This window comes from Emcibacteraceae bacterium, assembly GCA_041396985.1.
Lineage (GTDB): Bacteria > Pseudomonadota > Alphaproteobacteria > Sphingomonadales > Emcibacteraceae > Pseudemcibacter.
This window is the reverse complement of the sequence record JAWKXO010000005.1, coordinates 115,344-171,705: the sequence shown is the minus strand read 5'-3', so window position 1 is coordinate 171,705 and position 56,362 is coordinate 115,344. Positions and strand designations below refer to the sequence as shown.

Here is a 56,362-nt window from a genome sequence, read left to right as displayed (position 1 = left end):
CCGCCTTTTCTCAGGCCAGGGCAGTCGTCTTCATTGATGAAGTGAACAGGTACGTGGATGGCGATTGTGGCATCCTGTGCCAGACGAAGGAAATCCACATGCAGCGGCCAGTCGGTCACAGGGTGGAATTGTACGTCACGTGGAAGAACCAATTGTTTTTTACCTTCAACTTCAATGTCGTAAGTTGAACTTAAAAAGTGACCGGTATCCAGAAGTTTCCTGATATCAATCAGGCTGACGGTGATTTTTGTTACTTCTTTTTTTGCGCCGTAAATTACTGCCGGAATTCTGCCTTCTCTACGTATTGCACGAGAGGACCCCTTACCCGCTTTGGTGCGCACTTCAGCTTTAATTACTTTATTAGTATTAGCCATTGCTATTCTCCAAAATTTTAAAATTGATACCGGCCTCCAGGGGTGCCAATATCAAAGGGCCTGTGATCATGATGATACAGACCCTTATGAGCGCCGCTTTTAACGCCTTTAAGCGCAAAACTCAACGATTTTTTTTACTTTTTAGCCTTTTATTCAAACAGGACGGAAACGGAGCTTTCCTCATGGATGCGGCGGATCGCTTTGGCAAAGAGGGGTGCGATGCTGATCTGGATTATTTTTTTGCAGGCTTGGACCCTGTCAGTTGCCTGAATTGAATTGGTGGTGACCACATGTTCAAGCACTGAATCGTTGATCCTTTCAATGGCGGGGCCGGAGAAAACGCCATGAGAAACATAGGCACTTGCCGATTTTGCGCCGTGGGAAACAAGTGCTCCTGCCGCATTACAAAGGGTACCGGCACTATCCACAATGTCATCAACAAAGACGCAGTGATACCCTTCCACTTCACCGATCACATTCATCACTTCCGAGACACCGGCTTTTTCACGGCGTTTGTCGATAATGGCAAGTGGCACGCCCATTTTGCTGGCATAGGCACGGGCGCGAACCACACCGCCGACGTCAGGGGAAACAATCATCAGCTTTTCACGGTCAGCATAACGCTGCATGATGTCTTCAATCAACACAGGGGAAGCGAAAAGATTATCGGTCGGGATATCAAAAAAGCCCTGAATCTGTCCGGCGTGGAGGTCCATGGTCAGAACCTTATCGGCACCGGCCGTGGTGATCAGATTTGCAACCAGTTTGGCGCTGATCGGTGTGCGTGGCCCCGGTTTACGGTCCTGACGCGCATAACCGAAATAGGGGATCACAGCAACAATCCGTTTTGCCGATGCCCGTTTCAGCGCATCAATGACTATTAACAGTTCCATAACATTGTCGTTGGTGGGGCTAGAGGTCGGCTGAATGACATAGACATCCTCGCCGCGGACATTTTCCTGAATTTCGACCCATATTTCCTGATCAGAAAACCTTTTGATGTTTGCTCTTGTAAGTTCCATGCCGAGATGGGTTGCGATAGATTCGGCGAGTGGAATATTACTATTGCCGGAAATAAGTTTCATATTTCAATAGTCCCATTAGAGTTTCCAGAAATGTTATTTTTCTTATACAGATATTTTTTTAAAAAGCGAGCGTCAATTACCATTTTTTTGACATTAATGTTGCACTATTATTGAAATCTGCCGGCCATAATCCGGTTCGTCCAGATGGGTTTTCCTGCGGTAGCTGAAAAAATTATTGGCGTGCGGGTAGGTATCAAGTCCCAGCGCGTCAATTTTCGTTACTTCATTTTGCCAGATCCGGTCAAAAACATAGCTTTCCAGATCAAACTGATAATGCCCCGCACGGGGGCCGGGTATAAAGTAGCTGTCGTTATCAATTTGTCTGTATAGGTCTTCACCAACTTCATATGATTTCTGGGCGATGCAGGGGCCGATGGCCGCGACAATATTATGGCGGTCCGCGCCCAGTTCGCACATTGCTTCAATCGTGTTTTGGATGATACCGTTTCTGGCCCCTTTCCAGCCGGCATGGGCAGCGCCGATCACGGCGGCGAACTGGTCAACAAACAGCACCGGGGCACAATCGGCCGTCACAATGGACAGGGCGACATTTTTTTCATTGGTGACAATGGCATCGGCATCAACGGTGCGAATATCGCCATTAAATATATGGACCTTGTTGCTATGGGTCTGATGGATTTCAGCAAGTGCCGCCCCGGGAAGAAGTGTCGTGCTGGCAATAAGTCGGTTTTTGGTGACATTCTGCGCCTCATCACCGGAATGGGTGCCGCAGTTAAGGGAATGATAAATGCCTGATGAAACACCACCAAGGCGGCCGAAAAAGCCGTGTTTTATATTGGCTATTTTTTCCAGTTTTTCCGATTTTTTATAAATAGACATTTCAGAACCCCGCTGTTTCAATTTTTTTATCTGAAATTATTCCCAGGACTTTAAATAATTTTCCCATTTCATTCGGGGACGTGAGCCGGTCGAGCTCGCCCATAATGGTTTCTCTTTTTTCCCCATCCGCTTTTTCACTAAGCAGGGCCGCCCGCTCGCCAATTCCCATATTATTGAGAAAATCTCCCTGGGATACCGGGCCAAGGGTTTTTAGCCCCGTTTGTCCGATAATATCCGCCATTTTACGGAAATTGACATGCGCGGAAAGATCGGCCCAGCCCGGTTCGTCGTAAATAAATGTATATTTGTGATCCTTCACCGCCTGCAGTGTTTCACCGGTGCGGTAGTCGGTATAGCCATAATCAATGAAAAGCGCTGCCCCGGAACAGGCGCTTATGTGATCGGCAATCAGCCGGGTGATATAATCGGCCATGGGGGAAACTTCAATAATGCTGTGGAGTTCGGCGTCCTTCACGGCTTCGGGTAAAATAAGATCCTCAAGCGGGAAAGGGGAAAGCATGGTGGTCAGGCCGTCATCTTTTTCATTGACCGTCACCATCCGCTCATGCCAGCCAAGCTCGCCTTTCTGAAACTGGCGGATTGGCAAGGCATCGAAAAATTCATTGGCAATCAGAAAAGTGGCTTCATCATCAACGGCGGCGGCGTCAAGTGCGGATTTTACCGTATCATGCCAGGTGATTTTACCGGGAAAGCGGTAAAGCTTATCCTGCTGAACTTCCTTTAGGTCGGGGGAGGCCTCAACCAGATGAATTTCGACCGCTTTTTTAAAATCGGGCAGGACATCAAGAACCCGGATCAGATCAGCCATCAATGTGCCCCGTCCGGGGCCAAGTTCGATCAGATGAACCCGGAAGGGGCGGTCCATTTTCAGCCAGAGGTCGGCAAACCAGAGCCCGATCATTTCACCGAACATCTGGCTTATTTCAGGGGCGGTGATAAAATCGCCGCTTTTTCCAAACGGATTACGCTTTACATAATAGCCATGATGCGGATTGGTGAGCGCTTCACTCATATAGGTGCTGACCGAAATCGGGCCGTGAAGTTTTATCAGTTTTATAAGATGATCTTTTAACGCTGATTTTTCCGGCTGGGTCATAAGGAAGACGTCCTTGGCCGGAAAATAAGATAAAGACCAAAAAGGATCATTGGTGCGCTTAAGGTTTGCCCCATGGTCAGGCTATGGGTGCCGAATAAAAATCCAAGCTGGCTGTCGGGTTCCCGGAACTGTTCGACAAAAGTACGGGCCATAGCATAACCGATAATGAAAAGACCGGTAATCATGCCCGGTTTATGGCGCGCTTTGGTAAAATGAAAGACGAAATAAAGCACAAAAAACAGTAGAAACCCTTCCAGAACGGCTTCATAAAGCTGGCTTGGGTGGCGGGGCAGCGGGCCACCATGAGGGAAAACCATTCCAAGCGGTGCATTGGTCACACGGCCATATAATTCGCCATTGACGAAATTGGCAAAACGGCCGAGCATTAAACCAATTGGCGAGGCGCAGGCAATGATATCGGCAAAGCGAAAGAGCGGAATTTTATGCTTGCGACAATATAGGATGGTGCTGACACAGACACCAAGAAACCCGCCGTGAAATGACATTCCGCCGTCCCAGACAGCAATGATTTTACCGGGGTTGGATAAATAAAAGGGCAGGTTATAAAAAAGCACGTAGCCGAGGCGGCCGCCGAAGATAATACCCATCATGGCCCAGAAAATATAATCGCTGACCTGTTCCTGGGTGCAGGGGGCCGGTTTAACGCGGATCAGGCGTGACATATATAGCCAGCCAAAGATCAGGCCGCCAAGATAGGCAAGTGAATACCAGCGAATCGCTATCGGGCCAAACTGAACAAGGATCGGGTCTATATTGGGGTAAGTCAGCGTTGCGGAAAATAAATATTCAATCATAAAATTCTGCCATTAACCAATGAAAACCAAGCAAAACAAAGCATTACACGTTTGAGTGGTTATGAGCAGACTTGTCCCATATTTAAGAAGACTTGGCAACCCCTCAATGTTCCGCCATAGTGCAAAAAATTGATGTTGAGATTCAACATTAAGCCGACCATAGAAAGATAAAGGATCTATCAGTGCAATCTGACAATAAATTACTCAGTGATCTGGCCAGATTAGGGCAGAGTGCTGCCGGAACTATTCACGGTGTCAAATCGGAATTTGAAGCAAAAGTAAGATCCCATCTGGAAAATATCCTGAAAGATATGGATCTGGTAGCGCGTGAGGAATTTGAAGTGGTTCAGGAAATGGCCGCTGCTGCCCGCGCCGAAAATGCCGAACTGGCAAAACGCATCGAAACGCTTGAAAAAGAAATCAGCGCCTTAAAGAAAAAGAAGAAATAAAATGTTATCGACAGAAGAACTGCATGAGGGTCAGGCTAACCCGCTTGACACGCTTGAGGTTATGGTCAGTCAGAATGAATGGCCCTATGAGCGCCTGGGCAATGAGGAAATTGTTGCTGCGGTCATTGGCGAATGGTGCGATTTTCATATGCGCTATATCTGGCTATCAGATAAAAATATTCTCCAGTTTAGCGGACAACTTGATATTAAGGTTCATGAACGTAAACGAGGCGCCGTACTCGAAGTGATGGCGCGGATCAATGAACGGCTTGATATGGGGCATTTTGGCATCTGGAGCGATGATGAAACGCTGATGTTCAGACATTCCCTTATACCGCCGACCATCGGCATTGACGTCAGCAATATTTGTGATTTGGTGACGAGAACCGTGATTGCGGAAATTAACCGTTATTATCCGGTGTTTCAGTTTGTCATCTGGGGCGGAAAATCCCCCAGTGAAGCAATTGAAGCGGCGATGCTTGAAACAATTGGGAACGCATAAGGGTAGAGATGGGGAAATTATCAGCAATTACCAGTGATAAACCGATCCTGCTGGTCGGATGTGGCAAAATGGGCAGTGCTATGCTTACGGGCTGGCTAAAGCGGAAACTTGACGGGGCAGCCATTCATATTGTTGAGCCGAATATCAAGCATGTGAAGACCGAATTCAAGGATATTGCTGATCGTCAGCTTCATCAGTCGTTTGAGGATCTTCCCCGCACATTAAAGCCTTCTTTCATTATTTTGGCGGTTAAGCCACAGATGATGGACGAAGTTATGGATTCCTTGAAGGCAAGCCGGATCAAAGGTGATGTGATTGTATCGGTCGCTGCGGGCAGGACAATCCGTTATTTTGAGGATCATCTGGGCCGTGATCAGGCGATCATTCGTTCTATGCCCAATACACCGGCCGCTATCGGACGGGGGATAACCGTTTGTTGTGCCAATCGCCATGTTGGCGATGAAAAACGGGAAATTTGTACAGCGCTGCTTCAGGCAGTCGGGCTGGTGGAATGGATTGATGATGAAAACCTTATGGATGCAGTTACCGCTTTAAGCGGCAGTGGTCCGGCCTATGTCTTTGCCATGGTGGAAGCGATGGCGGCAGCGGGGGAAGCCATCGGCCTTGACCCGGAATTAAGCCGCAGGCTGGCGCGTGAAACCGTGTGCGGGTCCGGGGCGCTCCTTGATAAGTCTGAGGAACGCGCGTCAAAACTGCGTGAAAATGTGACCAGCCCGGGCGGGACAACGGCCGCCGCCCTTGATGTGCTGATGGCGGATGACGGAATTTTCCGGATTATGCGCCGGGCGATGCAAGAAGCAAAGGCCCGTTCAAAAGAACTGGCCGGTTCATAAACATGATGAACTATGATGTGGTCATTGTCGGCGGCGGGGCTGCGGGCCTTATGTGCGCGATCGAGGCCGGGAAACGTGGCCGTCGTGTGATTGTGCTTGAAAAAGGGAAAAAAGTGGCCGGGAAAATCCGAATTTCCGGCGGGGGACGCTGCAATTTTACCAATATTCATACAACAGCCGCCAATTTCCAGTCGGCCAATCCACACTTTGCCAAATCGGCGCTCAAACGATATGGTCCGAATGATTTTATTTCGCTTGTTGAAAAGCACGAGATTGCGTATCACGAAAAAACGCTGGGCCAGTTATTCTGCGATAACAGCGCGCAGGATATTATTGATATGCTGCTGGAAGAATGTGCAAAGGCGGAAGTGGTGATTAAAACATCCGTAACCGTGGAAGCCATTGAAAAAAAAGACAGTTTTATAATAAGGACGGAAGAGGGGGAGATCAGTTGCCAGTCGCTGGTGATTGCCACGGGTGGGCCGTCCATTCCAAAAATGGGGGCAACCGGTTGGGGCTATGATGTGGCGCGGCAGTTTAAATTAAAAATTGTTGATCCGGTCCCGGCATTGGTGCCGCTGACATTCGGGGAAGCCTTTATTTTTGATTTTCGCAAATTAAGCGGCGTATCGGTTGATGTCCGGGTGCAGTGTGGCAAGGTCAGTTTTGATGAAGCGCTGCTATTTACCCATCGTGGTTTAAGCGGACCTGCCATTTTGCAAATTTCATCATACTGGCGTAGTGGACAGGATATCATCATTAATCTGGCGCCGGGCAGGGATGTTTTTGAAAGCTTAAAAGACGCAAAGCAAAAACACCCGAAGCAGGATTTATCCACCGCGTTATCAGGTTTTCTGCCAAAAAGGCTTGCAATTTATTTAACGGAACATACCGGAATTGACGGGATGCTTACCGATTTATCCCATAAAAAGCTGGAAACAGTGGCAGAACTGGTCAATAGCTGGCGCATCAGCCCGAAAGGCACGGAAGGCTTTGCCACCGCCGAAGTGACACGGGGCGGGGTTAGCACGGATGAGCTATCATCAAAAACCATGGAAGCGGCCAAAGTGTCGGGGCTTTATTTTATTGGTGAAGTGGTCGATGTGACCGGGCATTTAGGCGGATATAATTTTCAGTGGGCCTGGGCATCTGGCCACGCTGCCGGGCAATATGTATAAAAAAATTATTAAAGTAATAGTTTAAGAAAATTATATAACTATTTATTATTAAAAATATTATTTAATATTTTATCACGATTTTCAGGGTTGATCAGTTCGATCAGCACTTTCCAAAACCCGTCTGTTGCTTCTATCCCCGCCGATTTACAGGCATTTAACATCTGTTCTTTCTGATGTTCGGTGATTTCGCCGAGCAGGGTTATGCCCTTATCCGTCAGGTTCAATAGACGCTGGCGGCGGTCCTCCCGCCCGACATCCTGAATGATGTAGCCTTTATTTATCAGGTTGCCGAGGACACGGGACAGGCTTTGTTTTGTGATGTTCAGGATTTCAAGCAGTTCAGCGACCGTCATGCCGGGGTTTTGATTGACAAAGAATAAAACCCGGTGATGGGCGCGGCCAAAACCATATTTCTGTAAAACCGCATCTGGCCAGGCAATGAAATCCCGATAGGCGAAATAGAGCAGTTCCGCGCTTTTGAGAAACAATTGTTCGTCATCGAACGATTTTAAGTCATAATCTTTCAAAAATATGTCAGCCATGTTGACATATATTAAAGCAGGTGATAAAAAGGTCAAGAAGTTTATGAATTAATTTGAGGACCATAATCATGTCTATAATCCCTTTTGATGACCGTGACGGTGTAATCTGGTACGACGGTAAGCTAATCAACTGGCGTGATGCCAATTTTCACGTGCTTTCCCATGCGCTTCATTATGGAAGCTGCGTGTTCGAAGGGCAGCGGGCTTACGGCGGCAAGATTTTTAAATTACATCAGCATAGCGAACGCCTTGTCAGATCCGGTGAAATCCTGGGCTTTGATATGCCGTTTACCGCGGATGAGCTTGATGCGGCGGCCAATGAAGTGATTGCGGCAAATGGTCTTGTTGATGCCTATGTCCGTCCGGTTGCCTGGCGCGGTTCGGAAATGATGGGTGTCGCGACCAAGGGATCAAAAGTTCATGTGGCGATTGCGGCATGGGAATGGCCGTCCTATTTCAGCAAGGAAGCCAAATTAAAAGGTCTTCGTCTTGAGATTGCCAAATGGCGCCGTCCGGCCCCGGATACGGCCCCGACAGAATCAAAAGCGGCGGGTCTTTATATGATTGCTTCGCTTTGTAAGGATGCGTCCGTTGCCCATGGCTATGATGATGCGCTGATGCTTGATTACCGCGGGCAAATTGCCGAAGCGACAGGGGCCAATATCTTTTTCTTGAAAGACGGTGTGCTTCATACGCCAAAGCCGGACTGTTTCCTAAACGGGATTACCCGCCAGACAGCTATGGAACTTGCGGAAAAACGCGGGATTAAGGTGATTGAACGGGCAATTATGCCGGAAGAAATGGCCGATTTTGAGCAGGCCTTTATCACCGGAACAGCGGTTGAAGTGACGCCGATTTCACAGATTGGCGATTATACATTTGAAGTCGGGGATATGACCAAAAATATGGTTCATGACTATGATGACCTGGTGAATAACCGCCAGGTATAAAGAATAAAAATAATATTCCTCCCAAATTAAAAGGCCCCGTTTATAAAACGGGGCCTTCCTTTTTGTACTTAATTATACCTGATTAGATATTTTTAATGGCACTTTGCATTGCTTCGAGTGCGCGGTGCAGACGGGAATGCTGTGTTGCAAGGTTCATACGCATATAACCTTCACCTGTGCGGCCATAATGCTCACCCGGGTTCAGGTTAACGCCGGCTTTCTGGATGAAGAAACGCTGCATCATGTCACCAACGGTTTCATTGCCCATTGGCTTGCCGAGTTTTTTGGCCACTTTGCTGCAGTTGATCCAGGCAAGGTAAGTTCCCTCATGGGCTTTATAGCTGACATCTTTCATTTCTTTAGCACAGAAATCTTCAAGAATATGGGCGTTTTTGTCCATATATGACTGCATATCATCCATATATTGTGCGCCATGTTTATAGGCGGCGTTTGAGGCAATTGTTCCCATTGTGTGCATGAGTGCACGGTAATGGTTTGCTTCACGCTCAACACGGTCCATAAATTCAGGATTGTCGCAGAACATATAAGCCGTGCGGTGTGCCGCAAGGTTAAATGATTTACTGGCTGATTTGAATGTGACGGAACGGTTGGCGTTTGTTGAATTTACTGAGGCATAAGGTACATATTTGGCGTGTTTATTGACAAAGTCACAGTGGATTTCGTCAGCAACAACAAATGCCTTATATTTTTCAGCAAGTTCACCGATTTTGCCGAGCTGTTCCGCTGTCCAGCAGTTGCCGGTTGGGTTTTGCGGGTTACAGATGATGATGGCTGAAGCACCTTCTTTAAGAAGTCTTTCAGTATCAGCATAGTCAAAATCATAGGTGCCGTCTTTATTCAGGATCAGGTCACTTTCTGCCAGCTCGCAAAGGGCATCCGGAATGACATGGAAGAAACTTGAATAGTTTGGCGTGTGAAGAATGATTTTATCGCCCGGTTTTGTCACTGTGCGCAGAACGCTGGTCACACCATCAAGAACACCAAGGGAGTTTTTAATGGATTTTGGATTAACGGTCTGGTTATAGCGCGCTTTGTTCCATGCAACGATATTGTCGATATAGTCTTCCGGCGCTGCTTCGTAACCCCAGCATTCGTTGTTCAGACGATTTTGCAGGGCTTCTGTCACATGAGGGCAGGTTCTGAAGTCCATATCGGCAACACCCATTGGGTATGGCACGTCATAGGGGCGGTTTGCTTTACGGATACCGTCCCATTTAAAATCACCGGCACCAATCCGGTTAAATTCTTCGTTAAGGTCGTAAGCCATAGACATGCCCATGCTGCCCATGCCTTTTGCCGCTGCGCTTGCCGCAGGTAAATTTACCGCACCGGTGACAAATGCTGCCGCACCGACACCTTTCATAAATTAACGGCGGTCTAGTTTGGTTTTGGTCATAGAAATTTGCTCCCACTTCTATACTGGTTGAGTTGAAAAGGGACGAACCCTTTACGTTGAAAAATACCCTGTTTTTAGTATTATTTTCGGGCTTTCGCATAGTAAAGTGCAATAATATAACAATGTTGTCAATGACTACATTAAAATAATTTTTTTTGAGTTATTTTTTTTGACTTCAAAAATATTGTTTTGAAAGAGCCAAAATAGTGGGAAATTTAAAATCAGTCAGCTTTTTGCCAGAGTGCGCAGTGCGCACCGGCGGGATCACGGATGATCGCATACTGTCCCTGCGGCATTTTACGCGGGCCATTGACGAGGGCGCCACCAAGCTTTTTAACATTTTTTAAACAGTCATCCAGTGAAAGGACGGAAATATAGGGTATCCACATTGGGGGAATTCCGGCATTACCGCCACGGGCATGACAGATACCGGCAACAGTGTCGCCATTTTCATTATTCATATTATAGTCATTATAGTCGCCCATATCAAAAGCATCAGCCGACCATCCGGCAACGGTCTGATAAAATGCACGAAGATTTTCAGCATCATTAACCGTAAGATCAATCCATTCAATTTTACCTGTTGTAGTCATAAATAGCTCTCCCTTATTTTCCCTTTAATTATTTTTTTTAAAGCACCATTTTTTTGTACAATTTTAATAAAATATTAAGTGCTCCCACGTAGTGTAGCAGAAATTTCATCATTTCAGAATGTGATTTTGCAATAGTGAGGTTTTAACCGGAGAAGCCACAACAGGCCCAAGGTTAAATAGGTTGATTTTGTTTTTAAGTAGTAGCCGCGCCAATGAGTAACAGTGTTTGGGTGTTTTATAAATGGCGTTTTTAATTGTTGAGTAACTCTCCCTCTTAGCCCCGGTCTCCCTACGGGGCTTTTTTTTGGGAAATGGCTAGCCCCCGAAAGCCCGATGGGCAGACACAGAACGGGAAATAGACTGGCCGGACTTACGGGAGCTATGAATTTATTCTATGCTTTTTCTAATGGGCGGATCAAATCACAAGCCGCGCACAAATATCAAATGTTTGTGATGCTTTTGTGAATGAGCAAACGGCCTAATTCTGCGCGACGATACAGCTGTCCGTAGCGCCAAAAGGCAGTGGCGGAATTTTGAATTTATCAATATTTTCCATACCATCAGCCTGTTCCGCCTTTAGAGCGTCGAGCTCTTCATACATGCTTTCAATGATGCGCGGGTCGGATGCATTTTTTTCCTTTTCCTCGAGCGAAGCGGAGAGATCGGCAATTTTTTTGTCAAGCTCGGGCTTATATTTGCTGTCATAATTGGCAGTATAATCCTGAAAGGCGGTTCTCCGGTGATCAACATTGACGCGGGCAACGCAGTTGCAGTCAAATTTGGTGTTGTTGATGTTGCAGAGATTATAGCTGCTGGTGAAATAGGCCTGATCGGCCTGATCAATGCCACTTAAGTCCGGTCCGGATGGCTTGTCATTGGCGCCGCAGGAAGACAGAACAAAAATGGCCCCGACGACCACGGCTGTTATTTTGAAGATCTGTTTCATTTTATACCCTGTCAATTTTTCTGACTTAGAATTTGGACAGAGTCTAATAAATATCGCTCCGATTGGCAACAGGCGAATAGTATTGTCCAAATAACCGGGCAGGGGTTAACTGATCAACTGGGTAATATCATCGTCGACATATAAATTTGCCTCACCATTGAAATAATAATGCAGGGTTTCGCCATCAATATGAACAATGTCGCCCTGATAAACCCAGCCTTGCCCTGTAGATGTAACGGTATCGCCGGTATCACCAAGGATCAAAAGCTGATTTTGTGCTTCGGTGACGTCCAGAACATCCTGTGCCGTTACAGTAAGGCTGTTGTCACCATAGCCGCCAATATCAATTACCGATATCTGAACAACGTCGATATCGGCAAGATTAATATCATATCCGGAGCCAATAAATTGTAACATATCATATGAGTTATCAAGGCCGCCGTCATAACTGTCGGCAGGATCAAATATCATGGTGTCTGTCCCGAGGCCGCCGTTGATAATATCTGCGCCCAAACCACCATCAATATAATCATCACCGTCGTCACCATTAATGACGTCATCTCCACTTTCACCATAGAGATAATCAACTTCATCACCACCATCGACCGTGTCATTACCTTCACCGGCATATATAGTATCTGTAAGGTTGGTTCCGGTGATGGTGTCATTTCCGGCGCCGGTCTCTGCATAATGGAAAGTTCCTCCCATTAAAACGACATCATCATGAGAACTGCCGGTAAAAGCAGAAAACTGACTAAAGGTATCGCCTGCCGCATCACCTGCAGAACCCGTTCCGGCCCCAAGGTCAACTGTCACTCCGCTGTAGGAATTTTCGTAACTTAAAGTGCTGCTGCCATTAGTGTTCCCGGTCATATCATCAGCACCTGCGCCGCCTTCAATGATACTACCGCCAACAATAATATCATCACCAGCACCCCCGAAAATCAGGGTATCATATGTATTTTCTCCTGAGGTAATAGTGTCATTACCGTCACCTCCATAAACATAATTATCAGCATGATTACCTATGGTGATGATGTCGTTACCGTTGCCGCTTTCAATTTTAACTTGGTCGTCACCGGCATTTATCGTTAAGTCATTGGCATTATCGCTGTCCCGGAAATATCCAAATTTACCTATTGGGGCATCAAATTCATTAGGGTTCGTTTCTGTGAAATTTGTGGTCGGTTGCGGAAAGCCATTCTGAACTTCGATATATACATCAATATTTAACGTTACCCCACCGCTTACATATTGATTATAGTAACTGGTATAGTCAAAGCGTCCATCAGAATATGAATATTCGACATCGCCGACATAGGTCCATATATCATTGGTTGATATATTTAGATATTCAGAGTTTACGCCTCTAGGAAAGCTAATATAAAGAACATTATTACTGTCAGTGGTATCGATAACATCCTGTGCGGAAATTGAGAATGAGGTAATAGAGTTGGACCCATTGGTATTAAATATGATGTTTTCAATATTGGTGAGTTCGATGCTTGAAGAATTAAGGATCCATGGTTCATTAAGAAAACTATCTGCCTGGAAGATCACTGTATCTGTGTCGGCGCCGCCATCAAATTGGGTTATTTGTTCATATTTATTAGATTCTCTTTGATTTAACGTATAAAAATCATTTCCGCTTTCACCGTAAAGTATACCGAGGCCGTATATTTTGTCGTCACCCCCGCCGCCATATATGAGTTCGAAACCACCATCGCCGCCGTACAATGAATTGTTATTGTCATCGCCAATGAGTGTATCGTTGAATGCACTTCCATATACTTCTTCAAAGTTAAGAATTGTATCGCCGTCCGCGAAACCGCCATATGCAACATCGGTGGATAAATTGACATATACACTTTCAGGACTGAGATAATAATTCACATGATCTTCAAGGCCAGCGCCACCGTCCATATAGTCAGCTCCATCGCCACCATAAACTCGGTCACGACCATCACCGGCTAATATAATATCATCTCCTTCATTGCCTCTGATAATGTCACGACCATCACTACCGATAATGGTGTCATTTCCAGCGCCAGCATAAACCTGGTTTAATGAAACAGGTGTGTTCAGGGTGATATAATCATCACCGGAACCAGTGGATATCGTATTATTTCTGCCGCTGCTCCCTGTAACTGTCAGGTTTTCGGTCGCATATTGTTGAAATAATACGGGGAAATCTGCTGCGTTGTCAGCTTCAAATACATTTGCAGAAGTTTCAATAAAACCTCCCGGTATCGTAAATCCATTACTTTCCGCAAGATCGGGTGAAAGAGTTATCTGGATATGATTATTATCCACCAGATAGCTATAACGAATACCCGAACTAGGCAAGCTCGCATAAGAATACTCCCAATTTGATACATCTGTATTAATGATGTCATCGCCATAACCATATACATTTACCGATTGAAGACTTGAAGTACTGTCATCCCAATCTATTATATTCTGGGTAGTAAATGTTATCTCCTCAAGACCATTTTCGCTTAAGTAAATATTATTTACGCCCGTAAGATCATAGGATGATAAGTTAACTTCAAATGTTTGAGCACCGGTCTGATCACCGTAAAGATAGAGACGATCAAAATAATTATTGTTTTGTGCTAATTCAGATATAAACCCGCTGGCTGCATCGCTCTCAAAATTACTTTCGGCGTTATAAACTATGAGGTTAAAGTATCCATCACCCTGATAATCCAGTACTATCACCTGATCAAATACTGCGGCAACTTCATCAATCGTAATAACATATGATGGGTCATGGTAGGTTACATCCAATTTAATTTCACTACCTGCTTCCGCTGAAATATTCTGGATGCCAGAAAAATCATTGGCATCATCAATAATGAACGTAAGATCACCGTTTACATGGATTTCGGCAATATCGGTAAAATTAATTTGTGTTAAATCAAGGGTATAATTGTTGGCATCATCCGGGACGACAATATTAAGGACAGAATTTCCATCACCGTCAATATTTGTGAATTGTGAAATCTGCGTCGCCGTGAAGGTGACATTGGAATTGACCACCAAATTTGTGACATTGCTGATACTGACCCCCGTCAGGTCAGTTGTACCGTAAATATAAAGGGTATTATCCCCATCACCGCCATCAATGATTTCACCGTTTATGGCATCGCTGACCAGGTGACCGTTTAGATCGTCCAGGCTAATCAGAGACGATAAATTAACACCGCTCCCTCCGGGATTAGTGATTGCTGAGGCGTCATACTGATCTGCTGTCGTGGTGCCAATAACGACAATATGATCATCGCCTTTACCACCATAGATCAGGTCATTACCGCCGCCGCCGTTTAGGATATCATCACCATCGCCCCCATTGATCAGGTCATTTCCATCGCCGCCATTTACGGTGTCATTCCCGGCACCGGTAAATATTCGATCATAGGCGGTTCCACCATTAACTGTATCGTCTCCCTTTCCAGTTAATATATAATTCCAGACATTTCCGCCATTTACGGTTAGATTTTCTGAACTGTTTCGGTCACTGAAATAATTTTCAACATTCAAACTGGCTGAGTCATAAACATTGGGTGAAGTTTCAGTGAAGGTTTCGGCTGGTTTTGTAATTCCGTCCCAATTGGCAATTTCCATATCAATGTGAATAGTGGCATCGCCACTTTGATAGGCAAGATAAAGAACTCCATCCGTATTGTTTGAAAGGTTTGCATAACCAAGGAATGTCCAGTCGTCAGAAGTGATGATCGACTGGATGGAATCTTCACCGCTACCGTTTATATAAAGAGCATTATTTGGACCGGTAATATCAATGACATCCTGCGCTGAGAATGTCAGATTAACATCATTTTGTAGGGTGATATATTCGAAATTTACTGCATTGACAGCTGATAAATCGATGTTGAAGGCACCGGAAGACAAAACACCGGTAAACCCAAAGTTTAAGCCATTATTTATTCCATTTATCAGGAGCGTATCTTCCCCTTCACCGCCATCAAAACTGTCAAGATCTTCTGAATACATACCTTCGAGAATGAGCAGTGTATCATCACCGGCATCACCATTTAGAATGTTTGTGGTTCCCAGACCAGCGAGATAATCATTGCCATCGCCGCCATTGATGGTACCTCTTCCGATTATGATATCATTTCCCGCTTTGCCGTTAATTGTTGGGTTGCTGGGGCCATTGCCAAGGTAAAAATATGAATCTGCGTCGCTGTCGGCCGAATAGACGGCCGTTGACGTTTCACTGAAAGTAGAGGAGGGGGCAACCAAACCATTTAAATTTGTCATATCCACTGATACATTCAGGGTGGCATCACCACTTGTATAGGAATGATAGAGTTGTCCGTTTAGGACAACATCTTTGGTATAGGTCCAGGCTGAGTTTGTGGTTATGGCTTCTTCCGAAAATGTCCCACGCACATAAATAGTGTTGTTATCATCCGTTATATTGATGACATCCTGTGCATCAATCACCAGTTCGGTTCGGTATAAATGGAACAATTCAATATTGGAAATATTATAATCTGAGACGGTCGCCACCCTGATACCGTCGTCATAGTTGGAAATCCTCAGGGCATCAATTCCGCTTCCGCCGTCAAAAATGTCATTATCATCGTCAGACTGGAGATTAAACAAATCATCCCCGGCCCCGCCATTGAGGGTGTCAGTTCCCAGAAAACCATATAAAATATCATGGCCGCCGCCAGCATTTATAATATCATCTCCGGCATTTCCGAGTATACTTTCATTTTTGTCTGATCCTGTCAGAATGTCATCGAAATCGGAACCGTATAAAATTTCAAAATTGCTTATCGTGTCACCTTCGGCGTCGCCGCCGGATGCTGCCCCCGTTGCCAGATTTACATTGACTGCGGCGTCTGAATAAACGTATTGAAGGGTGTCATTATCGCCGCCCCCACCATCCAGGGTATCGCTCCCTTCCGTGCCAACAATATAATTTTTACCATCACCTCCAATGACCGTATCATCGCCGGCCCCACTCCAGACCCGGCCATCACCATTTCCGGTAATGATATAATCATCCCCTGACCCTGTTGATATATAATCCTTGCCATCGTTCCCGGTGATGGTCAGGTCTTCTGTGCTGAAACTGTCGCTGAAAGCGGACTGGGTCGGGTCCGTTGCTTCCCAGTGGTTTGGTGTTGTTTCAGTATAACTGGCAGCAGGTGCATTTAATGCCGTAATAGTACCGATTTCCATTGAGACATTAAGCGTAATATTGATATTGTCGCTATAGTATGAATAAATTTGATAGGTCTGTTCATTGAATACAGAATATCCGTTAAACTGAAAATCGTCTGAAAGTTCAATACTGTCTTCCTGATGGCCGGATATGCTAAAATAGTAAGACTCGTCTCCAGGATTAAGACTGCGGTTTTCAGCAATTGAAGCAATAGCTTCGGGTGTAACAACAAGGCTTTCGGCGTTGCCGTCTGAAAGGATAATGTCATCCAAATTGCTGGCATTAATATCTGAAAGGTTGATGGATACAGGCGTTACAGGATCATCACCGTTCAGAATGATTATATTTTTACCCGAACCAAAATTAAAAGTATCCTCAGCAATAGAATTATCGGCAATATTGACGGTGATTGTGTCATCACCTTCACCCGTATCAAATATTTCAGTGTTGCCTGTCGTTGTAAACTCATCGTTGCCGGCTGTGCCGTTAATATAAACCGGTGCGTCATCATCATTGATTGTGAGCTGGCCTGTGCCGTCCGATATGGTGGCATTGGACGGGTTGGAAAGGGTGGCATTGACCACTTCATCCGCTTCTTCGATGCTGTCATCGTTCCAGGCGGTGACAAATGTTTTTTCCGTTTCACCGGGGTTAAAGGTGAGGGTGCCGCTTGAGCCATCCGGCGCATCATAATCCACTGTCACGGTTGATGCAGACGGGTTGGATAAGGTGACGGTGAATGTGGCTGTTTCAGCAGCTTCGCTAACCGAAACATCATTAATGCTGATAGTTGGGGGCATTTCAGAAATAGTATCTGTAGATAGTGAAGAAACGCTTTCATTGGTGCCATATGCGTCAGTATAGCTTGCGACGACTGAAATTTCATGGCCGACATCGTCGATCGTAAGCAGATAGCTATCACCATCTGCATTGGCGATATTAATTCCATCGCGTTGCCATTGATAGTCAATGGTGCCAAGGCCATCAATATCTGCCAGATTATTTGAGGCAGTCAGGGTTTCGCCCTGGGTGGCGGCACCCGATATGCTGACAGAACCTGTGGGATCATCATTGATATTGGCAACAGGGCCAGTCGTGGCAGAAAGTTCTACAGGATCACCGCTCCCGTCAGAATTACTATACCATGCTTTCATGGTAATTTCATGGCCGACATCATCCTGCGTCAGGTTATATACATTGAAAAGTGCGTGTTCAATATCGACACCATCACGCTGCCATTGAAAAAGCACGGTTACATCACCCCCATCAGGGTCACTTAATCTAAGATTTCCTGTTAATGTATTTCCCTGAGCGACGGTACCGGTTATTTCAATATACCCTGTGGTTGGATCTTCTACCCCGTCAACTGAAATTGTTAAATTTCCTTCAGTAGTGATTTTGCCGTCAGAAACGGTGTAAGTAATATCAACCTGTTCATTTTCACCGCCTTTCAGGCGATCAAAATCGGTGCCAGGGTCAAATTGAATTTTTCCATCAACAATGGACACAGCCCCATAGTCACTGTTAAGTGTCACATTTTGCAATGTAAGCGTATCGCCGTTAGCATCTGTGTCATTGGCAAGAACGTCAATAAGGATAGACTGGTTTTCTGTGATATTTGCTGTATCGGCGATTGCAGTGGGTGCATCATTAATAGCTGGGTTAACAATGACATTATTATCAAGAGTGGTATCAATATCATTGTTACCGCCGGTATCGATATTGCCACTTCCGGATATTTCGCTTAAGCCGAGACTTGTAATGTCATCCGCATCATCAACCTGCAGTGTTACAGTAGGGGCAAGGTCAATGGTGCCTGCATTATTGATTTTTGCGGCGATATCGCCAAGATTTACATTGGTGCTGCCGCCGTTGCCGTTGATCTGTACCTTTACATCGGCGGTGCTGCCGGTGTTAATGGCGCCGATTTCAGCAAGGTCAGTTGCATCATCAATAATAAAAGTGACATCGCCGTCAATATTAAGATTGCCAATATCGGTGATATTAAGGCTGCTTAAATCAATGATATAGGTATCACCGGGCGGCACTTCGATATTGATCACTGAACTGCCGTCCCCGTCGACGGTGGTGAACTGTGCCATCTGGGCGGCGGTGAGGGTGACATCGGAATTGACAATAAGGACCGTGACATTGGTCAGGGTTACCCCGGTCAGGTCAACTGTACCATAGATAAACAGTGTGTTGGTGCCGGTGCCGCCGTCAATGGTTTCGCCGCTGCCCACTTCGCTGACGCCGCGGCCGTTAAGGTCGGCCAAGGAAATAAGCGCCGAAAGATCGGTTCCCGACCCGGCGGGGTTGGTTATATCGGCCAATGCATATTGATTGGCGGTTGTGGTGCCGACGACAACGATGGCATCATTATCAGCACCGGCATTGATGGCATCAATGCCATTGCCACCACGGATTTTATCGGCGCCGGTCCCGGTTGAAATGGTGTCATTGCCCGGGCCGCCCTTGACGATATCATCGCCTGCGCCGGTTGAAATAATATCATTGCCGCTGCCGCCATCAACGATGTCATCACCGGATCCGGTGCTGATCGTGTCATTGCCGCCCTTGCCGGTTACAGTCAGATCAGCCGTTGCAGAAGCTTTGGAGAGGACACTGTCGCTGCTGTCAACAGCGATAAAGACATTGGTTGGGTTTTCAGTAAAATCAGGGGTCGGTGTCGGAGCAGGCGGCGCGGGATCAGGCGTATCATCCGGCGGGGGCGCTTTGCTGCCACTGCTGCCGCCGCAGGCCGCAAGCGGAAGGAGAGACATCAGAATGCCCGCCTGCTTCAGTTTTTTATTTTTGGCTTTCTGGCTGATTGTATCAGCACTGACGGTATCGGAAACTGTGGTGGAAAGGCTTTGCTTTTGATCGCTGTCGGACATACGGAAATCCCCCAATACTACAACTATTACTATTACTCACAAAAAAACTATACCTGGAAAACAGCAGAATTCAAGCACAAATTCTTAAAAAAGTGTTAACCATAATGAGAGGTTTATATAAAAGGATGATAGTTACACGTGTGATCAGGCTTTTTTAACGTAAAGGACCCGGGCGGCCCACTCCTTAAAAATTAGCCTCAGTCGCCGGCGCTCGCGCTTGGGCTTTCGCGCAAAACTGCGCAGGCCCACTTGAGGCCTTATCTCGTGGGCAATGGCTCAGGCTTTTTTGACATAGAGGACCCGGGCGGCCCACTCGATGGTTTTATCATGCATGGGTGGGGCATTGTGGCTTTCAAGATGGTAAAGGCCGGGGGCGGAACCGCGGGACAGGCGCTTGATATAAATGGGACCGTCCAGAACTTTGATAATACATTGGCGACCGATACATTCGCTTTCATCAATATCAATACCGTTTCGGATATAAAAGATAATATCACCGTCCTCATAGGCGGGATACATGCTGTCACCGGAAACTTTCACCGCAACTGCGGTTTCCCGAAGGCCGGGCGGGGTTTCAACCTCGTCCATACCATCACCATGGGCATAATCATCAAAAGGGATATTGACCTCACCGGCGCCGACATAACCGACAACCGGGGTGAGGCGGGGTGTTTCGGGAAGGCCTTCGGTACCGAGCAGATAATCAACCGAGCAGTTGAAATAATCGGCGAGGGCGCGAAGGTGGTCATGTTCCGGTTCGTCAATGCCCGCTTCCCACCGGGAAATGGTTGACTGCTTGACCCCCATCAGAGTGCCGAGGTCGGTCTGGTTGATATTTTTACGGTTTTTACGCATGACTTTCAGGCGTTCACCGAATTTAATGTTTGGTTTTTTCTTCACGTTTGATTTCCCGAATCTTCCCTATGCGTATACCGTATATACTTTTAACGGATATTTCAAGGAATAATTTACATTTATATTCTTGACAAAATATACGTATAGCGTATATTAAGAATTAACAGAGCATGAGTCCCGCCTTCATAACCGTTCATAGTCCGGTTTGGCGATCGGGGTTCTTCAGCCTCCTGTTTCTATGTCGCAGTTGAGAATGCTGGGACCCTGAACTTGAAGGGCCATGGTCTGTTGAAAAGTGACTCCAGGGGGGAATTCGCTTCCTAAAGTTCGAGGTTTTTTCCCGACCTCGAAATTCCCATTTCCGTTGTCACCGGGCTTTGTCTCAATTTCCCAGGAGATAAGGCAAACTCGAGCGGATGGGATTTTCTCCCTTTCACGGTCCCATCCGCTCACTTTTTTAAATTTGGTCATTTTAGCACGGCTTTGGCAACAAGGCGGGAACAGGATAGTTATGTCATTTAAAAATATAGAAGAAATAGAAAAAATCAGCGATCAGGAACGCGAACAGATCAGGATAACGCCATCATTTTTTGAGGCGGTTTTGATATTCACCTGCTTTTTCGGGCTTTGGTTATTGCTGGTCAGTATCAGTCATTTTCTGTGAGTATGTTCATGGCTGATATGTATATGCGTAACATCCGCGACTGGCGGGAAGGCACCATCATGCTCACTTTTGAAGAGAAGGGCTATTATGATGAGCTTCTTAACCTGATTTACCTCCATGATGATTTGCTGCCCGACAATGACGCGCTGATTTGCCGATCGATGCCGGTTCATACGGTTACCCACCGGCGGCTTAAACAACGGCTGATTGATGCCGGTCTGATCGACATTAAGAACGGCTTTTACCGCACCAAACGGGCAAGCATGGAGATTAACAGGATCAATGAACTGTCGATAAAGAACAGAACAAGAGCCGAGAGTCGTTGGTCCAAGTCATTGAAAAATAAGGAATCGGGCGATGCCGCGGCAATGCTGAAAGTGAAAGTGAATAGTGAAAGTGAAGATTTAAAGCTCAAAACAGAGGATTGCGAAAATGCAGAAAAACCAGGAATTCAAAATCACGGAAAAAAGCAAGGATGCGCAGGATCAGCAAAATGCACCATTGATCAGGTGCTCGACCCCGAAGGAAAAATCCCGGAAGACTATCTTGCCTATGCAAAGCAGTGGGGCATTGGTAACCCGCAGCGACGCTTTCTTGACTGGGCAGGATGGTGGCTTGGTGAAAATGGACGTAAAGCCGGTGCCCGGGGGTGGCTTCAAACCTGGAAGTCACGGGTCCGTAAAGACGCTGACCGGCAGCTGGCAGCCGGTGGCGATAAGCAGGGATCCAAACGGGATCGCGCTTCTGCCACCACTGACGGCGCGCGACTGGCGCTTGATCGACGACGAAATCGATCGCGAACGATATGATAACCCACGCTGGGTCAAGCTTCACGACAATGACCGTGATTATTGGCAATCGGTGCTGGTTCAGGGGCAGGCGGCCCTGCTACCGGCCCCGTTTGAACATATTCTGACGCGGCTGACGCGCCTGAAGCTGCAAAAACCGACCCAGGCCATGAATGAACAGGCGGTCTCGGTGTTTCTGGAAGATATATGCGAGCATCTGGAACGGCGGGATTATGCCTATTTTGCCATTGATCAGGGCATTATCACCCTGATTGAGCAGGAAGATGACAAATTTTTCCCGACCATGAAGGTGCTGATCAAATATATCCATCCCATTCACTGGAAACTGAAAAAACGTATTTCCAAAATAGAGGAAATATTAAAGCGAAACATTAAAAAAGAACATTAATTATTTGATATAAAATTATAAAAAGGTTTTCTTTATGAAAATAAATATCAGCAGAAAGGACAGGGACATGATCATTACAATGCTGGAAAACGGGGCGGGCAACGGGCGGATATCCCTTAAATATCCTGGAATAACACGGACGCAGATTGAAAATATCCGTTCTGAGATCAATAAAGGCACGGCAGAAACCAAAAGAAAGCTGAAACTGGACCCGTTGCTTAGCCTTTACCGGCGCGGGGATATTGATATTTATGCACTTTATGCGGCGGAACATATCCGATATGCCTATAGCCTGATGACCGCCGATGTCAGGCTGCGGGTAATGAAATTTGAAAGCATGATCGATATCATCGGCCGCGCCGAAGTGGAACGTGAAAGCGCACTGCAGGCAAGACTACAGAACCAGTATGCCGACTGGTTTGATCAATGCGGCGAAGAACGGATCAAGGTTGGTCCGATCCTTCATGTGCTGACCGAGCCGGTCACATTAAAGGAAACGGACCGATATTACGGCTACCGTAACGGCCGCAGCCGTGCCTATCTGATTGCGGGGCTTAAATTATATGTAAAAATGTTCCACCCAAGGCAGGGGATTGAGGGATAAATGTTTGCGGGGAATGAGCTTTATGCTAGATTTCAGGAAAATTATGTGGGAGAGCGGGAAATGGCGGAATTCGGCAGTGAGGAAAATATTCTCTGGTTCTGGGCAGTGTTGCTGATTACGGTGCCGCCGGTACTGCGGCTTCGTGAAAATATGATGGTGCCGATGTGGGGGGCGCTGCTGGTGTTTGGCTTTTATACCCAAAGCTACTGGATGCCTGATTTTTATGCCTTGTCCGACTGGCCGCGGATCATATTCACCATTTTGCTGATCCTTGGCTTTTATTTTGTCTGTGGCTTCATTGTTCATTTTTTGTGGTTTTCGGGAAAATCAGCAAGGCTTAAGGCCTATGGTTCCTTTATGCCGCTTTTTAAAGCCTGGATTTTCGGTAAATTTTATGTGGTCAGCGATGATTTTATCGCTGAAATCAGGCGCTTCAAACTGTTTGATGTGGCGTGGGGCGATATTGCAACCGTGGAAAAAGAAGGTGACAGGCTGATTATCCGCGATCAAATCAAACGTGAACCGGAAATATTAAGCGAAGTGACTATCGGCCCGGACGCGCCGGACTATGAAAAAGTGAAGGAAAAGCTTAAAGATATGGGTAAGCTATGAGTTTAATATTTCTGATTTTTATTATTTTTATTTTCCCGTTTGCGTTCGCGCTTTATCTGTGGCGGGACACGGCTCCGAAAAGGGCGGTTTATTTTATGACTTTAAGCGTATCAGCCCTGGCGCTGGTCATGCTGGTCACCGGCGGGGAAGCAATAGCGACGGTCATGCCGCTAGGGCTTTTTATGGCATCGACCAGTTTTTTTGCCGGGATTTATCTGTCAGGGCTTCTCAGAGCATGGCGTCAGGGCCGCTCGGGCGACCCTGAGACGCCACCTGACGATTTAGAAGATTAGGATTTATTGGCTTCCTTATTGGCTTCCGGGGCAGGGACGGTATCCAGGTTTTCCTTGATAAAATCATCTTTCTGTTTTTTGGCGCGGGCCATATCGGCGATTGATAATTCACTTGCCAGAAAATCCTTATTCTGTTCAAGGCGCTGAAGAGTTTGCTGGTTCATTTGACCGCCGGGAACGGTTGAGCTGATTTCCGTACCAAGCATCAGCCACATCATGGCATTAACCGGGCTTTTGCCGACCCCTTTACCCATATAGTGATATTCGGCAAGGTAAGCGGCGGCCTCCGATTTACCGGCAACAAAGGCGCGGCGGAAATAATTGGCAGCTTCGGTAAAATCCTGCTTTACGCCAACGCCCTGATGATAAATGACGCCAAGGGTATAAAGGGCATCGGGGTTTTCATTGGCGGCCGCCTTTTCCAGCCAACTACGGGCGGTTTCAGCATTTTTGGGAACACCCTGTCCGTCACCGTAAATTCCGGCCAGATTATTCTGGGCGGCGGCGTGGTTCTGCTCGGCCGCTTTTAAATACCACTCACGGGCCTTGTTAAAATCCCGTGGCACCCCAACGCCATACTGATAGGCGACGGCGGTTTCATATTCTGCCTGGGCCAGTCCTTTTTCTGCGGCAGATTGGAACCATTCAAAGGCTTTCTTATCGTCCTTTTTTAGGCCGCCAATGCCGATTTTATAAGCGATCCCCATATTCAGCTCACCACCGGGGTCACCGAGCTTTGCTGCTTTTTCCATCCATTCGTTTGATTTTTTTTCGTCGCGTTCAACCACCTGGCCCTGCGCGTAATAAAGGCCGATCATCACCATCGCCTGTGTGTTTCCGGCTTCGGCTTCTTTCAGATATTCGGCATAGGCGGTTTTAAAATCCCCGTCTTTTTCCGCCTGATAGGCTTTGTCCATATCGGCCAAAGCGGGGCCGGAAAGGATAAGGGTCAGAGGAATAAGCAGTTTCCCGAAATTTTTTTTCATCATTTTAATCACCACCATAAATTTATACCGATAGGAATTTACTGTGTCCATCATAGCGCAGGCCAGATGAACGCTGAATTAATTCCCTTTACAAGCTTTATTCATCAATGTTTTAACTGTGGGCCCAGTCATCCGGATCATCACTGTTGCCGGGGCTTAAGCCGATTTTGTCATCTTCCAGTCCAACACCGAGGCCGAGTACGGTCCGATTGGCATAGTTGAAATAGGCCGTAACCTGATTAATTTCCAGAATTTCCCCGTCGGTGATGCCCAGAGCATGCATTTTATCAATCAGATGTTTGGTGATTTCAGACGGGCTTTGGGTCAGGTAACGGGCATATTTAAGCATCAACGCGTGTTTATCATCAAAGGTCTGTTTGGGGGCGTGGATTTCAAGCGCGGCGCGGATTTCAAGGGCGCGTTCATCATCATTCAGCAGCCGCGCCATGCCGGCATAATGATGCTCAACGCAATAGTCGCATTTATTGATGATCGAGACATAAACCCCGACACATTCAAGAAAAACCTCGGGGATGATATTTTCCCTGTTATGAAGCAGGTTTTTATAAACCCGCATATGAGCTTCCAGGGTGTGAGGCCGCAGTGAATGGGCCATCATGATATTATCGATATGATTGTCAGGCCCTTTGATGCGGTCATAAAGGCTTTTCAGCTTTCCCGTCGCTTCATCATAGGAAATGGTTTTTATCCAGGTCATCTTGCCCGCTCCCCTTTATGTTTTAAAAAGATGTTACAACAGTCATTAAGCAAAGGCAAATTCAGAGATCTTTGCCCGCGGCGAGGTCTTTGGCACGCTGCTGATCTGTGGGGGAAAGTGCATTGGTGACGTTTTTCAGGTCCGCTTCATTGTTTTTGGGATCTTTTTCCGCTGCGCGGATCAGCCAGGCGGCACATCGCATCATATCCTTTTCCGTGCCGGTGCCGTTGCAGTAAAGCATGGCCGTATTTCGTTCGGATATCGTGTCGCCAAGACGCGCCGCATGAAGATAATGTTCAAAGGAAAGCGGCATATTCAGATAACCAAAATCCGCGCTGGAATAAAAATCACCAAGGTCGCGGGCGGCCGGGACATAATTATTGGCGGCTGCCTTTTCAAACAGCTGCACCATTTTGGGGATATCCTTGTTAACGCCCAGCCCGTCAAAATACATGATCCCCAGTTCATGCTGGGCAATGGGCTGCTGCTTTTGCGCGGCGGCAGTCAGCCATTTAAGGGCGACGGCATAATCCCTTTTGCTTTCGTAATTTTTGGCGTAAAGACCGACTTTGGTCTGGGCAGGGGCATAATTTTTTTCGGCGGCTTTCAGATAAAGGGCGTAAGCCTTGTCATGATCCTGTGTGCCGGTTAGGCCGGTTTCATATAAATAGGCCGCATTCTGCATAGAGGGGATATTGCCATTCTCCGCCGCCTGTTCCCAGTAAATGAGCGAATAGGTCAGGTTTGGTTTGATCGTGTCAAGCCCCTGGGCATAAATATTGCCGGTGATATAACCGGCGTCAGCATTTCCCAGATCAGCAGCATGTTTATAATATTCAAGGGCGGAAACCGGGTTTTTATCAATACCCTGACCCAGTAAATTCATATCCCCGAGCATTTTCATCGCCTTGTCATCGCCATTTTCACCATGTTCTGATGCGGAACGTAGGAACCAGTCAATGGCCTTGTTATAATCCTGCGTGGTGCCGGTGCCGTTATAATACATCATACCGAGCCAGTAAAAAGCCTCAGAATTGCCATTGTCCGCTTCGCGTGTATATTCGGCGAAGGCCTTGTCATACTGTTCCGTGGCCACATACATGGCCGCATCCACCATGTCTGCCTGCGCGGCAGGTGGGGTCAGTAAAAGGAGCGCGGTGATAAGGCAGCTTTTATTAATGAAAAGGTCCTGTTTTTTCATGATTTAATACTCAACTATTATACTATGACAAATTACTCACGAACGAGAGGATATTATAAGTTTCATCTGGTTGCAAGTTTCTGTAATTTCCTTACTACTGGCTGTAATCACGCAGAAAATTAAGCAGACGTCTTGTGTTGCTGCATTCGGTGATATTGCCGTGCCAGACAGCAAAGAAATTAAGCGGTTCCACGTCCCAGTCCGGCAGAACGCGCATCAGCCGTCCGTCTTTCAGATAATCCTCAACCAGCCAGCCCGCCGCCGTGGTCAAACCAACGCCGTTTATGGCAAACTGAACCATGGCTTCGGCAGAATTTGCGCTGATATTGCCAACCAGGCTCATATCGTATTTTTTGCCGTCCTTATAAAAGGTGCGGGTTACCGGCAGCATATCATGCCTGATCCAGTTCCAGTCACGCAGATCATCCGGCGTTTTTGGTTCGGGGTGACGGGCATAATAATCGGGCGAACAGACAAGTGTTCGTTTCTTGGTGGCAATTTTACGGGCATTGAGGCTGCTGTCCGGCAGTTTTCCAAGCGAAAAGGCAATATCAATCCCTTCCGATGTAAGGTCAAGCCGCTCGTCACTATAGATGCAATGAAGTTCAATCCCTGGGTTCAATTTTGAAAATTCGGCGATCTGACGGGTGATGACATCGGTTGTTACAGAAAGCGGCAAGGTAATGGTCAGTTTTCCGGTGGCCTGATCACGGCCGGAAACCGCACGAAAACCCAGTTCCGCCTGGTCCAGCATCTGCTGGGCGTGGGCGTAGAGGGCTTCACCCTCCGCCGTCATGGACAGTTTGCGGGTTGAGCGGTAAATCAGGGCGGTGCCAAGCCGTTCTTCAAGTTTGGTGATCTGGTAGCTGACCACAGACGGGGACAGTGCCAATGCCTTTGCCGCGGCGCGGAAAGACCCACGCCGGACGGTCTGGGCAAATATGGCCATTGATTTAAGATCATCAATCATGTGTTTCGCTTTAAACCCTGATAATAAAAAAATGTAGAATAATGAAATTTAATTATTCTGTCTATCCAGATTAAATTCACAGTGTTAAAGTCAGAATAATCTTTGCATACGTCAAATTACGCCTGTCGGAGAGGGGAACACACATGACAGCTTTGGTCGCAATGTTTATATATGCTTTTTCCATGGCGATCACGCCGGGGCCGAATAATATTATAGCCCTTTCAACCGGTGTTAATTACGGCTTTAAAAAAGCCTTGCCCTTTACGCTTGGGGTTGTGATCGGCTTTAATCTGCTATTGGCGGTCATCGCGTTTGGTATTGGCACTGTGGTTGCGGGCAATGAAGGGTTCCTTGAAATTCTGGGCTATGGCGGGATTGCCTTCATGGCTTATATGGCTTATAAAATTGCCACTGCGCCGACCCATATTACCCCTAAAAGCGACCGCGAAGCCGGATTTATGCACGGCGTTCTGTTTCAGTGGATCAATCCGAAAGCCTGGACCGCTTGCCTTGGCGGTATCGGTGCCTTTAATCTGGCGGGGAATAATATGGGGATTGTTTATTATATCGCGATTTCAACATGTGTTGTGCTGTTCAGCGTATCCTTGTGGGCCTATGCGGGATCAAAAATAACCCGTTTTCTGGAAAATGAGCGAAACCATAAATTTTTCAATTATGCCATGGGGTCAGCCCTTTTGGCTGTGGCGCTTTATGTGCTTTTGATGGATAAATGATTTGGATAAATGATAATGAGTGCCTTTGCATTTGCCACAATGATTTATGCTTTTACCATGTCGATCACACCGGGGCCGACCAATATTCTGATGATGACAACCGGTGTTAATCACGGCTTTAAAAGCACGGTTGCCTTTGCCACCGGGGCAGCATTCGGTTTTTCAGCGATGGTGATCAGTGTTGCGCTCGGGTTTGGGGTGATGCTGACCGAGAATATAATGGTCATGCGCATTCTCGGGTATGTCGGGGCGGCATAAATCGCCTATATGGGGCTTAAAATTGCGCTTTCGACCGCTGATCTGCACGGGGAAAAGAAAGAAAAACCGGGCTTTATTTTTGGGGCCGTGCTGCAATGGCTCAACCCGAAATCCTGGATTGCCTGCCTTGCCGGGGTCAGCGCCTTTAACCTGGCGGTTGGCGGGTCAAGATTAGCGCTTTATATGGGCGTTTATACAGTGGTCGGGTATCTCTGTGTGCTGTCATGGGGGCTGGCCGGGGCAAAGATCAGCCATTTTCTGAAAGTTCAGCGCAATTTGCGGATTTTTAATTATGTGATGGGCGGGTCATTGATTATAGTTGCTCTTTATCTGGCAGTGATGGATAAAAGCGGCATTTGAAAATAAAAAATTATGAAACATATTAAAACGGCCATGCTAGGCCTTGGCAGTGTCCATAAAAACCTGATTTCAATACTCAAAGAAAAGAAAGCGGCCCTCGTCGCGCAGTATGGTCTTGACTTTAAAATCATAGCGCTATCCGACAGCAGCGGTATTGCCGTAAATGAAGACGGATTCGATATGGCGGCGGTGCTGGCCCATAAACAAAATGGTGGCCGGGTGAGTAACCTTAGCGGATATCAGGGCACACGTGCGCAGCAAATATTAAATGACCTTCCCCTTGATCTGATATTTGAAGCGACTCCGGTTGATTTAAAAACCGGGGGTGAGGCGCTTGATATCAGTCGCAGTGCATTGATCCGGGGGGTATCGGTGGTGCTGGCGAACAAGGGCCCGGTGGTGCAGGCGCTTGCCGAACTGGAAAGTCTGGCATCAAAAAGCGGGGCGGGAATCGGATATTCCGCGACAGTGTGTGGCGGGTTACCGGTCCTTAATATTGCCAGACGGGATATGGTTTGTGGCGAAATCACCAAAATATCCGGAATATTCAATGCCACCAGCAATTTTATTTTTGACGCGCTCGCCAAAGGGATGAGCTTTGACGATGCCCTAAAGGAAACGCAAAGGGTTGGGGCGGCGGAATCTGATCCGTCCCTTGATATCGGGGGCTGGGATACGGCCTTCAAACTGCTGATAATCGCCAATTCGGTATTGGGTGCTGACATCACCCTTGATAACATTTCGGTTCAGGGGATTGAGCAAATAACCGCGGAAATGCTGAGAAAAGAACAGAAAAATGGCAACACAATCAAACTTGTTGCCAGTGCCGAAGAGGGGCGCTTCACAGTCAGGCCGGAAGTGTTGCCGATGAACAGTTTTCTTGGGTCCTGCAATGGCTGGGAAATGGGGGTTGAAATCCATTCGGATATATACGGGATCATGTATCACAAACTTTATGAGAAAGAACCGATTGCGACGGCAGCATCCATGATGCGGGATGCGGTCAATATTTTCAGGCATCGATAAAAGTTTCGCTGATAATTTACTTTACATTTAGGAATTTAGTATATCAAAATGTCCATAACGATATGGAGGTTGTTAAGTGTCTAGTATACATTATCGGGGGACGAACAGGGATAAAGCGAGTAATCAGCAAATCTTTGCACTATGTCAGCTGCTATGGACAGATGACAGACTTCACCCGGCATTTAACCGTGTTGGTGAAAAGGGCTATTTTGATATGGATGAATATATCCGTATCCATAATATGGTCATTGAATATTGGCAGGCGACAGGCGGGGATATCTATTTAGGGGATCTTTTCCTTTCAGAAGCGATCATCCGGAAAGTGGCGGCCGATATATTCCCGGAAATTGATTGCCCGCAATCGGTCAGTTTTATCAGCAAGCACAGACCACTGCGCCATGAGGACGGCAGCCTGATGCACGGAATGCCGGCCACCGTTGATGAGGTGCTTGAGCTTATTCAGGATCTGCGGCAGATGATTGGTGTCAAGGAATTGTGCGATCAGGCCCAGGCCGCCTATGAAGCCGGGGACCGTGAAAAGATCGAGGAAATCATTGCCAAGGAAAATTATCTGGCGGAGCGGTATCGCCGTAAAAAAGGCTATATGGAAAAAATGGGCTATAGTGAGGCCTTTACGGTGCTGCGGGACCTGCTTTGTGGGGAATATAAGCAGGAACTTAATAGTGAACGGCTAAAGGCACGGATTGCACAGGGACTTCAGTTCTGGAATTATTAGTTCTTTTTAATCTGTTATCCTTAGTTATCCGGGGAAATGACAGTCGGCCATGATCCATTATTTAAAAAAACAGAATTATTTACTGATGCCGTGGAAAAACGGTCAGGGCATGACACGCGAACTTGCCGTATCAGCACACAGGCCGAAACGAAAAGACAGCCCGTTTTTATGGCGGATCAGTATTGCTTCGGTAAAAGAAGACGGGCCATTTTCTAATTTTCCCAATATTGACCGGCATCTGATGCTGACTGAAGGAAACGGCATCACCCTTGATGGCGGCGAATATGGTATGGGCATGCTTTTTGAGGATTTGCAGGTTTACAGTTTCCCGGGGGATATTGACCTGTCCGGCAAACTGGCAGACGGTCCGATCAGGGATTTTAATGTGATGGTGGATCGCCGCTTTGCCAGGGCAGATTTAACGGGCTTTTATTTAAATTCACCGGAAAAGCTTTCCCTGAAGTCCGATTTTCATTTTATTCACCTGCTGGATGGCAGCAGTCCGGTGGCTTTTGATCTTGACGGTTCATTAAGGGAACTGTCCGGCGGGGACAGTTTAAAAATCGAAAATGAAAAGGGCCTTGCCACCATCATGCAGATGGAAGAGGGGAGCGGGACATCCGCCGTCGCCTTCGTTTCAATTGATCTTATCAATCAGAATGGCTGATTTTTTATAGGCTATTGTTCGGATAAATCATCGTTCGCCACATATGGGCCGACGGGCTGCTGTCAAAACCGAGACCCTCTTCGGGATCGCGCCAGTTACGACCAATGATGTCATGAAAATCATCAAGCTTTACGGTCACATTCGGATCAAAGCTGTAAACATCATTAATGCAGATCTGCCGTGCGGTCATATACCATTTATGGTTTCGTGCATATTCTGCATCTTTGTAAATGTAAGGCTCAGGCTTATAATCCTCACCAAAATAGCGAATGTAAGCTTCAGGATAGGGGTAACCGACATCCTCATCCGGGATAAAACGTAAGGACTGGTGATATTTGATGGCCCATGAAACCTCCTCATCAACATAAGGGGCGACAAGGGCGGCACCGTAATAGCCATGATCCCCGGCGATATAGGCAATAACGCTGATATCATGAAGCAGGCAGGCCAGAACAATTTTTTCCGGCAGGCCGTTAAGCTTTGCCAGCCGGGCCGACTGCAGCAAATGGCTGGAATGGCCAATCCGTTTATCAAAAAATTCAAGCAGGGTCGGTTTATCCGACATTTTTGGCAGGCGCGGATCTTCGCCCATATGCAGATATTTGGCATTGTTGGCCGTTCCACGGTCCCAGCTATTATCGGCGCCATATGCACGGCAGATTGCCGATTTTCTAAGGCGCCCAAGCTGATTTTCCTCAAGTTCCTGCCCCATGGCCTGTTCAAGGGCATCGGCTTTTTGGTTGGCGTTCATGGCGGCAAGCGCACTGGCACCGCCGACAAATGCAAGAAATTTACGTCTGTCCATTGATTTTCTCCCTTAATATCTCCCCGATATGGTGTATATAAGACCATAATAATCGTGGTTCTGTCAATTAGGACCGGAAAAAGCACAACACATTTGAACAGGCGATAAATGAACATCGGCACTATATATTATCTGATACCGGACATTTTCAGGCAGAAATTTTCCCTGCGCCAGTTTGTTCGGGCATCGCTGCAGGGATGGGGAATTGGGTATTTAAAATCCTGCTTCAGGGACAGAAAAAAAGCCGTTGGCGGAGTTAAGGTTTTCTATCAGCATGTCAAATATTTGCGGGAGCTGGGGTTTAAGGCGGACGTGATAGCGATGGGGAAATTTGACGGAAATATATATTATCCGGATATTAAAGCCCTCAATATCAGGGATGCGGGGTTTGATTTAAAGGACAATGATGTGGTTGTGGCATCAGAATTCTGTCCCTATGATGCACTTAAATTCAGAAATGCTATAAAAATCATGTTTGCCCAGAGCTGGATATTTCTGCATAACCGACTTGAGCCAATGGACCGGGAAAAGTCCTATCGGGACCTTGGCTATGATTATGTTATTTCCTGCAGCGATTATATAACACGCACTATCAAGGCGATGAATGATGAGGACTGTGTGACTATATCCAATGCCGTTGATGATACGGTTTTTTACCCTGACCCGGCTTTGCGCGAAAAAAATACGGTCCTTTGTCTGCCACGAAAAAATGCGCGTGATATAGAAACGATCAGAAAAATTGTTGAACGGAAAAATCCTGCGGTGCGTTTTCATTATGCAGACGGACTTGATGAAGCGGGAATTGCAGACGCCTTTCGCCGGGCCGATCTATTTCTGGCGAGTGGCTATCCCGAGGGCTTTGCGCTGCCGTCGATTGAGGCCATGTTCAGCGGTGCCGTGGTTGTCGGCTTTGCCGGGCGGGGCGGCCGTGAGTTTATGATTGATGGGGTGACGGCGCTGGTTTCCGAGGACGGCGACTGTATCAGCGTTTCAGAAAATCTTATCCAGCTTTTGTCAAATGATAAGAAAAAGGAAGAATTGCGTGCAAAGGCTCGGCAGGTTGCGCAGGAAAGTTATAAGATCGATCATTTAAAGACGCGCCTAAAGGCATTTTACGATGCGCTCATAGAAAAAGTCATAGAGTAAAATGTGCCATTTTACGGATTCGCGGAAATAAACAGAGGCATAAGAGCCTAACCTATTTCATCAGGATTTTTTCCTTAAATTTAAAAATCGCAGAAAGCTTAACCCATTTATTAATAAATATAGTTAAAATTTTATCAAATATTAACCTTTCCTAAACTACTTGCGTTTTCGGCAGAAAATAAGGGATAATACCACGGGATAAGAAGATGAGTGGTAGAGTTTGAAGAGTAGGTAAAGGGCAAAGTATGATAAAGATCAATCGATTTCCAAGTGGGCAATTTCTGGAATATATGGCACGGGATATTCGCAGCCGTAAATGTGAGGCACTTGAGCCGGAGAATATGCTGGATGGCAAGCTCGGCTATATGTGGCTGATTTTTGGGACCTGTCTGCGTAAACGTACTATTGATTGGTCAAGCAATCAGTATGAGCGTAACAAGGTCGTTATTATGACGTTAAACAAGGCGAGGCAACGCCGCGGCAAACTGATTAAAGGCAGGGATATTGAGGAGCAGATTGAGTTTTACCACAATATGCTTGATGTTGAAGCCAAAAGGCGAGGCGGCGTTATTGTTGACATTGATACCTACCATTAAACATGGCATCCCCCAAGTCACACCCTCATCATTCTGCTTAGTGTTTAGAAAGCCAAAGTTCAGCCATCTGACGGGCCAGATTGATCTGATCCTGTGCCATGTAATTTTCGGTGTATGTTTTGTCCTGACCTGCCGTCTTAAATCCATTCTTTGTTGATATGGTGTACCACATCAGGGCAACAACATCGCTTTTTGTCACACCATAGCCATTCTGATAGACAAGTCCTAATCTGTATTGTGCCTCGATATCACCATTTTCGGCATCATAAACAATATGTTTCAGATTTTGCCGGTGTTCCTCAAATGTATATAGTGCCTTGAAGTATATGTCTTTTGTAAGTTCATATTTGCCTGTTACTGATTTGTATGAAGGAATAGTCGAAGCGGAAGCTATTAAATCGCTTTCAGAATGGCCGCTTTCAGCAAAACCAACAGTCAGAAAACTGACCAACAGGATTTTTAAATTACGTCTGGAAATAGTCATTTGCCTTGTCCCATGTAAATTTCAAATTACCACTACTATTCATAGTATAAGTTTTGATGGTTAAAATTTATTTAAAAATTTACATAAGGGATCCTTATTATATAATGCTAATATTCGGCAGTTCTTATTGATAAAATAGATTATGTCAAATTAGGCTGAAATAACAAATACACTTTTAAGTTTATAAAGTTGTAATATTTGTGTAATATTCACCATTCTTATGAAAACTTACAGACGTTTCCCCATACTGAAGACATGATCTTCTTCGTAACCAAGGCTTTGATAAAAATTTATGGCCTGTTCATTTGTGTGTCTGATTTGCAGATTGACTTTCACGCAGCCGAGTTCACCAAGTTTCTTTTCGGCAAAATCCATGATTTCCCGGCCAAATCCTGATTTTTGTGCGGACGGGGCAACGCCCAACAAATTGATCCAGCCACGGCGCCCTTCGTATCCGGCCATAACACTGGCGATTATTTTGCCGTCCTTTCGCCCGACAAAGAAGAGTTCGGGACTATGGTTTATTTTCCGCTTTATATCGTCATAGGGATCGTTCTGTGCTCTGAGAAGGCCGCAGTCCCGCCAAAGTTCTATGACTTCGTCCTGGTCTTTAATATCAAATATTGAAATTTCCATGGGGTAAATCGTTCTTGCCGCTGCCTTATTTTGAGCCATATGCTACGATAAAGGAAATATGTTGCAAATAATAAAAGGCGTAAACATGAAAAAATTACTTTTTCTGATCATTCTAGGATTTTCAGGGACTGCCCATGCCGGGCAATATGCATCGGCATTATCGCAATGCCTGATCAGCAATACAACAGCCGCAGATAAGGATATCATGACCAAATGGGTTTTTACATCTTTGAGCAATCATCCGTCACTGAACAATATGGCCCATTTAAGTGATGCGGTCAGGACCGGGGCCGATCAGGATATGGCGCGCCTGGTGGAAAGTTTCATGTATGAGAAATGCAACAGCCAGCTTAAAAATGCGGTTAAGAATGAAGGACCGGCTGCCCTTGAGCAAAGCATAAGGTCCTATGTCGAGGTTACAGGGCGGGAAATTTTAAGTGATCCGAGTATTGCGGGCAGCATTAGCGGCGTGGCCCGGCAGCTTGATGTCAGAAAACTGATGGAAGCGCTGATGACGAAATAGTCAGAGCAGCTGTTCTGCTTCGCTTTTTAAATCGGCGAGGGCTTTTTTACTGCCAATTGAGGTATAAAGGGTGGCGGCTTCGTTATAAAGTTTGGCGGCCTCATCGGTTTTTCCGTTATTTTTTTCGAGCCGGGCAAGGTGCTTTACCACAGTGGCCTCATTAAAAACATCACCGGAAAGTTTGAACAGGTCGCGGGCGCGGCCATAGGCAAGTTGCGCATTCTCATAATCATTCAGCTTGTTTTCAAGTGCGGCAACATTCCATGTCAGTGTTGCTTCGCCCTTATTATTGGTATGGATGCCATAAATTGTCCCGGCCTGGTCATAAGCGCTGCGGGCTGCCGCCACATCACCATAGTCGCGTTCAAGGTTGCCGATTTTGGTATAGAGTGCCGCGACATCAAAATAGGCATCTATATCAGCGGCGATTTTTATGGCATCATTATAATAAACCCGCGCATCCTTAATGCGGCGGGTGCGCAGCTTGGTATCGCCAAGTTTGCTAAGATATGTGATCTGCCCGGGCAGGTAATTAAGCTTTTTGCTAAGACGCAGGGCAGTGTCATAATGATATATGGCTTCGTTATGGTCATTGATGGCCAGATCCATTTCGGCAAGGCGGTTTAGGCTCAGGAGCATGCCACGGCCATTTTTATCTTTTTCAAAAAGGGTGTAGGCCTGCTCAAAATGTTTATGGGCTTCGTGGATGCGGCCACGGTTCTGGGCATCATAGGCGTTGTTTAAGGCATCATTCCCGGTCAGTCTCGGCCGGTTGATGAGTTTAAGACTAACCCCGGCTATCACGAATATAAGGAAAAGGCCAATACTCACCTTTTTATAGCTGAGCCGCCGCAGATAATAGCTGGCATAGCCATAAAGAACATAAATGCCGACAAACAGACGGCTGGAAATTTTTTTCACCGTTGAGCTCATGGTGCGATAATACAGTAATTATTTTTAATTTAAAATGGCAGAATGGCGTCCTATATGAAAATCGGTAATTTTATGATAGGATAGTGTACCAAAAATTTTTCAATAGGGGTGAGAGATGAACAACAAAAGCTTTATTTTGACGGTGATTGCGTCTTACGTGGTTATGGCGATAATTGGAATTATAACCGATATGGCCACAAGAGCGCAGATGGCCAGCTATTATGCCATTGGCCGCAGTGAAATGGAAATGGCCGCAATGATGCCATGGATGCTGATCGGTTATCTGATTACAACAATTGTTTTCTGCTATTTTTTTGTCAAAGGCCGCGAGGGTGGCGGCATAATGGAAGGGATTCGCTTTGGTGCCTGTTTCGGTGTGATGATTTCGGGAACCATTCTGGTCAGCTACAGCGCGCTTCCCTTCGACATGACGGCACTGATTACGCAGGTGGTTGCCACTATTGTGATTTATATGATTGGCGGGGCTGTTGCGGCGCTGGTTTATAAACCGGGAAATTAGTCGACAAAAAGCCGCCGTTTAAAAAAATAAATTTTCCTCTTGACTTTATCGGGACCCGCTATGACGATTTATCACTATTCGGGGTCTGTGCGTAAATTTCAGGAATGGGTGGTTATTGAAGTCCGTCAGAAGGGATGACCACACGTTCCGGCGGCGGGGCAACCTTTTCATTCGCGGCCTGATCCATCTGAAATAAGGCATAGACAAGCAGGGCCAGCACAGCGATCGTGGCTATAATGGTTATTCTGGTCGCGTTCATAGATTTTTCTTTCCAGACTGTCCGGTCATTTCTGCCTAAAAGCATACAATAGTTTCAGGATCAGTTCAATTTTTTACCCGTCACAATTTTGTTGTCGGGCTATTCTGTGCGGCCAGTCACCATATCATTTCACTTTCATATTTATAAGAGGAGGAGCCAATGGCATTTCCAACCGGCTGGGGCCGTAAACAGAAAATCACCATTCAATCATCAAAGGTGGCCGGGTCCGGTTCCCACAGCAACTTTCCGGTATTGATCACCCTTGATATGCTTGACGCGGAAATCGTCGACGCCGACAGCAACAGTGCCCTTAACGGCGGCGGCGATATTCGCTTCAGCACCGACAGCGCCGGCTCAACGCAGATCGCCTGCGAAGTGGTGGAATTTGTCACCAATGCCAGTTCGGGCAGCCGCAGATGCGAAATCTGGGTCAAAGTGCCAAGCCTTTCCACTTCGGCCAATACCGATATTTTCAGATCGAACCGGCAACGCTTTTTGATCTTTACGATCATTTCCTGAAATTTCGACCGGAGCTACGGGCAAAGCTGGATTTTTTCCAGATACCCACTTTAACGCTATCCGAAAACCTGACGATGAACCTGGCTTACGGCGTCGCGGCGGCAAGATTAAACTATTACCGCGCGCCGGAGGCTCTCCCCGCCACACTGCATGGGCAGGCCGATTACTGGAAAAAATACTGGAACACCGAAGCCGGTAAAGGAAAGATCAGCGATTATATCAACAATTATAAACATTATGTCTGACAAAACCCAATCAAAGCCACCACTTCCATAAAATAGATCTTTATATTATGCTAATAATACAGTTTAATTAACATGATATAAAAGTAAAATCGCCCCTTTTCAGGGGCGATTCACGGTTGCTTAATATTATATTAGACTTTGTTGTCTATCTTCTATATTAAGTAACCAATCCCATTTGCCGTGCTTCGTCTCAGATACTCGGCCGGGATTAACTTCTACAATGGCGGCTATCTGATGTTGGTGATATTTTTCTGATGCAAGTAGAATTTTTATCTTACGAACAACGGAAGCCGTCATTTTTCTAGATGGTTGCTTCATTTAAAAGCTCCTTCTAAAAGTGGGGCGTTACCTTTAGTTCTTGCACATTGTAGGATAATATCATAGAATTATCGAACAAATGATTCTACAAGGCTGAGGCGTAAGTTCTGCAAAACGTGTCTCAGCCTTTTTATTTTAGTGCTCTTACATTAAAGAGTCGAGCATTTTTTCACCGGAACATAAATAGTACATTTTCTTGATTTTACTATAATTTCTGCTTGACATTCATTTTATTCGTTTTTTTATACTCTTTATAGGAGAGACGAATGAAAAAACGCTATATCCTTCTTATATTAATCGGGCTGATCATTTTTTATAATGATTTTCGTATTGTTGAATATCATGATATATCTTTTGAAAATACGGCAGAAAATAAAAAAATAAAATTTTTTAATGCTTATAACGAAGGCTATTCATACGACCGTATTTATTATTTGGTTGGAAAAATAAGTGAGCAGCCACCATATTCGATCATGGCCCATGTTATCCTTGATGATCCAGATAGGCTAAGGGCAATTTCCGCCAATATTGATCAGGATATTTTATTTGATCTTGATTATAGTCAGATAGCCAATCTTCAAGACGGGGTGATCCTAAAAGATGAATTAATGGGAGATACTTTTCACGAATATACTCTTAAATATGGGCATTACTATCATGAAAGTGGTTATTACACCCTCTATTTAAACAGGGTTACTATTAATAATGATCATCCGCTAAATATTAAAATTACCTATTTTGGTGATGATGGTGATGAAAAAACCGAAATGGCAAAAACAAAAATTACTCTTCGCAATGAATGGGGAAGCGGTTTTCTTTCGCTCATCCGAAATTGGTAATCGGTGAATAAAGACGAATACAATGAAAAAACGATATATTGCCCTTATACTATTTTTACTTTTTGAAATTTTTGTCGATCTTCAAATTGAGGTTCATAATGACTTATATTTCGAAGATGGGGTAGAAAACCCGAAAATTGAGCTTTTTAATTATTATAACAGTAATTGGGAGGACACCCGAAAATATTTAATTCGTCATTATGTTGCCGAACCTCCTTACACAATTGTGACCCACATCATTCTTGATGATCCGGCAAAGTTAAAATCAATTTCAGCAACAATTGATCAGGAGGTTTTATTCGATCTTGATTATGACCAGATAACAACCTTACCTGATGGGGTAATTGTTGATGAAAAAAAAGATGGATTTACGCTTCGAAAATATACACTTGATTATTCAAACCAAAGTTATCATCCGGATGGCTATTACACGCTTTATTTTGAGCGCGTATTTTTTGACAATGATCATCCGCTGATCATCAGCATCACCTACCTTGATAATGATGGGCGGGAGGTTACGGAAACAGCCGTGACAAAATATAAAACTCGCAAAGAATGGACAAATTTTTATATTTTTCTGGGAAAGGCATAAAATGTCCAGTGCATGAAATTATAAATATCAAATTGCTAAAGATGCCCCGCTGAAAAGCGGGGCTTTTTTTGCGTTTTAGGGGTATTCAAACCTGATCAATGGCTTCGAAATAATCGCGTGCGGCAATGATGCGAATATGAAGGTCGTGATCTTCCGGGACGTTGAAATGCTTAATGGCGCCTTCGAGCATGTCCATGATGATGGCGACGCGGATCAGCAGATTAACCTCGTCGCGGCAGCGTTCATCAAAATCCATCCATTCGGGGTGGGAATGGTGGATTTCCACTTCTTCCTCAATGGTGATGACGAATTTTTCAATGCCGCCGACCACCTGTTCGAAGGTTAAATCCTTTGGTATGTCATTTACATCGCTCATATCAGCTCGCCATCACCGGAACCCCGGTGAAATATGGATGAAGAAACACAATAACCGTATAAAGCACCAGGGCGGCGACAATCTTGATAATATCTTTTTTCATCGGTACGGCCCCAGGTGTTTGGTAAGCGCCGTCACGTTTGTTGATGGCCAGTATTTCCACCACAGCCCAGATAATCATGCCACCGAATAAAAGCAGGCTGCGGCTGTCGCCATTGGCGATAAGATGGGCAATGCCCCAGACAATGACCCCGGTCAGCATCGGATGGCGGATATATCGTTTTACATTGCTGGGCCCGTGCGCGGCCCCAAGCAGATAAAAGGATATAATCATCAGCACACTTGTGATCTGCACTGCATCGGGCAGGGGATCATATATCGGGGTAGGAACGGCCCTTTGCCAGCCAAACACCATCAGCACAATACTGGCAACAATCAGCAGCGCAAAGACACCGCGATAGCCATTCCCCAGTTTTTCGACCATTGTGCCTTTCAAAGCCGGCATCAGACTTGGAATATAGTGAACGGCGGACCACAGCAATATTCCCGCAAACAGCATATCCATGATTAGAACCCCTCCGTTTTTAGTATGCTTTAAAACAGCTTAGCGAAAAAAAGCATTTTTTGCAATATCCCGGTACCGGGTTTATTTCCCGTCCCGATTATGTCATTTGACAGATTTCGCCAATCGCGCTAGTGATTATGTGGGTGGAGGGACATATCATGGGCTATAAAATCAGCAATAAAAGCGAAATGGATTATTTTCTGGCAACCATTGCCGAAGCGTCCCGGCATGTGCGCTCACTGCTCTTTATGCTCCTGTTCAGCTCGGTTTATGTGGTGGTCGCGTCCTATAGCGGCGACTGGCAGAGCGAAACCCTGGTGCTGCCGATTGTCGATGCGGAAATATCCCGCCGCTGGTTTTTTATCATCAGCCCGGTTTTTATTCTTTTCAATTATGTCTATATGCATCTTTTTCTGAAAGATCTGATGATGCGGTTTCGCCTTTACCGTGAAATGCCGCTTGAAACCACCTTCATTCATAAACGCTATCTATATTTTCCATGGATCTTGCCCTCAAGCGAAGTTGACATTGACCCGAAGACCCGCACCTTCCGTGGGCGGTTTTTTTATTTCTGCCTTGATATTGTTTTCTGGTGGTCCGGCCCTCTGGTGCTTTTGGCAATACTTGCCGCCTATATTTTCCAGCAGGATATAGCGGCGCTTGTCCCTTATGTCTGTTTCTGTCTTTCAATTTTGCATTATGTGCTGAATTCGCGCTTTGAAAAATCACGCTTTAAAAAATTCATGATGATCTATCTGGCCTTTTTCCTGCTGTTCATCACCCTGACGGCGGTGCCGCAGATATTCGGGCTGCTTGGAATTGGCCCGATCAGGCAGGACACATTCCGGTTTTTCATGAGCTTTTTTGTTGATGGCTATGTCCTTATCTTTTTTATCTTTTTTGCCATTCCCAAAACCCTGCAATCGGTCAAAAACAAATATTACCGCATTTTGCTGATGGGCCTTTATTTGATTGTCATGCTTAACTTTGCCCTTCATTTCATTATGCTCAATACCGGCGGATTTGACGGGGCATAAGGGGGGGGTGTTCCATGAAGGGGAAATGGACAAAGTTTGATGAACTTATATATTTTCTTCGGGGAAATATCGGGGCCATTTTAACTTTGCTGTTTCTGTCCCTATTAATAGCAAGCTATTTTCTTGATACTCCTATTCATGAAAGTTATGTGGAAGCTACGCTCTCAGGTGATCGCTCTCATGAGAGTAAAATGGGTAGCCGAAAAATTGTTTTTGCTAAATTGGAAAATGGAAGGGAAATAGAGTTAAACATGTTTCCCTATGATCAGGTTGATGCAGGTGCACGGATCAAAGTGGATGTTCGAAAAGGATTAATTTTTGGACGTAGAAGCTATTATTTCATTGAGTTTACAAACTGATAAAGTGGCTGAAGACTTTGTTCCTTTTGTGAATTTTTGAAATGTGATAGTATTTTGTTTTGCTTAAATTATGGGGGCGAATATGGCAGCGAAAAAATCAAGTGAAAAAATAGAAGATAAGATAACCGAAGAAGAAAAGCTTCTTTGGCCTTTGTGGGTAACTGGATTTGGAACTGCTCTAATAATCGCAGCATTTTTATTTAAATTTTATGATGCTGATTTTTCAGGAAAACCTGAAGACTGGGAAATATTTAGTGGCTATCTTGGCGGGTTAACAAGTCCGCTTATTGCCTTTGCCGTATTGATTTATGTTTACAATACTTTTGAAGTTCAACGTAAAGAGCTTAATGAAACAAAAAGAGCGCTAGAAGCATCCAGAAAAGAACAGGAGAAGCAAACGAAAATACAAAAAATTGAGAGTCTTATCCGAATTAAGCAACATGCCGCGCAACTATTTGGAGATCATTCAAAAATAGCAAATCTGGAAATCGAAAAAACCAAAAAAGAAATTGAAGAAGTCAAAACTTCCAGAACACAATATACGGATAATGAAAAAATTTATGAAAATTATTTAAAATCATTAGATCACTACCTGGCGACAATGAAAAAACATTTTTCAGATGCTGAAAAGAATGCTGATGAATTAAATACCGAAATTTTAAGTTATATGGAAGAAATAGATAAAATCTAATTTCAGCAAATTTGCACTGTCATTCTTAACCTCTTTCCCTTGCCCCGTGAAATGTTCCGTGATAGCCTCTTTCCCTACAAAATACGGGAAAAAACGAGGGAAGAAATCATGAAAATAAGAAAAATACTGCTGCTTGGTGCGGCACTGACGCTGCTTCCGGCGGCACTGCCGCAGGTGGCGGTTGCGACAGGGGTTAATATCGGCGGCAAATATGAAAGCTATGAATTCCGTAATGTCGGGCCGACCCGGGGCGGGCGGGTGACCGCTGTTGCCGGAACGGTGGCGGAAACGGGCACATTTTATCTTGGCGCGTCCGGTGGCGGGTTATGGAAAACCGAAGATTACGGCACCACATGGCATAATGTGTCGGACGGCTATTTTGCATCGCCCTCCATCGGTGATATCGCGGTCGCGCAGAATGACGCCAATGTGGTTTATGTGGGCACGGGATCAGACGGGCTTCGCTCAAACGTCATTGCTGGAAAAGGCGTTTATAAATCAATTGACGGCGGCACAACATGGAAACATATGGGCCTTGAGAGTACCGGCCATATCGGTGCAGTGGAAATTGACCCGCGAAATAACGATACGGTTTATGTGGCGGCGATCGGGAATGCTTTTGCCCCCAATCCTGACCGCGGGCTTTTTAAAACAACAGATGGCGGGAGAAGCTGGAAAAAAGTGCTCTTTATTTCAGAAACAGTCGGCATCACCGACGTTGAAATGAACCCGAGCAATCCGAATATTTTATATGCGTCCGCCTGGAAAGCGGACCGGAAGCCCTGGACCATCGTTTCCGGCGGCGAAATGAGCAAGGGTGAGGGTGGCATCTATAAATCAATCGATGGCGGCGAGACATGGGAAAAAATTAATAACGGTCTTCCCACTGGGCTGGTCGGGAAAATCGACCTGGCGGTGACCCCGGCCAATTCAAGCGTTGTTGCGGCACTGGTTGAAGCGCCAAACCCGGACGGCGGGTTATACTGGTCAGTGGATCAGGGCGAAACATGGAAACATATTTCCAATGATACCGGTATTCAGAACCGGCCTTTCTATTATACCAATCTGGATATTGACCCTACAGACGAGAAAATTATTTATTCTAACGCCAATCCGCTTAGAAAATCAGTCGACGGCGGCAAAACATGGGTAACCATGACCGTACCGCACGGTGATAACCATGATATGTGGATTAACCCCAACAATCCGGATCTGTTTATCCAGTCCAATGACGGCGGCGCCAATGTCACCTTCAACGGCGGCAAAACATGGTCAAGCCAGTTTAACCAGCCAACAACCGAGGTTTATCAGGTCGAGGTTGATGATCAGCATCCTTACTGGCTATACGCAGGAATGCAGGACAATAACAGCACCATTTCGGTGCCGAGCAATGCGCCGTGGGGGGCACAGCACACCAATTCCTATATCCAGATCACGGGCGGCTGTGAAACCGGCCCGGCGGTCCCAAAGCCGGGTGATGCGAATATCATTTATACCGATTGCAAGGGCCGCTTTGGTGTTTTTGATAAACGCACCGGCACCGAGCGCGCCTATTATGTGGGGGCGACCAATATTTACGGCCATAATCCGGCCGATTTAAAATACCGTTTCCAGCGGGTGGCGCCGGTTCATGTGTCGCCGTTTGATCCGAATGTGGTTTATCACGGCTCACAGTACCTGCACCGCACCCGCGACGGCGGAATCACATGGGAACAGATTTCCCCTGACCTGACCGCGAACGAGCCGGATAAACAGGTGATTTCCGGTTCCCCCATCACCCGCGATATTACGGGCGAAGAATATTACAGCGTGATTTATTCCATTCAGGAAAGCACGCTTGAACAGGGGGTAATCTGGGTCGGGGCCAATGACGGCCCGGTTCATATAACCCGCGATGACGGTGCAACATGGAAAAATGTGACCCCGAGAATGCCGCCCGGTGGCCGGGTCGACAGTGTTGCGCCAAGCCCGCATCAGCCGGGTAAGGCCTATATCACCGTGCTGCGGTATCAGCTTGGCGACTGGAAACCCTATATTTATAAAACCGAAAATTACGGGGACAGCTGGAAACTGATCACAACCGGCATTCCCGCCAATTTCCCGGTTAGGGTGGTGCGCGAAAGCCCCGACCATGAAGGGCTGCTGATTGCCGGAACCGAATATGGCATGTTTATGTCGGCCAATGACGGCGTCAGCTGGGAACCGTTCCAGCAGAACCTGCCAGTAACCCCGGTATCGGATATTAAATTTATCCGTGGCGACCTTGCGGTTTCCACCATGGGGCGGGGGTTCTGGGTGCTTGATGATGTCAAGTCGGTTTTTGATGCGGCGAAAGCTTCCGGTACCATGCTTCAGGTCTTTGATCCCAATGACAGATACCGATACCGCTATCCATTCGGCATGCCAACCGGCAATGTCGCCGACGGCGATGCAGACGGGGTTCCCGATCTGCCGAAACCGACCGTCGCCATTGATTATTATGTGCCGGCGGGCGATCATAAAACCATTAAGCTTGAAATCCTTGATGCCCAGGGCGACCCGGTCACCACCTATTTCTATGATGGCAGGGAACAGGAAGACAAGGGGGCCGATGCCCCGCTTTATATCCACACAAATAAGCTGGAAATGGACGGTGGGCTTAACCGCTTCCGCTGGGATATGACCTATCTTGGCCCGTGGCGGAAGCAAATGAACCGCCGCTTTACGGATGGCCCCGTGGTGACGCCAGGCACGTTCCAGGCCCGTATCACCCTTGACGGCGATCAGTCCTCAACCGTCAGCTTTGATCTGATGGTGGATCCGCGGGTGACCGATCTTGGCGTTAATGTTACCGACATTACGGCGCAGACCGAACTTCAGCGGCATATTTCCGACCTGCTGAGCCGGTCCCGCAAGCTTGAGGAAGAGGCAAAAGCGGAACATGGCGCCCTGCACCGCCAGTATCGCGGGCAAAGCGCGGATCAACGCGGGGCAGAGGCCAACGCCAATTTTGACCGAGTTCATGCGGCCATACGTGTTCTTGCCACCCCGAATGTCATTTACCCAAAAGCTGGGCTAAGCGACATGATCAGCTATCTTTATGATATCAATAACAATGCCGATCAGGTGCCGGGCAGGGACAGCATTGAACGCCTGGCCGAGCTCAGCGCCGAATTTGACAGGGTTGAAGCGGCCTACCGCGATAAATAACCTGTCATTTTAACCCTATCTGCACCGCCTTTTACGAAGGGCGGTGCTTTTTATTTAAAGCTTGACTTTTTCGGGTCCCGCACTGACCCTATTTCCATAGTGTGCGTTTTGCGGCCTGGTCGCGCCGCAGATTATCCCACTTAACCATCATCCATACATGCACTATCCCCGGCGGCGTTTTTGCGGCTTGGGGATTTTTTATGTCCATCGAAAACAGAAAAGGAATTACCCATGACAAACTATACTGAAAATAATACAACGCCTGAGGTTTGGGATTCACCAGACTACCCTTGGGGGCAGGATATCAACCGCGATATTTATAAGGTTGAATATGATAAACAAAAAGGAAAAGAACAGCGGTTTGCTAGACTAGGGTTAAGACTGCCACCTGATCACCAGCATTCGACCGAATTGGCCGGATATATGCGGCAGTTACCCGATTATAGACAATCCTTAAATACCCAAAATACAGGGTTGAATAATGATAACATCAATGCTACTAATGATAGTAGTTTAATGAATTCATCAATTGATAATAACTTACTTATAAGAGCGGAGAATAAGTTAATGCAAGGTCGACCCCGGATTGACCCCTCCCGGTTTGAATTAAGTGATCATCTTGATCGTTTCATAAAAAAACATGAAGGTTTTATACCAACTTTTTATCCTGATACCGCTAAAAACGCTACTATTGGCTACGGCCACAAAGTTGTTAATAATGAATATAAGGAAGGAGATTCAATTACTCGTGCAAAAGGGGAAGAGCATTTTAAAATAGATAAAGAGAAGGCAAGACAATATGCCTTAAAACTGCTCGGTGGATTGCCTATGTACAGAAATGAATTTGAGACAATAGTGGATGCCATGTATAACGTTGGTCCGGGTAATCTTGGTCTTGGGACAAATAAAAGTCCAGACCTTAATGCTGCCATAAAAGCCCGCGATTATGATGCTATTGGGCGGAACCTCTATTATTCAAAAGATAGTAATGGTGTCAGACGACCTGGTCTCGTTACAAGAAGCGTAGATCGAACAAATTATTATTTTGGAAAATACAAGGATTATTAATATGAGACAATTATCATTATTACTGATTTGGGGGTTTATTGTATTTCCGGGCTATGCCCAGGAACAGATGAAGTCTCAGGATGACAAGATCGTAAAATCACTTGATCTTGGCTGCCTGCCAAGAGAATGGGCAGAAATCAACCCAACCGAGACAGAAAAATTATTCGATATTGAAAATGATTTTGATGAAGATGGCAGACGGATTTCCTGTAATAATTATATCACCCCGACAGAGCTCAATAATTTTTTTAAGAAAGTGAAGGAAGCCACCAGAACGAATAATAGAGAAGCCCTGGCTGATCTGATACATTTTCCGACCATAACTTTGCTGGACGGAATGGTTGAAAACCCACCAGATAACAGAGCTACATCTAATTCGATGGAGATCAAAAATAAACATGATTTTATAGAATTATATGACAAGATCATGTTGCCAACCACGGTCAAAATTATTCAATGCATGCAATTAAATAAAATTTTTGCCCATCCATATATGGGGACAGGAACAACAGCAGGTGAAATATGGATAAATCGTGATGCAGATTCGCGCAAATTATCTATTCTAAGACTTAGTTCCAGACCTGAAACGGATAAACACTGGCTTGATGAAAAATGCAGCTGGTGAAATGGTTTTGAAGCATTCATTATATTCTTTAATTTTCCTTTTTGGCTTTTTCCCTGCATTTGCCGAAGAAAGCCCCTTTGCGCCAGTTCAGCTTGAATCCGGTTATATTTGCGGTATTCAGGCTGGTGAAAATATTAAAGATCAGCTTTTTGATGGCGCGGAGGCCACAGTCGAGCGCGTTATGGGGGAAGAAAGCTATAGCCTTAAATATATTTTCCATATTCAGGATTGTGGTGATGTCAGTGCAACAACAAATGATGCTGGATTTATTAGCCGAATTTCAATTGGTCAAGGTAAATTTACGACACAGGAAGGGGCAAGAGTTGGTGATCCGTTTTCAAGGCTTAAAGAACTTTACCCGGCGGGAAAACTTTTTCTTCCGGAAGCTTATTACGAGGGTCCGGACTATGGATATTATTATAAGATTGATCAATTGGGGTTCTTTGAATTTGATGCCACAGCCATAATGGAAAAATGTGGATACAGTATGGATAAGTGTCTGGCATTTCTTGATGATTTAAAATCGATTAAATTTGTTACCTATAAAGAACAGAATGAAAAATGATTTTTTCCAAAATATATAAAATTGGTTTTATTACATTATTTCTTGGTAATGGAATTTTACCTGCCTCATATGCTATTGCCGCCGAAAGGGAAAACTATAATTATATGGATATTGGGAGTTCATTTTCCAGTGGATATATAATTTCTGTTGAGGGAACAAAGGCAAGTTACCGAATTTCACCGGATGCTATCGGTGGTGGAGAACTTTGCGATCCAAATGACTTCATAATGTGTATTTCATTATCAGGATTGTTTGATTTTGCCTTTCCCAAAAATCCCGATCATCTGACAGAAAACAGGTCTTATACATACGGTGATTTCAGATTTCAGATAACTGATACAAAACCCATTGACTGGTTTAACACGAATGTGAAGCATTTATTTTATTATATTGATGGCTACCGGATATATGATGATAAAAATATAACAGAAAAACTTGCGAATAGATTTGTTTTTAGCTGTGAAGACGGTTTGCAGATGATAACCAAAGTTGCCGATATTGAAGGAGGAACAGTGGCCGATGGGGCGGCGCCCTACAAGGAATTATATGGAGAACTTAATGCTTCAATCCTGCGCCCAATTGGAAAAGCACTGTTTGCTGGGCAATGTACAGAGGACAAGAAAGAGGAAGTTTATGCGCCAGTTCAGCTTGAAAAAGGTTATATCTGCGGAATGGAGGTCGGGCATAACATTCGCGAGCTATTATATGATGGTGCCGATGTGACTGTTAAGCGCACCATGGTAGAGGGTAACTACTATCTTACCTTTTATATAAATATTGAACAGTGTGGGAAGGTTGAAATACAGGTTGATGATAATGACATTGTTGATGGGTTATCAACATCCTTAACCGGTTACACAACAAAAGAAGGCGCGCGGGTTGGCATGACTTTAAAGGAAGTTAAAGCCCTTTATCCCGATGGTCAATTATCTGCGCGCTTTTTTACCGATGCGACTTCTCTATATAGTTTTTATCTTCCGGAAGATCAGGGACAGTTTGACTTTGACGGCACGGGTATCCAGGAAAAATGTGGAAAGTCGTTGGCTGACTGTGGGCCCTTTCTGGATGAATTGAAATCAGTCCGGTTTTTCACTTATTGACGCTTTAAAGACCGCTCATTCGCTTCTTCCATGACTTGGCGCATAATTAATGCTATGATCCCGCCACAATTATAATCGGGAGAGTATTATGAAACAATCTACTAAATCAAAGGTGCTTGGGTTTGCGCTGATTATCGGGGTGTCCCTTGTCGGCGGCTTGGCGATGGCGCAGGACACAAGTTTAAGTTTTTTTATCACCAGCAAAGGTAGTGGCAAGGGGGCTGATCTTGGCGGGCTTGCCGGGGCCGATGCGATTTGTAAATCACTGGCAACCGCAGCAGGACAGGGCGATAAAAACTGGCGGGCTTATTTGTCCACCATCGGGCCGGACGGCGTTAATGCCCGTGACCGGATCGGAGCCGGACCCTGGTATAATGCCAAGGGGGTTATGGTGGCCCGCGATGTCGATGACCTTCATTCAGATAACAACAAGCTGTCCAAGGAAAATTCGCTGACCGAAGGCGGCATGATGGTCAATGGTCGTGGCGACAACCCCAACATGCATGATATTTTGACCGGCTCAATGCTTGACGGCACAGCGGGGCCAAGCACCTGCATGAACTGGACATCAAGCGGGGAAGAGGGCAGTGCCAATGTTGGTCATCATGACCGGCAGGGCGGCGGGGCAAACCCGACTTCATGGAATTTTGCCCATCCGTCACGCGGCTGCAGTCAGCCGAACCTGATCGCCACCGGCGGTAACGGTTATTTTTACTGCTTCGCCGCAAATTAGGGATTAATAGCCGGGTTTATGTATAGAGTTCTGGTTGTCGGTGTTGGTTTAATGGGGTTTGCACATGCAAAGGCATGTGCGGCCCTGCCGGATACAAAAATTGTCGGGCTTGTCGCCCGTGATTTTCGAAAATGGCAGCCGGTGAAAGACTATTTTCCGGATGTACCGCTTTATAATGATTTTGACAGCGCGTTGGAGGGCAGCAACCCCGACGTTGTGATCATCAGCAGCTTTACCGATACCCATGCGCCTTATGCCATCAAAGCGATGGAGGCGGGGGCCCATGTATTTGTTGAAAAACCGCTTTCCACCACGATCCATGATGCGGGACGGACGATTGTCGCCGCCCGCAAATATAACCGCAAGCTTTATGTGGGGCTGATCCTGCGTCATCATGCGCTGTGGCAGAAATTCTGTGACTGTGTGGCTAAAATCGGCACACCGATCAATGTTACCATGACCAGCCATCAGCACAGCACAGGGGATGACTGGCAGCATCATAAAAATATTCTTTCCGCCGGCTTGTCACCGATTGTCGATGTCGGCATACATTATGCGGATCTGATGATCCGGTTGATGGGTGGGGAAGTGGCCAATATCCGTGCCCGCGGAACCAAAACCAATGCGGAAAGCCCGGCAATCAATGATATCAGCCTGAAAATCAGTTATTCTGATGGATCAGTTCTTAACCTTGAAAGCGGTCTGGGGCCGGAAATATCGCCAAACCGGCCTAATATTAAACAGGCGACAGGGCCGGGTGGTATGGTGCGGATTACCCCGGAAAACACGGTTCAGGTTAATGATGAGAGCTTTTCTTTTGCCGATACTATCTATGATCAGGCCATTTTAGAGCAGCAAAAATATTTTTTTGACGTTATAAAGAATGATCGGGATATGGAAGATCATTATAATGAGGTTGCGCTGGGTATGGCAACGGTGCTGATAGCGGAACAGGAAATGATTAAAACTTAAAGTAATAAATTAAGATAAATGCATAACTTATTAAAATTAAATATTTTATTATTGTTTTCTGGATTAATGGCTATCCAGGTTTCGGCGCAAAATGCCGATAATACCTATGTCCGGTTTATCAATACATCGGCAAAAGTGGTTCAGGGGAAAATCATTGGCCGTGAAGCGATCCATTATGATTATGATGGGGAAGACCTGATCTGCGGTTATGTTCTTGATATTGCGGTCACGAAGTCCTGGAAAGGCGGCGATCAGAATTTCAGGGTTTTTGCTTCCAACACTGATGTATTAATGGACGGGAATTATGACTATTTCCTTTTTGCCCGAAAAAATCCAAAGTTCGGCGCAAATGGGCGTGATGCGCTTGATTTTATCAATTGTGATGACGCCAAATCAACGCGGATGGATGTGTCCGGCTTTGAATTTCTGGCAACCCGGTTGCGGCAACAGATTTTCCCGCTGATTTCCTATGATGGCGGGGAAAGGATCGTTGATGAGGATACGGGCGTAGTAAAGCGCGGTCAGTGGATGATGATCGTCAGCCGCATTGCCAATTCGGCGCTGCCCTTTACCATCATGCGCCGCCGCCTGAACAACGGTAATCAGCATGTCATTGAAGAAATGAATTATGCGGATTTTCAGTCAGAATTCCTGAAATAGAAACCTTAATCCATTTTGAGCAGCAATTCGCACATGGCCTTTTTATGTTCAAGCGATTCTGAGATCGATGTGTAATGAGTGCCAATTGATGAGGTATACATAATTTTAGCCCGAAGTTTGCTCTCGCTTTCAGAGAATCCCATTTCTTTAAAAAGTCCACTTGCCACATCAAGGCGGGTACGGTCCACTTTTGCCAGTGCGGCGTGGGCGTTGGGGCATTTAAGGGCCCAGTTGCGGATGGCTATTTCGTCCTGTTTGTCGGCATGGTGAATGACTTCAACCATGGTCATGATAATATTTTCGGCGCTGCCGCCAATTTCATCCATCATATCAATATAACTGAGGGTTTCTTTCTCGTACCAGTGATCGAGGATCGCAAACAGGTAATTTTCTTTCGTCTTGAAGATACGGTTAAATTCCGTTTCCGGCTTTTCCAGTTTTGCGCAAAGGTCATTGATGGTAATCAGATGGGGGCCGTGGTCTCTTAGAAGTTTTATGCCCGCTTCAATCCATTCCAGTTCTTCATTCTGACTGCCGAGGACGGGGATTTCCTGCCCGGTGAAATCCGCTTCAATTACATTCTTATCCATCATAATACCCGTTCATTTCATATTTTGCTTATATGAAAATATAAGGTTAATTTTAATTTCGGCAAGGGCTTTACGTTAAAAGAGCAATTTTTTACGATAAACTTATGTTCACAATCTTCAGGATTTTACGGGCGCGCGTAATTTCCATTCCTTTTCTTTTTGCTTAAGCATCCGGTCATTGAAAAATGTCCCGAACGGGATGATGGACGCGATAAGAATGCGGCCGAACTGACCGGCATTCACATGTTTTGCACTGATCAAGCCAATGGCAAGGATAATATAAAGAAGGAATAAAACCCCATGGCTCATACCAATGATATAGGGCAGGGTTCTGATACCAAGCATATATTTAAGCGGCAGGGAAACACCAAAAATAAGCAAAAAGGATACTCCTTCTAACAAGGCAATCATTCTGAAACGGTGAAGCGGGTTTTTCAAAATTTCCGTCATGGGTTTTCCTTGGCATGCTGATTTTTTATTATTTTATTGGCACGGAACATCTGATCGGCACCCTGAAGAATTTTAAACTTAAGCTGATAATTATAATCCGGATGCTGGTCAATAAAATCCCGAACCGTTTTGACCGCACTGTCACTATGATAATCTTCAAATGATACGGCAACCCAGCGCCCGGGGAAGAATATATCGCCGGTTGCCTGTATTTCCTCCAATAGCTCAAGACTTTTTTTAAGATATTTTTCACTTACCCCGTTTCGTAATGGATGATGTAGATAGGAGAGCGCCGTGAGTACCCATGGTTCCTTGCTTCTGTTTTCCTGAAAAGTCAGGGCATCAAAAAATTTATCCCTGATCGACTGGTCCGGGGAAAGGGCATATTGCAGAAATTCAAATCTTGCCTGATTATCGGGACCGTTAATACGGGTTTTCTGAGTGGCGATAATGTCCAGTGCCTGATCAGGAAGCCTGATGGCCAGAGAAGCAGCCAAATTCGTATAATCCCGCGTGGCGAGGTTAAGATCGTCCAGTGGCTGGCTTTTATCCCAAACGGCCCTGACCTTTTCAATACCGTCCCCTGTAATGGCAATATTGGCAAAATTCCTGAAATAAATGCGTCTTACTCCCGGATCATGGCGAGTGTCGTTAACTTCCTGCCACAGGCTATTTTCAAGGGCGGGCGCCGCATTTTCCCGCTCTGCCTTGTCCAATAGCGACCAGAAGATTGTTGAAAGCTGGCGTTGCATATGATTGATAATCAGTGGGTTATTTTCTTTCGGGATGACCCATTCAAGCAGGTCGACATATTCAGTCGGGCTGATGACACCGTTTCCTTCCATCAGCTGTTCATAAAGATTGACAAATGAAGCCGCCCGTTCCAGATCGGACAGGCTGTCCCAGTTTAGTTTTATGAAATCTTTTGTGATCGGGAATAGGCCATATCCCATGCCATCCGCATTGGCAAGGATGGTATCCTCTTCGCTATTACCAAGTGCATCCAGGTTTATTGGCTTATCCGAATAGGTTATTTCATAGGGAATAGACCCTTTTTTAACGGCAAAACTCTGTGGCCAGTTGCGGTTTAAATGATCCGGGTCGCTCTGGCTTAGGAACAGGCCCTGACCTTCACGTTTGGCAATGTTAAATATGGGGCGTCCTGCCGTATTGACCCAAACCTCGCTCCAGGCTTTTAAATCCATTGGGGAGCGCTTATCAAGTATCTCAATCAGGTCGGGCCAGGTGGCATTCGCATAGGCATATCTGGCAAGATATTCCCTTATACCGTCACGGAAAATTTCTTCACCGATCAGCGCTTCAAGCTGGCGCATCATTATAGGCGCCTTGTTATAGATAATGGCTCCGTACATACTTCCCGCTTCATTCAGGTTGCCAAGTTCCTGTCTTATCGGGTTTGGCCCTTTCGAGCGGTCAACGGCATAGGCCCCCGGATGGAGCCGCAAATGTGCCTGTAACTGATGATTGATATCCGGAAAGTTGGGATTGACGATTTTGGCCGACATAAAGTTGGCGAAGACTTCCTTGGTCCAGACATCATTGAACCAGTCCATGGTGACCAGATCGCCAAACCACATATGCGATGTTTCATGACCAATGAGTGCCGCGCGTGCCAAAAGATCGGTTTCTGAAGGGTTTTTATCCAGCATAATAGTTGTATCCTTATACTGGATCGCCCCCACATGTTCCATGCCGCCAAATTGAAAACTCGGGATCAGCACAAAGGCAAATTTTTTAAACGGATATTTTATGCCTGTATAGTCTTCCATATAATCAATGGCTGCTTTATGAAGCCGAAATATTTCGTCCTGATTACGATCGACCTTTTCCTGTTCCGGTTCGCGGTGAAGCATGGTCATTTCCATGCCGTCAACATTTCGCACAACTTTTTTAAAGCGTCCCGCGACGAAGGAAAATAAATAGGTGCTCATTTTGTCGGATTTTTCAAAAGTGATTTTATTTCTGGAATTACGCCGAGTTGTTTTTTTAACGGCTGCGCTAGACAGACTTTCCCAGTTTTCCGGAACTGTCAGGGTTAGTTCAAACGTCGCCTTCAGGTTTGGCTGGTCAAAAGCTGGAAGGCTGGTTCTCATCCTGTCCGGGACAAAAAGCGTATAGAGAAAATTTGGCGATCTGTTTAAAGCCCCATCGCCAGCAATATAGGTGATCTTTACCTCATTTTTCCCCGGCTTTAGGCTTTTCCGGTCAATGATGATATGTTCCTTTTGATGATATATTTTATGTCTTTTGCCATTCACTCGGATGGCAAGAATATTTGCGGTTTTTTCCTTGAAATCAATCTGCAGATTTTGTGAGGCATCTTTCAGGGTAAATGAAATTTCAGACGTTCCCTTTATCGGGACACTGGGACTTGCGGGAATATTGAGATTAATTTTATAATTGATGTCAGAAAGATTTGCTTTTCTGTATTTTGCAAGGTCCCACGAAACCCCGTTCGTAACCATCAGTGGACTATTTTGCTGTGCGGCAACCGGGAATAAACCGACAGTCAGAAAGACTAAAATATAAGAAAACACAAGCACAATATATTTCATATATGTCTAATCCGCGTTTGCATATTCGCCCAGAGCCGTGAAATTATAAAAATCATGGTTATAAGATAACAATTGACTATTTTTATATCAATGCCCGATTTATTAACATAGCTAATTAAAATTTTTTACTAAATTGGATTGTACTGTCAATAATATTACATGTAAGATAAATTATAGGCAACGCAAACCGGGCAGGAAGTAAAATGGCAGATGATAGTATAAAAACCTCCGTCGATATCAGTTCGGAAAAAGACATCCACTGGAAGCAGGATATCAGCTATGGCGACTATCTGGAACTGGATCAACTGCTAAACGCCCAGAATTTACGCTCAGGCGCTCATGATGAAATGATGTTTATCATCATTCATCAGGCATCGGAACTGTGGATGAAGCTCTGTATCCATGAACTGTGCAGTGCCATGGAAAAACTGAAATCTGATGAAACGGGGCCGGCAATGAAAATGATTTCCCGCATTGCCCGGATACAGGAACAGCTTATACAGTCCTGGAATATATTATCGACGATGACCCCAAAGGACTATATGTCATTCCGGGACGGGCTTGGTCAAAGCTCAGGATTTCAAAGCTACCAGTACCGCATTATCGAATTTTCTTTGGGCAATAAAAATGCAGCGATGATTAAAGCCCATGCGGATCATCCCGACCGTTACGCCGCCGTTAAAAGTGCACTTGAAGCCCCAAGCCTTTATGATTTGACACTGCAACTACTTTCCAGACGCGGGTTTGATAT

At 45.7% G+C, this 56,362-nt stretch carries 61 protein-coding genes and 1 pseudogene (2 of these 62 only partly in view); 36 read left to right on the top strand and 26 right to left on the bottom strand.

The genetic code is table 11. The features are described 5' to 3' along the window. The 5 genes from R3D86_13540 to lgt all read right to left on the bottom strand — a co-directional run. Positions 1-374, bottom strand: partial view of a 50S ribosomal protein L25/general stress protein Ctc gene (locus tag R3D86_13540; protein MEZ5759237.1) — the 5' portion only. Its footprint begins 280 nt before the window's first position; 374 of the gene's 654 nt are visible here — the first part of the coding sequence; its start codon is at positions 372-374; the stop codon falls past the left edge of the window. A 149-nt stretch (positions 375-523) separates the two neighbouring features. After that, on the bottom strand, positions 524-1,459 hold the full coding sequence (locus tag R3D86_13535) for a ribose-phosphate pyrophosphokinase (GenBank protein ID MEZ5759236.1): 936 nt from the start codon (positions 1,457-1,459) through the stop codon (positions 524-526). 93 nt (positions 1,460-1,552) lie between these two features. Then, positions 1,553-2,299, bottom strand: coding sequence for a peptidoglycan editing factor PgeF (gene pgeF / locus R3D86_13530; protein MEZ5759235.1), 747 nt, complete (start codon positions 2,297-2,299; stop codon positions 1,553-1,555). Position 2,300: 1 nt separating this feature from the next. Next, entirely contained in the window at positions 2,301-3,416 is a 1,116-nt protein-coding gene (locus R3D86_13525; GenBank protein ID MEZ5759234.1) for an SAM-dependent methyltransferase, read from the bottom strand. Continuing rightward, positions 3,413-4,231, bottom strand: a complete 819-nt coding sequence (gene lgt, locus R3D86_13520) for a prolipoprotein diacylglyceryl transferase (protein ID MEZ5759233.1) — start codon at positions 4,229-4,231, stop codon at positions 3,413-3,415. Before lgt ends, R3D86_13525 begins: the two co-directional genes overlap by 4 nt. Positions 4,232-4,413: 182 nt before the next feature. Between lgt and R3D86_13515 the strand changes: the two genes are divergently transcribed. The 4 genes from R3D86_13515 to R3D86_13500 are packed head-to-tail and all read left to right on the top strand — an operon-like array spanning position 4,414 to position 7,214. Next, the gene (locus tag R3D86_13515; GenBank protein ID MEZ5759232.1) at positions 4,414-4,680 is read left to right on the top strand and encodes an accessory factor UbiK family protein; all 267 of its coding nucleotides are present in this window, start codon (positions 4,414-4,416) and stop codon (positions 4,678-4,680) included. 1 nt (position 4,681) lies between these two features. Then, positions 4,682-5,182: a YbjN domain-containing protein gene (locus R3D86_13510; GenBank protein MEZ5759231.1), complete on the top strand. Its 501-nt coding sequence runs from the start codon at positions 4,682-4,684 to the stop codon at positions 5,180-5,182. A gap of 8 nt (positions 5,183-5,190) precedes the next feature. Further along, positions 5,191-6,036: a pyrroline-5-carboxylate reductase gene (gene proC / locus R3D86_13505; protein MEZ5759230.1), complete on the top strand. Its 846-nt coding sequence runs from the start codon at positions 5,191-5,193 to the stop codon at positions 6,034-6,036. A 2-nt stretch (positions 6,037-6,038) separates the two neighbouring features. Continuing rightward, the gene (locus R3D86_13500) at positions 6,039-7,214 is read left to right on the top strand and encodes an NAD(P)/FAD-dependent oxidoreductase (protein MEZ5759229.1); all 1,176 of its coding nucleotides are present in this window, start codon (positions 6,039-6,041) and stop codon (positions 7,212-7,214) included. A 38-nt stretch (positions 7,215-7,252) separates the two neighbouring features. Here the strand turns inward: R3D86_13500 and R3D86_13495 are convergent, their stop codons facing one another. Beyond that, entirely contained in the window at positions 7,253-7,756 is a 504-nt protein-coding gene (locus R3D86_13495) for a MarR family transcriptional regulator (protein ID MEZ5759228.1), read from the bottom strand. 68 nt (positions 7,757-7,824) lie between these two features. On the opposite strand from R3D86_13495, the gene R3D86_13490 reads away from it, so the two are divergent. Continuing rightward, a complete protein-coding gene (locus tag R3D86_13490; GenBank protein MEZ5759227.1) occupies positions 7,825-8,706 on the top strand; it encodes a branched-chain amino acid aminotransferase in 882 nt (293 codons plus the stop codon). 82 nt (positions 8,707-8,788) lie between these two features. Here R3D86_13490 and R3D86_13485 read toward each other — a convergent pair whose 3' ends face one another. From R3D86_13485 to R3D86_13465, 5 genes are all read right to left on the bottom strand, one after another. Beyond that, positions 8,789-10,090 (bottom strand): aminotransferase class I/II-fold pyridoxal phosphate-dependent enzyme, encoded by a 1,302-nt coding sequence (locus R3D86_13485; protein MEZ5759226.1) that lies wholly within the window; start codon positions 10,088-10,090, stop codon positions 8,789-8,791. A gap of 254 nt (positions 10,091-10,344) precedes the next feature. After that, positions 10,345-10,716 carry a VOC family protein gene (locus R3D86_13480; GenBank protein MEZ5759225.1) on the bottom strand — a complete coding sequence of 124 codons (372 nt, stop codon included), beginning with the start codon at positions 10,714-10,716 and terminating at the stop codon, positions 10,345-10,347. 478 nt (positions 10,717-11,194) lie between these two features. Continuing rightward, a complete protein-coding gene (locus R3D86_13475) occupies positions 11,195-11,662 on the bottom strand; it encodes a hypothetical protein (protein MEZ5759224.1) in 468 nt (155 codons plus the stop codon). Between the two features lie 105 nt (positions 11,663-11,767). Then, positions 11,768-19,759 carry an Ig-like domain-containing protein gene (locus tag R3D86_13470; GenBank protein ID MEZ5759223.1) on the bottom strand — a complete coding sequence of 2,664 codons (7,992 nt, stop codon included), beginning with the start codon at positions 19,757-19,759 and terminating at the stop codon, positions 11,768-11,770. Positions 19,760-20,035: 276 nt separating this feature from the next. Next, positions 20,036-20,659, bottom strand: coding sequence for a helix-turn-helix domain-containing protein (locus tag R3D86_13465; GenBank protein ID MEZ5759222.1), 624 nt, complete (start codon positions 20,657-20,659; stop codon positions 20,036-20,038). A 466-nt stretch (positions 20,660-21,125) separates the two neighbouring features. On the opposite strand from R3D86_13465, the gene R3D86_13460 reads away from it, so the two are divergent. The 6 genes from R3D86_13460 to R3D86_13435 are packed head-to-tail and all read left to right on the top strand — an operon-like array spanning position 21,126 to position 23,984. After that, positions 21,126-21,278 carry a hypothetical protein gene (locus tag R3D86_13460; protein MEZ5759221.1) on the top strand — a complete coding sequence of 51 codons (153 nt, stop codon included), beginning with the start codon at positions 21,126-21,128 and terminating at the stop codon, positions 21,276-21,278. An 8-nt stretch (positions 21,279-21,286) separates the two neighbouring features. Then, complete coding sequence (locus R3D86_13455) at positions 21,287-22,087, top strand: DUF1376 domain-containing protein (GenBank protein ID MEZ5759220.1); 801 nt, start codon at positions 21,287-21,289, stop codon at positions 22,085-22,087. Further along, a complete protein-coding gene (locus tag R3D86_13450; protein MEZ5759219.1) occupies positions 22,053-22,475 on the top strand; it encodes a hypothetical protein in 423 nt (140 codons plus the stop codon). Before R3D86_13455 ends, R3D86_13450 begins: the two co-directional genes overlap by 35 nt. A gap of 34 nt (positions 22,476-22,509) precedes the next feature. Beyond that, positions 22,510-23,079: a hypothetical protein gene (locus tag R3D86_13445; GenBank protein MEZ5759218.1), complete on the top strand. Its 570-nt coding sequence runs from the start codon at positions 22,510-22,512 to the stop codon at positions 23,077-23,079. Next, on the top strand, positions 23,080-23,691 hold the full coding sequence (locus R3D86_13440; GenBank protein ID MEZ5759217.1) for a hypothetical protein: 612 nt from the start codon (positions 23,080-23,082) through the stop codon (positions 23,689-23,691). Beyond that, complete coding sequence (locus tag R3D86_13435) at positions 23,688-23,984, top strand: hypothetical protein (GenBank protein ID MEZ5759216.1); 297 nt, start codon at positions 23,688-23,690, stop codon at positions 23,982-23,984. The genes R3D86_13440 and R3D86_13435 overlap by 4 nt, the downstream gene beginning before the upstream one ends. Here the strand turns inward: R3D86_13435 and R3D86_13430 are convergent. The 4 genes from R3D86_13430 to R3D86_13415 form a co-directional block, all read right to left on the bottom strand. Next, complete coding sequence (locus R3D86_13430) at positions 23,981-25,024, bottom strand: tetratricopeptide repeat protein (GenBank protein MEZ5759215.1); 1,044 nt, start codon at positions 25,022-25,024, stop codon at positions 23,981-23,983. The two genes, R3D86_13435 and R3D86_13430, sit on opposite strands and share 4 nt — an antisense overlap. A 58-nt stretch (positions 25,025-25,082) precedes the next feature. Continuing rightward, positions 25,083-25,688 (bottom strand): peroxidase-related enzyme, encoded by a 606-nt coding sequence (locus R3D86_13425; protein ID MEZ5759214.1) that lies wholly within the window; start codon positions 25,686-25,688, stop codon positions 25,083-25,085. A 61-nt stretch (positions 25,689-25,749) separates the two neighbouring features. Next, positions 25,750-26,889, bottom strand: coding sequence for a tetratricopeptide repeat protein (locus R3D86_13420; protein MEZ5759213.1), 1,140 nt, complete (start codon positions 26,887-26,889; stop codon positions 25,750-25,752). Between the two features lie 94 nt (positions 26,890-26,983). Further along, positions 26,984-27,859 carry a LysR family transcriptional regulator gene (locus R3D86_13415; protein MEZ5759212.1) on the bottom strand — a complete coding sequence of 292 codons (876 nt, stop codon included), beginning with the start codon at positions 27,857-27,859 and terminating at the stop codon, positions 26,984-26,986. Between the two features lie 143 nt (positions 27,860-28,002). Between R3D86_13415 and R3D86_13410 the strand changes: the two genes are divergently transcribed. The 5 genes and pseudogenes from R3D86_13410 (at position 28,003) to R3D86_13390 (ending at position 31,640) form a co-directional block, all read left to right on the top strand. Beyond that, entirely contained in the window at positions 28,003-28,593 is a 591-nt protein-coding gene (locus R3D86_13410; protein MEZ5759211.1) for a LysE family translocator, read from the top strand. Between the two features lie 9 nt (positions 28,594-28,602). After that, a pseudogene (locus R3D86_13405) lies at positions 28,603-29,211 on the top strand (LysE family translocator). A 12-nt stretch (positions 29,212-29,223) separates the two neighbouring features. Next, positions 29,224-30,237 carry a hypothetical protein gene (locus R3D86_13400; GenBank protein ID MEZ5759210.1) on the top strand — a complete coding sequence of 338 codons (1,014 nt, stop codon included), beginning with the start codon at positions 29,224-29,226 and terminating at the stop codon, positions 30,235-30,237. A gap of 76 nt (positions 30,238-30,313) precedes the next feature. Next, positions 30,314-30,973, top strand: a complete 660-nt coding sequence (locus R3D86_13395) for a hypothetical protein (protein ID MEZ5759209.1) — start codon at positions 30,314-30,316, stop codon at positions 30,971-30,973. Between the two features lie 49 nt (positions 30,974-31,022). Then, positions 31,023-31,640, top strand: a complete 618-nt coding sequence (locus R3D86_13390) for a HutD family protein (GenBank protein MEZ5759208.1) — start codon at positions 31,023-31,025, stop codon at positions 31,638-31,640. Between the two features lie 4 nt (positions 31,641-31,644). Here R3D86_13390 and R3D86_13385 read toward each other — a convergent pair whose 3' ends face one another. After that, positions 31,645-32,445, bottom strand: coding sequence for a hypothetical protein (locus R3D86_13385; GenBank protein ID MEZ5759207.1), 801 nt, complete (start codon positions 32,443-32,445; stop codon positions 31,645-31,647). A gap of 108 nt (positions 32,446-32,553) precedes the next feature. Between R3D86_13385 and R3D86_13380 the strand changes: the two genes are divergently transcribed. Then, entirely contained in the window at positions 32,554-33,591 is a 1,038-nt protein-coding gene (locus R3D86_13380; GenBank protein MEZ5759206.1) for a glycosyltransferase family 4 protein, read from the top strand. A 245-nt stretch (positions 33,592-33,836) separates the two neighbouring features. Further along, the gene (locus R3D86_13375; GenBank protein ID MEZ5759205.1) at positions 33,837-34,187 is read left to right on the top strand and encodes a hypothetical protein; all 351 of its coding nucleotides are present in this window, start codon (positions 33,837-33,839) and stop codon (positions 34,185-34,187) included. 37 nt (positions 34,188-34,224) lie between these two features. Here the strand turns inward: R3D86_13375 and R3D86_13370 are convergent, their stop codons facing one another. Both R3D86_13370 and R3D86_13365 read right to left on the bottom strand, forming a co-directional pair. Continuing rightward, positions 34,225-34,671, bottom strand: a complete 447-nt coding sequence (locus tag R3D86_13370) for a hypothetical protein (protein MEZ5759204.1) — start codon at positions 34,669-34,671, stop codon at positions 34,225-34,227. A 228-nt stretch (positions 34,672-34,899) separates the two neighbouring features. Next, complete coding sequence (locus tag R3D86_13365) at positions 34,900-35,346, bottom strand: GNAT family acetyltransferase (protein MEZ5759203.1); 447 nt, start codon at positions 35,344-35,346, stop codon at positions 34,900-34,902. Between the two features lie 46 nt (positions 35,347-35,392). Between R3D86_13365 and R3D86_13360 the strand changes: the two genes are divergently transcribed. Further along, complete coding sequence (locus R3D86_13360) at positions 35,393-35,830, top strand: hypothetical protein (protein ID MEZ5759202.1); 438 nt, start codon at positions 35,393-35,395, stop codon at positions 35,828-35,830. Here R3D86_13360 and R3D86_13355 read toward each other — a convergent pair whose 3' ends face one another. Beyond that, a complete protein-coding gene (locus tag R3D86_13355; GenBank protein MEZ5759201.1) occupies positions 35,831-36,751 on the bottom strand; it encodes a tetratricopeptide repeat protein in 921 nt (306 codons plus the stop codon). Between the two features lie 127 nt (positions 36,752-36,878). On the opposite strand from R3D86_13355, the gene R3D86_13350 reads away from it, so the two are divergent. Beyond that, positions 36,879-37,283: a hypothetical protein gene (locus R3D86_13350; GenBank protein ID MEZ5759200.1), complete on the top strand. Its 405-nt coding sequence runs from the start codon at positions 36,879-36,881 to the stop codon at positions 37,281-37,283. Between the two features lie 112 nt (positions 37,284-37,395). On the opposite strand, the gene R3D86_13345 is transcribed toward R3D86_13350, so the two are convergent. Further along, a complete protein-coding gene (locus R3D86_13345) occupies positions 37,396-37,542 on the bottom strand; it encodes a hypothetical protein (protein ID MEZ5759199.1) in 147 nt (48 codons plus the stop codon). 159 nt (positions 37,543-37,701) lie between these two features. On the opposite strand from R3D86_13345, the gene R3D86_13340 reads away from it, so the two are divergent. Further along, positions 37,702-38,061, top strand: a complete 360-nt coding sequence (locus R3D86_13340) for a hypothetical protein (protein ID MEZ5759198.1) — start codon at positions 37,702-37,704, stop codon at positions 38,059-38,061. After that, positions 37,959-38,306, top strand: a complete 348-nt coding sequence (locus tag R3D86_13335; GenBank protein ID MEZ5759197.1) for a hypothetical protein — start codon at positions 37,959-37,961, stop codon at positions 38,304-38,306. Before R3D86_13340 ends, R3D86_13335 begins: the two co-directional genes overlap by 103 nt. 126 nt (positions 38,307-38,432) lie before the next feature. On the opposite strand, the gene R3D86_13330 is transcribed toward R3D86_13335, so the two are convergent. Next, on the bottom strand, positions 38,433-38,624 hold the full coding sequence (locus R3D86_13330) for a hypothetical protein (protein ID MEZ5759196.1): 192 nt from the start codon (positions 38,622-38,624) through the stop codon (positions 38,433-38,435). A gap of 266 nt (positions 38,625-38,890) precedes the next feature. Here R3D86_13330 and R3D86_13325 point away from each other — a divergent pair, with 266 nt between their 5' ends. Both R3D86_13325 and R3D86_13320 read left to right on the top strand, forming a co-directional pair. Further along, on the top strand, positions 38,891-39,463 hold the full coding sequence (locus R3D86_13325) for a hypothetical protein (GenBank protein ID MEZ5759195.1): 573 nt from the start codon (positions 38,891-38,893) through the stop codon (positions 39,461-39,463). A gap of 22 nt (positions 39,464-39,485) precedes the next feature. Next, the gene (locus R3D86_13320; GenBank protein MEZ5759194.1) at positions 39,486-40,055 is read left to right on the top strand and encodes a hypothetical protein; all 570 of its coding nucleotides are present in this window, start codon (positions 39,486-39,488) and stop codon (positions 40,053-40,055) included. A gap of 85 nt (positions 40,056-40,140) precedes the next feature. Here R3D86_13320 and R3D86_13315 read toward each other — a convergent pair whose 3' ends face one another. Both R3D86_13315 and R3D86_13310 read right to left on the bottom strand, forming a co-directional pair. Beyond that, a complete protein-coding gene (locus R3D86_13315) occupies positions 40,141-40,431 on the bottom strand; it encodes a hypothetical protein (protein MEZ5759193.1) in 291 nt (96 codons plus the stop codon). Between the two features lies 1 nt (position 40,432). Continuing rightward, positions 40,433-40,996 (bottom strand): NnrU family protein, encoded by a 564-nt coding sequence (locus tag R3D86_13310; protein MEZ5759192.1) that lies wholly within the window; start codon positions 40,994-40,996, stop codon positions 40,433-40,435. 158 nt (positions 40,997-41,154) lie between these two features. Here R3D86_13310 and R3D86_13305 point away from each other — a divergent pair, with 158 nt between their 5' ends. The 11 genes from R3D86_13305 to R3D86_13255 all read left to right on the top strand — a co-directional run bounded on the left by R3D86_13305 (position 41,155) and on the right by R3D86_13255 (position 51,995). Then, on the top strand, positions 41,155-42,033 hold the full coding sequence (locus tag R3D86_13305) for a hypothetical protein (GenBank protein MEZ5759191.1): 879 nt from the start codon (positions 41,155-41,157) through the stop codon (positions 42,031-42,033). A gap of 14 nt (positions 42,034-42,047) precedes the next feature. Beyond that, positions 42,048-42,392, top strand: a complete 345-nt coding sequence (locus R3D86_13300) for a hypothetical protein (GenBank protein MEZ5759190.1) — start codon at positions 42,048-42,050, stop codon at positions 42,390-42,392. Between the two features lie 82 nt (positions 42,393-42,474). Beyond that, positions 42,475-43,083, top strand: coding sequence for a hypothetical protein (locus tag R3D86_13295; GenBank protein MEZ5759189.1), 609 nt, complete (start codon positions 42,475-42,477; stop codon positions 43,081-43,083). 108 nt (positions 43,084-43,191) lie between these two features. Further along, the gene (locus R3D86_13290) at positions 43,192-46,272 is read left to right on the top strand and encodes a hypothetical protein (GenBank protein MEZ5759188.1); all 3,081 of its coding nucleotides are present in this window, start codon (positions 43,192-43,194) and stop codon (positions 46,270-46,272) included. Positions 46,273-46,503: 231 nt separating this feature from the next. Further along, positions 46,504-47,340, top strand: coding sequence for a lysozyme (locus tag R3D86_13285; protein MEZ5759187.1), 837 nt, complete (start codon positions 46,504-46,506; stop codon positions 47,338-47,340). A gap of 1 nt (position 47,341) precedes the next feature. Further along, complete coding sequence (locus R3D86_13280) at positions 47,342-47,965, top strand: hypothetical protein (protein MEZ5759186.1); 624 nt, start codon at positions 47,342-47,344, stop codon at positions 47,963-47,965. Further along, complete coding sequence (locus R3D86_13275) at positions 47,946-48,530, top strand: hypothetical protein (GenBank protein ID MEZ5759185.1); 585 nt, start codon at positions 47,946-47,948, stop codon at positions 48,528-48,530. Before R3D86_13280 ends, R3D86_13275 begins: the two co-directional genes overlap by 20 nt. Beyond that, positions 48,527-49,630 (top strand): hypothetical protein, encoded by a 1,104-nt coding sequence (locus R3D86_13270; GenBank protein MEZ5759184.1) that lies wholly within the window; start codon positions 48,527-48,529, stop codon positions 49,628-49,630. Before R3D86_13275 ends, R3D86_13270 begins: the two co-directional genes overlap by 4 nt. 88 nt (positions 49,631-49,718) lie before the next feature. Beyond that, the gene (locus R3D86_13265; GenBank protein ID MEZ5759183.1) at positions 49,719-50,363 is read left to right on the top strand and encodes a hypothetical protein; all 645 of its coding nucleotides are present in this window, start codon (positions 49,719-49,721) and stop codon (positions 50,361-50,363) included. Positions 50,364-50,381: 18 nt separating this feature from the next. Continuing rightward, a complete protein-coding gene (locus R3D86_13260; GenBank protein ID MEZ5759182.1) occupies positions 50,382-51,335 on the top strand; it encodes a Gfo/Idh/MocA family oxidoreductase in 954 nt (317 codons plus the stop codon). A gap of 66 nt (positions 51,336-51,401) precedes the next feature. Beyond that, positions 51,402-51,995 (top strand): hypothetical protein, encoded by a 594-nt coding sequence (locus R3D86_13255; GenBank protein ID MEZ5759181.1) that lies wholly within the window; start codon positions 51,402-51,404, stop codon positions 51,993-51,995. Positions 51,996-52,000: 5 nt separating this feature from the next. Here the strand turns inward: R3D86_13255 and R3D86_13250 are convergent, their stop codons facing one another. The 3 genes from R3D86_13250 to R3D86_13240 all read right to left on the bottom strand — a co-directional run bounded on the left by R3D86_13250 (position 52,001) and on the right by R3D86_13240 (position 55,611). Next, positions 52,001-52,588 (bottom strand): hypothetical protein, encoded by a 588-nt coding sequence (locus tag R3D86_13250; protein ID MEZ5759180.1) that lies wholly within the window; start codon positions 52,586-52,588, stop codon positions 52,001-52,003. A gap of 114 nt (positions 52,589-52,702) precedes the next feature. Beyond that, a complete protein-coding gene (locus R3D86_13245) occupies positions 52,703-53,035 on the bottom strand; it encodes a DUF3817 domain-containing protein (GenBank protein ID MEZ5759179.1) in 333 nt (110 codons plus the stop codon). After that, positions 53,032-55,611, bottom strand: coding sequence for a M1 family aminopeptidase (locus tag R3D86_13240; protein ID MEZ5759178.1), 2,580 nt, complete (start codon positions 55,609-55,611; stop codon positions 53,032-53,034). Before R3D86_13240 ends, R3D86_13245 begins: the two co-directional genes overlap by 4 nt. 203 nt (positions 55,612-55,814) lie before the next feature. Here R3D86_13240 and kynA point away from each other — a divergent pair, with 203 nt between their 5' ends. Then, a protein-coding gene (gene kynA / locus R3D86_13235; protein ID MEZ5759177.1) for a tryptophan 2,3-dioxygenase crosses the window boundary here: on the top strand, positions 55,815-56,362 show its 5' portion. It continues 301 nt past the right edge of the window; 548 of the gene's 849 nt are visible here — the first part of the coding sequence; the start codon lies at positions 55,815-55,817; its stop codon lies off the right edge, out of view.

Excerpts from the sequence above, each read along its gene's own strand:
- R3D86_13535 (MEZ5759236.1), bottom strand. The coding sequence starts at position 1,459 with ATGAAACTTATTTCCGGCAATAGTAATATTCCACTCGCCGAATCTATC.
- pgeF (MEZ5759235.1), bottom strand. The coding sequence starts at position 2,299 with ATGTCTATTTATAAAAAATCGGAAAAACTGGAAAAAATAGCCAATATA.
- R3D86_13525 (MEZ5759234.1), bottom strand. The coding sequence starts at position 3,416 with ATGACCCAGCCGGAAAAATCAGCGTTAAAAGATCATCTTATAAAACTG.
- lgt (MEZ5759233.1), bottom strand. The coding sequence starts at position 4,231 with ATGATTGAATATTTATTTTCCGCAACGCTGACTTACCCCAATATAGAC.
- R3D86_13510 (MEZ5759231.1), top strand. The coding sequence starts at position 4,682 with ATGTTATCGACAGAAGAACTGCATGAGGGTCAGGCTAACCCGCTTGAC.
- proC (MEZ5759230.1), top strand. The coding sequence starts at position 5,191 with ATGGGGAAATTATCAGCAATTACCAGTGATAAACCGATCCTGCTGGTC.
- R3D86_13500 (MEZ5759229.1), top strand. The coding sequence starts at position 6,039 with ATGATGAACTATGATGTGGTCATTGTCGGCGGCGGGGCTGCGGGCCTT.
- R3D86_13495 (MEZ5759228.1), bottom strand. The coding sequence starts at position 7,756 with ATGGCTGACATATTTTTGAAAGATTATGACTTAAAATCGTTCGATGAC.
- R3D86_13490 (MEZ5759227.1), top strand. The coding sequence starts at position 7,825 with ATGTCTATAATCCCTTTTGATGACCGTGACGGTGTAATCTGGTACGAC.
- R3D86_13485 (MEZ5759226.1), bottom strand. The coding sequence starts at position 10,090 with ATGAAAGGTGTCGGTGCGGCAGCATTTGTCACCGGTGCGGTAAATTTA.
- R3D86_13480 (MEZ5759225.1), bottom strand. The coding sequence starts at position 10,716 with ATGACTACAACAGGTAAAATTGAATGGATTGATCTTACGGTTAATGAT.
- R3D86_13475 (MEZ5759224.1), bottom strand. The coding sequence starts at position 11,662 with ATGAAACAGATCTTCAAAATAACAGCCGTGGTCGTCGGGGCCATTTTT.
- R3D86_13470 (MEZ5759223.1), bottom strand. The coding sequence starts at position 19,759 with ATGTCCGACAGCGATCAAAAGCAAAGCCTTTCCACCACAGTTTCCGAT.
- R3D86_13460 (MEZ5759221.1), top strand. The coding sequence starts at position 21,126 with ATGTCATTTAAAAATATAGAAGAAATAGAAAAAATCAGCGATCAGGAA.
- R3D86_13455 (MEZ5759220.1), top strand. The coding sequence starts at position 21,287 with ATGGCTGATATGTATATGCGTAACATCCGCGACTGGCGGGAAGGCACC.
- R3D86_13445 (MEZ5759218.1), top strand. The coding sequence starts at position 22,510 with ATGAAAATAAATATCAGCAGAAAGGACAGGGACATGATCATTACAATG.
- R3D86_13440 (MEZ5759217.1), top strand. The coding sequence starts at position 23,080 with ATGTTTGCGGGGAATGAGCTTTATGCTAGATTTCAGGAAAATTATGTG.
- R3D86_13435 (MEZ5759216.1), top strand. The coding sequence starts at position 23,688 with ATGAGTTTAATATTTCTGATTTTTATTATTTTTATTTTCCCGTTTGCG.
- R3D86_13430 (MEZ5759215.1), bottom strand. The coding sequence starts at position 25,024 with ATGATGGACACAGTAAATTCCTATCGGTATAAATTTATGGTGGTGATT.
- R3D86_13425 (MEZ5759214.1), bottom strand. The coding sequence starts at position 25,688 with ATGACCTGGATAAAAACCATTTCCTATGATGAAGCGACGGGAAAGCTG.
- R3D86_13420 (MEZ5759213.1), bottom strand. The coding sequence starts at position 26,889 with ATGAAAAAACAGGACCTTTTCATTAATAAAAGCTGCCTTATCACCGCG.
- R3D86_13415 (MEZ5759212.1), bottom strand. The coding sequence starts at position 27,859 with ATGATTGATGATCTTAAATCAATGGCCATATTTGCCCAGACCGTCCGG.
- R3D86_13410 (MEZ5759211.1), top strand. The coding sequence starts at position 28,003 with ATGACAGCTTTGGTCGCAATGTTTATATATGCTTTTTCCATGGCGATC.
- R3D86_13400 (MEZ5759210.1), top strand. The coding sequence starts at position 29,224 with ATGAAACATATTAAAACGGCCATGCTAGGCCTTGGCAGTGTCCATAAA.
- R3D86_13390 (MEZ5759208.1), top strand. The coding sequence starts at position 31,023 with ATGATCCATTATTTAAAAAAACAGAATTATTTACTGATGCCGTGGAAA.
- R3D86_13385 (MEZ5759207.1), bottom strand. The coding sequence starts at position 32,445 with ATGGACAGACGTAAATTTCTTGCATTTGTCGGCGGTGCCAGTGCGCTT.
- R3D86_13380 (MEZ5759206.1), top strand. The coding sequence starts at position 32,554 with ATGAACATCGGCACTATATATTATCTGATACCGGACATTTTCAGGCAG.
- R3D86_13375 (MEZ5759205.1), top strand. The coding sequence starts at position 33,837 with ATGATAAAGATCAATCGATTTCCAAGTGGGCAATTTCTGGAATATATG.
- R3D86_13370 (MEZ5759204.1), bottom strand. The coding sequence starts at position 34,671 with ATGACTATTTCCAGACGTAATTTAAAAATCCTGTTGGTCAGTTTTCTG.
- R3D86_13365 (MEZ5759203.1), bottom strand. The coding sequence starts at position 35,346 with ATGGCTCAAAATAAGGCAGCGGCAAGAACGATTTACCCCATGGAAATT.
- R3D86_13360 (MEZ5759202.1), top strand. The coding sequence starts at position 35,393 with ATGAAAAAATTACTTTTTCTGATCATTCTAGGATTTTCAGGGACTGCC.
- R3D86_13350 (MEZ5759200.1), top strand. The coding sequence starts at position 36,879 with ATGAACAACAAAAGCTTTATTTTGACGGTGATTGCGTCTTACGTGGTT.
- R3D86_13345 (MEZ5759199.1), bottom strand. The coding sequence starts at position 37,542 with ATGAACGCGACCAGAATAACCATTATAGCCACGATCGCTGTGCTGGCC.
- R3D86_13340 (MEZ5759198.1), top strand. The coding sequence starts at position 37,702 with ATGGCATTTCCAACCGGCTGGGGCCGTAAACAGAAAATCACCATTCAA.
- R3D86_13335 (MEZ5759197.1), top strand. The coding sequence starts at position 37,959 with ATGCGAAATCTGGGTCAAAGTGCCAAGCCTTTCCACTTCGGCCAATAC.
- R3D86_13330 (MEZ5759196.1), bottom strand. The coding sequence starts at position 38,624 with ATGAAGCAACCATCTAGAAAAATGACGGCTTCCGTTGTTCGTAAGATA.
- R3D86_13325 (MEZ5759195.1), top strand. The coding sequence starts at position 38,891 with ATGAAAAAACGCTATATCCTTCTTATATTAATCGGGCTGATCATTTTT.
- R3D86_13320 (MEZ5759194.1), top strand. The coding sequence starts at position 39,486 with ATGAAAAAACGATATATTGCCCTTATACTATTTTTACTTTTTGAAATT.
- R3D86_13315 (MEZ5759193.1), bottom strand. The coding sequence starts at position 40,431 with ATGAGCGATGTAAATGACATACCAAAGGATTTAACCTTCGAACAGGTG.
- R3D86_13310 (MEZ5759192.1), bottom strand. The coding sequence starts at position 40,996 with ATGGATATGCTGTTTGCGGGAATATTGCTGTGGTCCGCCGTTCACTAT.
- R3D86_13305 (MEZ5759191.1), top strand. The coding sequence starts at position 41,155 with ATGGGCTATAAAATCAGCAATAAAAGCGAAATGGATTATTTTCTGGCA.
- R3D86_13300 (MEZ5759190.1), top strand. The coding sequence starts at position 42,048 with ATGAAGGGGAAATGGACAAAGTTTGATGAACTTATATATTTTCTTCGG.
- R3D86_13295 (MEZ5759189.1), top strand. The coding sequence starts at position 42,475 with ATGGCAGCGAAAAAATCAAGTGAAAAAATAGAAGATAAGATAACCGAA.
- R3D86_13290 (MEZ5759188.1), top strand. The coding sequence starts at position 43,192 with ATGAAAATAAGAAAAATACTGCTGCTTGGTGCGGCACTGACGCTGCTT.
- R3D86_13285 (MEZ5759187.1), top strand. The coding sequence starts at position 46,504 with ATGACAAACTATACTGAAAATAATACAACGCCTGAGGTTTGGGATTCA.
- R3D86_13280 (MEZ5759186.1), top strand. The coding sequence starts at position 47,342 with ATGAGACAATTATCATTATTACTGATTTGGGGGTTTATTGTATTTCCG.
- R3D86_13275 (MEZ5759185.1), top strand. The coding sequence starts at position 47,946 with ATGAAAAATGCAGCTGGTGAAATGGTTTTGAAGCATTCATTATATTCT.
- R3D86_13270 (MEZ5759184.1), top strand. The coding sequence starts at position 48,527 with ATGATTTTTTCCAAAATATATAAAATTGGTTTTATTACATTATTTCTT.
- R3D86_13265 (MEZ5759183.1), top strand. The coding sequence starts at position 49,719 with ATGAAACAATCTACTAAATCAAAGGTGCTTGGGTTTGCGCTGATTATC.
- R3D86_13260 (MEZ5759182.1), top strand. The coding sequence starts at position 50,382 with ATGTATAGAGTTCTGGTTGTCGGTGTTGGTTTAATGGGGTTTGCACAT.
- R3D86_13255 (MEZ5759181.1), top strand. The coding sequence starts at position 51,402 with ATGGCTATCCAGGTTTCGGCGCAAAATGCCGATAATACCTATGTCCGG.
- R3D86_13250 (MEZ5759180.1), bottom strand. The coding sequence starts at position 52,588 with ATGATGGATAAGAATGTAATTGAAGCGGATTTCACCGGGCAGGAAATC.
- R3D86_13245 (MEZ5759179.1), bottom strand. The coding sequence starts at position 53,035 with ATGACGGAAATTTTGAAAAACCCGCTTCACCGTTTCAGAATGATTGCC.
- R3D86_13240 (MEZ5759178.1), bottom strand. The coding sequence starts at position 55,611 with ATGAAATATATTGTGCTTGTGTTTTCTTATATTTTAGTCTTTCTGACT.